A 57,130-nucleotide genomic window follows, 5' to 3' on the forward strand; every position below is an offset into this window, starting at 1 on the left:
GCGGGGCTGATAGGAATAGAGTGAATGGGCGTGCCGTCGGCACGCCCATTTTTGTGGATGTGACAAAGGGACTGTCCCTTTGTCACATTGTGAGGGGTGGTGGAAAACGAAGGTGAATACTTTTCCGCGAAGTGAACGACCTATTTTTGACCCCTGAAACATCAATGCTTTTTTGGCTCGGTTTCCTGCGGTTTTGCTGGTGAAAAATGCAGATGTTTCGGGGGTCCGATTTCACTCGTTCACTTCGCGGAAAAGTATTAGACCTCGATTTGTTGGGTCGGGGGAGAGCCTTTCTTGGATGCCGGAGATGTACGTTGCGGCAGGCGGATCGCCAGAAGTCGGCTGTTCCGCGCCTCAAGATTTCCAAAAAGTTAACCTTTGTTGAACTTAATAGTTAGATAAACTAAACTATTTTCCAAAAGTGTGCTCGAGCAAACTTATTTACTCGAGTGCTGAGGCACCGTGCCGCGTCCGATGCGGCAAAAGGGAGAAGCAACATGAAGAAGTCGACGTTTAACACCCTGCTTGTCGGTGGCGGTTTTCTGCTTGGCACGGCCGGCATCAAGCTGCTTACCAGCGCTCCGGTAAAGAATGCCTGCGTGCAGGGTATCGCGTGCGGCATGCGCATCAAGAACGGCTACCAGGACATGGTCGAGCAGGCCAAGGCCGAGGTCGACGATATGGTTGCCGAGGCTGCCTATCTCACCCAGAGCGAGGCCGCTGCGGACAAGGCAGCCGAGTAGCACTCCCAGGCACAAACTATGAGATTCTCGATTATCAGCGAGATCCCCGGCAGGACCCGTCTTCAGTTGGCGGGTCCTGTGCCAGAGAGCGATCTCGATGCGCTTCTTAAGCTCAGCGGCGACATCGACGGCGTGCGCAAGGTGCGCGTCTACGGCCGCATCGGCCAGATGGCGCTCGAATACGACGAGCCGCACCGCGATGCCGTGCTGGCCGCCGTCGGTGCGCTCGATGCCCAGGCCATTGCCGACGCAAAGACGGGCTACGTGATGCAACTCGAGCCACGCAAGCACAAGCTCGTCATGGATCTTGCCACACTTATCGGCGCCCACTATGCGCGCCGATGGTTTTTGCCCACGCCCCTGCGTGCGGTGTTTGTCGTGGCCGGTTACATGACCTTTTTGCGCGCCGCCCTCCGTGAGCTCGCGCAGCCGCGCCTGACCGTTCCCGTGCTCGACGCTTCGGCCATCGGCATTTCGTTCGTCAAACGTGATGTCGACACCGCAGGCCAGACGATGTTCCTGCTCAACGTGGGCGAGCTGCTCGAGGACTACACCCGCGCCATGAGCGAAAACGAGCTCATCAACTCGATGCTCGATGTGCCCGACAAGGCGCAAAAGGTCGTCGGTGACACCGAGGTGAGCGTTGCCGCGACCGAGCTTGAGCCCGGCGATCTGGTAGCCGTGCGCACCGGCATGTCCATCTGCATTGACGGCGTGGTCGAACAGGGGAGCGCCATGGTCAACCAAGCGACCCTGACCGGCGAGCCGCTGGCCGTCGAGCGCAGCGCAGGTGACGACGTGTTCGCCGGTACCGTCGTGGAAGACGGCAACATCTTGGTGCGCGTGCGCGCCAACACGGCTCAAACCAAGTTGCGTTCGATCGTCTCGCTCGTGCAGGCGGCCGACTCGCTCAAGTCCGAGGGTCAGTCGCACATGGAAGACCTCGCCAACAAGATCGTCCCGTGGAACTTCCTGCTCGCGGGCTTGGTTGCGCTTACCACCCGCAGCCTCATCAAGACCTCAGCGGCGCTGATGGTCGACTACTCGTGCGCGCTCAAGCTCACGGGTTCCGTCGCCGTCATGACTGCCATGAGCGATGCTGCCAAGATGGGCGTCATGGTCAAGGGCGCGAAGTACTTTGAGTCGTTTGCCAAGGCTGACACCATTGTGTTTGATAAGACCGGCACGCTTACCGAGGCGCAGCCGCGTCTTGCCTGTGTGCTCACCACCGATGGCTGGAGCGAGGACGAGATCCTGCGCCTTTCCGCTTGCTTGGAGGAACATTTCCCGCATCCGGTGGCGCGTGCCGTGGTCAACGCTGCTCGCGAGCGCGGGCTCGAGCACCGCGAGCGCCATGCCGCCGTCGAGTACATCGTGGCGCACGGCATCGCTTCGTCCATCGAGGGGCGGCGCGCCATCATCGGTTCCGCACACTTTGTGTTTGAGGATGAGGGCGCGCAGCTCGAGTCCGACATTAAGGAGCAAATCGAGCTCCAGATGCAGGGTCTGTCGCCGCTGTATCTGGCGGTCGACGGTACCGTTGTGGGCGTGCTCGGTATCGAGGACCCGCTCAAGTCCGGGGTCCGCGAGGCCATCGCCGACCTGCACGCGTTGGGCGTCAAGCATGTCGTTATGCTCACGGGCGATTCCGAGCGCACGGCCGAGCGCATTGCGCGAGAGGCAGGGGTCGACGAGTTTAAGGCCGAGCTGCTGCCCGAGGATAAGTACGCCTATGTGGAGCACATTAAGCGCGAGGGGCGCCACGTTGCCATGGTGGGCGACGGCGTCAATGATTCGCCGGCGCTCGGTTTGGCCGACGTGGGGCTGGCAATGGGTGGCGGAAGCGACATCGCCAAGGAGGTCGCCGACATCATCCTGACCGATACGGATCTGGCCGCGATCGTGCGTCTGCGCCGCATGAGTCAGGGCCTCGTTGATCGTTTGACGAGCTCCTACTCTAAGGTGATGCTCACCAACTCAGCGCTGTTGGCACTGGGCATTACCGGAACGATTACCCCGCAGGCGTCGTCGCTGCTGCACAACGGCTCGACAATTGCCTACAGCCTGAGCAACGCAAAGGCGTACCTGCGTTAGCAGACGTGTTTGCCCACGTTATCTGGCCTGCGCCCAGACGGCATCGGTGTCGTCCGGGCGCAGGCCTTTTGCATTTGACCATGTGCCAGCTTCTCTATATAGTGTTGCTAGCAAGGCTAGCAATTGAAGGGAGCGAGATCGACATGGGTGCTGTTAGCGGCATGGCGCAGGTGAACGTTCGCGTGGATCGCCAGGTCAAGGACCATGCGGAGGAAGCGTTGCGGCTTTCGGGCGGGTCACTGCCCGAGCTCATCAAAAAGGTGGTGGCCAAGGTCGCGCAGGGTGGCGGGCAGTGCGAGGAAGTGCTTGCGGCCGTCGACGACCGGCAGCAGACCGTCGCGCCCGATACTCCGTTCGCCGCATCATGGGCGGCGGCGGATCAGCTTTACGCGGACCTGGGCATCGCTACGTCGCCCGTATCCGACGATCGCGATTGGGACACAATCTATTCCGAGGCCATGGACGATCGCTATCGCCAAAAGGGGATGATCCTGTGAGCGGGGCTCCCCTCAAAATAATGGTGGACGCTAACGTATGGGTTGATTCGTTTTGCGTCGACCATGCCGAGTCGCTCGCTGCTCGTGCCTTTATTGGGCAGGCGGCGGAGACGGGGGCGTTGCTGTTCTTCCCGGTGCATATTGCCAAGGACGTGCTGTACGTTGTCCAACACGAGCTGAAGCGTAGCGTTCTTGCCAGCGGGGGAGCGATCGACGAGGCATCTGCCCGCGCAATTGGCGATGCGGCGTTGGCGTTTGTTCGGAACATGACCGAAAACGCCACGGCTGTGGGTGCAGATGCGTCGGACCTTTGGCTGGCCGACAAATACGTAGCGCTCCATCGCGATTACGAGGACAACTTGGTGCTCGCCGCGTGCAAGCGCGCGCAGGTCGATTACTTGGTGACCAACGACCGCAAGCTGCTCGAACATGCCGATCTTGCAGCAAAGACCCCGCGCCAAATGATGCCGATCCTGGCTTTGGCCGAACGCGGCGGCGCGGCAATCGGTTGACGCGAACTGTTTGCGGGCCTCTTGGACGACGGTGCGCCAAGGGGCCCGCGTCTGCTATTTACAAAAGCTCGGCCTTAATGGCGGGACTTTCTGCGAGCTTTTCGGCTGCCTTTTCGTCGGAGCTGTCGAGTGCTGCCAGACTGCGGTAGACCCACTCGTTGACCTGGGTGTTCTTGACGCCTACGGTCTGCATAAGGGCGCCTACCTCGCGGATTGCTGCGAACAGATCGGCCTTGGGACCCGTGAGCTCGACCTCGATGCCGTGGTAGGCGGCCACGCCGCGGTTCTCACTCACGTGGTCGATAAAGCCCTCGACGGTCTCAAGCTGTTGGGCGAGAGCTGCATCATCGTCAGCGTCCAGCGCAACAAGGGCGTTCGAAACCGTGAGGGCGGGATGTCCGCAGGGGACAAAGCCTTCGATGACATCCATAGCTTCGGTAATGGTTGAGCCCAGGCCTGCGAGGGCATTGACGAGTTGCTGTTTGGTATCCATAACGGTCCTTTCGACGGGTCAATTTTGCTTGGCGAAAATATACGTGAGGCGTTCGGTAGCAAAAGTGCGAAGTATGGTGCACATTGGGGTCTTCACAGCTCGTGCATAGAACAGCTGTCCGCTTTCAGAACGTGGTAAGATAACACTCCACAAGCGGGGCTCGCCCCGTATGTTCCTTGAAAAGTCGACGGTTATCGGGTGTTTGCAGGCCCGATACCATCCAGACTTTCCCGACATTCGGGGGCGACTGGTTTCGACACGATAGCTCTGAGAGAGGAAGCAAGCCGAGGTCTCCTCGCCTCGTTAAACAGGGGTACCGTCAAATTGAATTGACAACAACTCTTCTTTTGAGCCTATGGCTCTCGCTGCTTAATTTATAGCGGCGCGTCAACCCGGTGATTTCCCCGACACCGGCGCGACGTCATTTTAGGGGAATGCTCCTGCGCACGTAATCGGTATGGCGCAGGCTAAGACCGAACCGGTTAGGACGCCGCGAGCGTGTCGCTGCGCGCAAAGCGTCCGAGACTAAACCAGCGACTGAGCTTGGAGATGCCAATCAGGGGGCTTTCGTGGACCGGAGTTCGATTCTCCGCGCCTCCACCAATAGTTACAAGCAGGTAGGTAAACGCACCTACCTGCTTTTTTATTACTTATAGATACCGCGGAGAATCGAACTCTGTGCAGGGCGCGAGCGTTAAGCAAACGCGAAGCGTTTGTAGCCCGCGGGCGAGGACGCCAGCAGGCGGCCGAAGCCGGTGCGGATTTGCGAAGCAAATACGCGGATTCTCCGCGCAAAGCTTCAACCCTATGCAGATGCGATGCCGATCGGACTGCAACCTGCCATGCCCCGCATCAACGTCGCCCCAGGCGGAAAATCCATCCCAGAATTCCGGTTCAGACTGGGATGCGGTTTCCGGATGACGTTTCAAGCGGAAACTGCATCCCGGAATCCTCATTCGGAATGGGATGCAATTTCCAAATGAATGGCTAGCGGAAAGTTCATCCCGGAATCCGCGCTCAGAACGGGACACGCTTTCCTAACGGCGGTCCAAGCGGAAAGTCCATCCCGGAATCCCGCCTCAAACTGGGACGCACTTTCCGCTTCACCTGCCGCCTCAAAAAACCTGCGCGCCCTCCATCCCAAAACTGGGTAGAAGAAAGCCAAAACGCAATCGCAGGAGGTCAACATGACTGCAGAAGATAAGGCAAAGAACGCCGGCAAGGTCGCGCTCGTTTTGGAGGGCGGTAGTTTTCGCGGGCAGTTTACCGCAGGCGTGCTCGACGTTCTTATGGAGGCCGGCGTCGAGATTCCGACTGTCTACGGTGTATCGGCCGGTGCCCTCAACGGCGTCAACTACAAGTCACACCAGATCGGTCGCGTCAATCGCATCAACCTGACCTTCTGCAATGACAACCGCTACATGGGTGCCGCATCCTTCGCATCCACGGGCTCCATCGTGGGTTACGACTTTATCTTCAACGATATCCAGGACCGCCTGGATCCCTTTGACAACGAGGCGTTCGACGCGAGCCCCATCGAGATGTACGCCGTCGCGACGGACATGCTGTTTGGAACCGCTGCCTACCTGCCGGTCAAAAGCGCCGTGCTCGACCTCGATGCTGTGCGCGCCTCCACCTCGCTGCCGCTGGTGACGCCGCCGGTCGAGATCGACGGGCACAAATACGTCGACGGCGGCGTGGCCGATTCGGTTCCTATCGAGCATGTGCTCGAGGAGGCGGGCTTCGACCGTGCGGTCGTCATCGTCACCCAGGACCGCTCGTACGAGAAAAAGCCCTACGAGTTTATGCCTGCCGCGCGCGCCCGCTATGCCGACTACCCCTACCTGCTCGAGGCTATCGAGACGCGCCACGACCGCTATAACCTCCAGCGCATGCACCTGTGGAAGTATGAGCGCGAGGGCCGCGCGCTGGTCATCGCTCCGCAAAAGCCGGTCGAGGTCGGCCATGTCGAGCACGATCCGGCAAAGCTTTTGGACCTGTATATCCAGGGCCGTCAGGAGGCAAAGCGCCTGCTCGCGGAAATCCAAGAGTTCGTTGAGCGCTAGCGACGGCGAACCCTCAAAAAATGACAACAGCTAAAGAGTTGGAAAAATCACGGCTCGTGGATGACATGTGCAGAAACTCTGGTCGGAGCCAAAATACCTGTTGACTCGTACGGCGAGCGGGGTAATATGGACGGGTTACTTGCAGAGCCCCGTGAATCTCTGTAACAACACGTACTGTACATGGAGGAGTCTAAGTGATTTCGAAATCGACTCACTACGCCAAGCAGGGCGAGGTCCAGCGCAACTGGGTTCTCGTCGACGCCGATGGTGCTGTCCTGGGCCGTCTTGCCACCCAGATCGCAATGATCCTGCGCGGTAAGAACAAGCCCCAGTTCACGCCCAACAGCGACTGCGGCGACTTCGTTGTCGTCATCAACGCCGATAAGGTCCAGCTTACCGGTAACAAGGCCGACACGAAGACCTATTATCGCCACAGCGGCTACAACGGCGGCCTCAAGGCTGAGAGCTTCCGCCAGGCTATGGAGAAGCACCCGGAGAAGGTCATCGAGCGCGCCGTTCGCGGTATGCTGCCCAAGACCACCCTCGGCCGTGCCCAGATGACCAAGCTTAAGGTCTACGCTGGTGCCGAGCATCCGCATGCTGCCCAGAACCCCACGAAGATTGAGCTGGAGGCTTAAAGATGGCTGAGAACACCGTTGTCTACCAGGGTACCGGCCGTCGTAAGAACGCCGTCGCCCGCGTCCGTCTCGTCCCCGGCACCGGCAAGGTGACCATCAACAAGCGTGACGCCGAGCAGTATTTCGGCCGTCATCAGCTCGTTGAGAACGCCCTTGCTCCCTTCAAGGTGACCGACACCGCCGGTCAGTTCGACGTTATCGCTCTGTGCGATGGCGGCGGCATCTCCGGTCAGTCCGGCGCTCTGCGTCTGGGCATCGCTCGCGCTCTTCTGAACGCTGGCGACTACCGTGCTGACCTCAAGAAGGCCGGTTTCCTTACGCGCGATGCTCGCGTGGTCGAGCGCAAGAAGTACGGCCTCAAGAAGGCCCGCCGCGCTCCCCAGTTCTCCAAGCGCTAAGGTTTTATCTCCTTTCGAGATACAATGTACAAGCGGGGCCTGCCGATTCCTCGGCGGGTCCCGCTTTTCTTTTTCGACTAGGGTGGGCGGTTGTATATCGCCTGCTAGGGAAGGAGCGATCCTATGCCCCAGAACATCTTCGGTACCGACGGCGTCCGTGGCGTCGCCAATGCCGACCTCTCGTGCGACCTCGCGTTTCGCCTGGGCCGCGCGGCGACCAAGTTCCTTGGCCCGGACATCTGCATCGGCCGCGACACGCGTCTTTCGGGTACCATGCTCGAGAGTGCTCTGACCGCTGGCATTATGGCAGAGGGCGGCCGTCCGCATTGCTGCGGCGTTATCCCTACGCCGGCCGTGGCGCTGCTCACCGTCCAAAACGAGCTCGACGGCGGCATCGTCATCTCTGCTTCGCATAATCCGCCGGAGTTCAACGGCATCAAGTTCTTTAGCCGCAAGGGTATGAAGCTTCCCGATGCTGTCGAGGAAGAGATCAGCGCCTGGGTCATGTCCGAGGAGGCCATGGCTGCCGACACGCTGCCGACCGGTGCCGGCGTGGGCCACATTATCAAGATGAAAGACGCCCGCAAGGCCTATGTCGATCATGCCATCAGCACGCTCGACGGCCTTAAGCTCGATGGCCTGGTTGTTGCCGTCGACTGCGGCCACGGTGCTTCCTGCCAGACCACGCCCGCTGCGCTGCAGCGCCTGGGCGCCACGGTCCATGCCATCAACACTGATTACTGCGGCACCGACATTAACGTTGAGTGCGGCTCCACTCACCTTGAGCCCCTGCGCGAGCTCGTGCTGCGCACCCACGCCGATATCGGCCTGGCCCACGACGGCGACGCCGACCGCGTGCTGTTCGTCGACGGCGAGGGCAATGAGATCGACGGTGACTACATCCTGGCTATCTGCGGTTCTGACCTCGCCGCCCGCGGCAAGCTCGCCAACTCCGAGATCGTCTCGACCGTCATGTGCAACCTTGGCTTCTCCATCGCTATGAAGGAGCAGGGCTTCGAGATGGTTCAGACCGCCGTGGGGGACCGCTACGTTTTGGAGCGCATGCTCGCGGATGGCGCCGTCATCGGCGGCGAACAGTCCGGCCACATCATCTTCCTGGAGCACAACACCACCGGTGACGGCCTGGTGACGGCTCTGCAGCTGCTGGCCGTGCTCAAGCGCACCGGTCGTACCCTCACTGATCTTGCCGGCATCATGAAGAAGTACCCGCAGGTACTCGTCAACGTGCATTCCGACAACAAGGCCGGCCTGGACGATTGCCAGCCCATCTGGGATGCCGTCGCTGCCGCCGAGAAGGAGCTTGACGGCCGCGGCCGCATTCTGGTGCGCCCGAGCGGTACCGAGCCGCTGGTCCGCGTGATGGCCGAGGCCGAGACGCACGAGCTGACCCAGCGCGTTGTCGACGACATCGTCGAGGTTGTCAAGCGCGAACTTCCCTAATGGTCAAAAACGGGTGCCAAGTGGTAAACTGTTAAGGTTATTTGATTGATTGGTATGTCCGAGGGGGAGCATGTTCACTAAAGTCCTAAGGTCTTTTGGTATGCGTGGTCGAGTCCTTACGCTGGATGCTCCCATCTCGGGCGACGTCATTCCGCTCTCCGAGGTAAACGACCAGACGTTTGCCACCGGCCTTTTGGGCCAGGGCGTGGCGATTCAGCCTACCGGCACGCGTGTGATTGCGCCGGCAGACGCCAAGGTCGAGGCCATTTTTCCCACGGGTCACGCCGTTGCGCTCAACACGGTCGATGGCCTAGACGTGCTCATCCACGTTGGTTTGGACACTGTTCAGCTTGAGGGCAAGCATTTTAGCGTGCATGCACAGGTGGGCGATGTCGTCCATAAGGGTGACGTGCTCATCGAGTTCGATCGCGAGGCAATTGCTGCCGAGGGCTACGATGTGACGGTTCCCATCTTGGTGTGCAACTCCGTTGAGTTCTCGAGTATCAAGGGCTCCGTTGGTGCGCATGTCGAAGAGATGGACCAGCTCATCGTTGCTCGCGAGCGCTAGCAAGTGCACGTGGCCATTAGCCTACAATTCAAACACGTTTATGGAGGGCGCCCTTGAAAGAGGGCGCCCTCCGTGGCAAGATGGGATTTGTCCGAAGCTAAACGGCTTTGGGTCACCGTGGACGGGCAGGGGCCTCGACGCGGCTAGACACGAGACACATACATTACGCGACCTCGCCCTGGTGGCCGCACACGTTGGTTGCGGCCGACGCGGGCCGCGGGCAAGTGCTTGTAAGGGGAGCCTTGCCTCTCTTGTACGAGAAAGGACGCGTAATGAAGATCATTAAAGCTAAAGACTACGAGGATATGAGCCGCAAGGCCGCCAATATCATCTCGGCGCAGGTTATCCTCAAGCCCGATTGCGTGCTGGGTCTTGCCACCGGCTCCACCCCGATCGGTGCCTACAAGCAGCTCGCTGCTTGGTACGAGAAGGGCGACGTCGACTTTGCCGAGGTCAGCACCTACAACCTGGACGAGTATCGCGGCCTTTCGCACGACGATCCCCAGAGCTATCACTACTTCATGCGTGAGAACTTCTTCGATCACATCAACATCGACCTGAACAACACGCATGTGCCCGACGGTTCCAACCCCGACGCCGCCGCTGCCTGCTCTGAGTACGACAAGATCGTCGCCGCCGCCGGTTACCCGGATCTGCAGCTGCTCGGCATTGGCAACAACGGCCACATCGGTTTCAACGAGCCCGATGACCACTTCTCCAAGGGCACGCACTGCGTCGACCTCACCGAGAGCACCATTCAGGCCAACAGCCGCCTGTTCGACAGCATCGACGATGTTCCCCGTCAGGCCTACACCATGGGTACCCAGACCATCATGTATGCCCGCATGATCCTAGTCGTCGCCAACGGCGAGGCCAAGGCTCAGGCCGTGCATGACATGTGCTATGGTCCGGTTACGCCCGCGTGCCCGGCTTCGATCCTGCAGCTGCACACCAACTGCGTTGTCGTTGCCGACGAGGCCGCCCTTTCGCTCTGCGAGTAGCGCGAATCCTGCATCTCGACATAGCCTTGCCTAAGGCCTCCGCTTTGCGGGGGCCTTTTTGTTTTCAAGACTTTAGTCTGCTGGCCGCGCAGCGGCCAGCTTTAAACCACCCGCTACGCGGGTGGAGACAAACGGCTTTACAAAGCCACCCCTCCGACCGATATTGACGATTGTTCAGGCCGTCAAGAATTCGAGTCGAAGGGGTGGTCGCCATGGCCCAGAAGGCCTACAGCCTTTCCCACACGAAGTGGATGTGCAAGTACCACATCGCGTTCACGCCGAAGTATAGGCGCAAAGTGATCTACAACCAAATCAGGAGCGACATAGGGGAGATCCTCAGGAAGCTGTGCGAGTACAAGGGGATCGAGATAATCGAGGGGCACCTGATGCCCGACCACGTGCACGTGCTGCTGGCGATCCCGCCGAAGTACAGCGTCGCGAGCGTCATGGGCTACCTGAAGGGGAAGAGCTCGCTGATGATATTCGACAGGCACGCCAACCTCAAGTACAAGTTCGGCAACAGGAAGTTCTGGGCGGAGGGCTACTACGTGTCCACCGTCGGCCTGAACGAGGCGACGATCGCCAAGTACATCAGGGAGCAGGAGTCCCACGACATCGCGCTGGACAAGCTGAGCGTGAAGGAGTACGAGGACCCCTTCAAGAGGAGGTTATCCTGCCGGTTCGACCGGCGCGCCACGGGTCAAGATGCACTAGGCCTGGATGAAGTCCGGGCCCGCGCCTTTAGACGCGAGCCCGGGGCCCGTGGGTTATACCCTAAGAGCAAACCACCCTTTTTAAGGGTGGTTCTGATTATCCCTCTCCGCCCGCTTGACCAAAATCTTGCCGCAAGCTTGACGAATGCCGGATGCCCAACAGCTTGATTCATTCCATACCAGATTCTATGCAAAAATGCCACTAAAAGGTCGTAGACGGTAGCGGGTGCTAGGCGAGTTGAATGACATAGCTGAACCTTGTTCATTTGCGTTACACTGCCGCTTAGATGGGACAAGCTGACAAGCTCATTTACCTGCTTAAAGACCGATTAGTCGGGGGATTAATAACAATCGGCCCTCGCTGTACAAAAACTTGCCGCTTGCGTACCAAAAGACAACCTAAAACGCAAGGTCGCTCTATTCATAGCGCGGCTTGTATGGTCTTGCGGTTACAGTGTCCATACGGTCGAGTTGAGGAGCGGGCATGGTAAACGATTTGGGCAGTATGGACGACCTCGAGCTGATGCCGCTGGGCGGTGGCTATATGGTGCGACGCGAACGCTTGATGAATGAGCTTCTCGCCAAGGGCCGAAAGGCCGGCATCGTGGTTCTTTATGCGCCCGACGGGTTTGGGAAGACCTCGGTGCTGCTGCAGTACACCCATGAGGTTAAATGCGACCCGACGCGAGGCCCCGTGCGGATTATCGAGGCCGATCGCGCCATTGGGCGCGAGTTGTTTATGCAGCTCGAGGTGGTTACCGACGAACTCAAAGACAAACCGCACTCCCTTATCGCGATTGATAATGTGCCAAACCTCGATCAGCACGATACCGAAGACCTCATCGACAGGATTCGCGGCCTGCGCGCTATGGGGGTAGGGGTCTTTATCTCCTGCCGTCCTTCAAATCGTCAGCTGATTCATGGGCTGGGCGATTCGGTTAAGATCAATGCGCAGATGCTCAAGGTGCATGCCTATGAGTATTCGGCGTGGGCATCGGCGTTTTCGATCAGCACATCGCTCGACTTTTATCAGCTCACGCAGGGCGTGCCCGAGCTCGTTTCGGCATTGCAGACGGGTCTGTATGGCCAAGGCGACGTAGCCGGTCTGCTCGAAAACGAGATTGTCAACGTATATGGCGCGGCACTTGTCGACCTGGCTTCGCTCGACAATAATGCACTGTTTTGCGTGGCATGTCTCATGATTTTGATGGGCGAGGGCAATATCGCAGAACTCGAGGCTTGCGGGGTGAGGCTATCGATGGTCGACCAGTCCTACTTCGTACGCGACTACCCGATCTTTGGCTTGGACCCCGCCGAGCGGAGTTTTACGTGTCTGGGCACGGAGGATAACGGACGCTTGCGTTTGCGTAAGTTGGTGGCCGAGGTTCGCCCCGAACTTGTTCCGAGGGCGGCCCGGATTTTGCTTAAAGCGGGCCGATGCGATGCGGCGATGGGCCTGGCGGACGCCTTTTTGGACCGTGGAGCGGTCCTTGAACTTGCTGGGCAGTATGGGGTCGATCTTGCTCTGACGGGGCACGGGGCCGATATCTGCCGAGCAGCGCTGGGTACGATCGATGCCGACGATCCGGCTCCAGAGCCAACGCCTGCCGAGGCGCTCGGCGTGTATTTGGCAGCGGTCAGCGTGTCCAATACAAAGCTCGCTCGCTATATGGCATCGGTCATCGAGCGCGGGGGCGAACGGGCGGCCTGCGAAATAGACCCTGTTTCATGGAGAGTGGCCCAGACACTGACGGCTGTTTGCTATGGGGACAACGGGCTTGGGCTTCCTACGAACCTGGCCGTGCCAGAAATCGAGACATCCCATACCGCACTCGATATGTTGTCCGCGCATATCGAGGTCAAGCGCTGCCTGACCGAGCGGGGAGATGACGGCGGCGTTCTACAGCAGCTCAAAACGAGCAAGGCCTACGACTGTGAGCTCGACATCGCGGGGATTGTTATACGGGCCGATAGCATGCTGGTGGAGCTCTTTGACGGGTCGTTTACGGGAACCGACGAGCGCGACGACGAGATGACGGTGGTGCGGGAGGCGCTCGACGTGCGTGGGCTTAAGGCGATGGCTATCTGGGTGCGCATGGTGTTGGCGGCACGGCGGCTCCTTTCCGGCCTGCCGGTAACCGACGACGCGGCGTTCAACGAGCTCGATCGTTTTGCCGTGCGCATGCGCGACAACCAGATTCAGCTGTTTGGCCTGTTGCTAGAAGGCTGGCAGTCGCTGGCAGAGGGACGGCCGGTTAATGCAAAGTTCCGTGCGGTCCAAGTGCTCAAACTTGCCGAGGAGTCGATTGCGTACATGCGCGATAACGCATTGCTGCTGGAGCGCGCGGCGTATCTGCGTAACACCTCGATGGTTTCGGTACGCGAGGAAGCGGAGTTGCTCGATATAAGCCAGACGCAGGTTGGTGGTGCAGAAGCCTGGATGGTGGCGCTGCATTTGGCTTGCGCGGGGCGAGATAGCGATCTCGCGGCCTGGATGTCCATGAATCGCGCGGGGATTCTGGAACCATCGTATCGGCTCTTTGCGCGCCTTGCCATGCATTGTCTGGGCGAGCCGGCGACCAGGATTCGCAAGAAGCTTCCCGTGCGCGAGCTGTCGCGGTACTCGCTGCGCGACGATTTGGAAGGGGAGGGCGAGCGCCTGTTCCAGGCTGGCGAGGTTGAAGCCGTTGATACCATCGACCATATCGAGATTCGCATGTTTGGTGCGTTCCGCGCCGAGCGCGACGGGTTTCCCATCACGGGCAAAATGTGGCGCCGCAAGAAGGCGGCGACGCTTGCCGAGCGGCTTGCACTGGGCATGGATGCGCTCGTCGACCGCGAGACGCTGGCAATGGAGTTGTGGCCCCATGCCGAGTTCAATAGCGCACGCAACAACCTGTACTCGACGATATCGCGCTTGCGGTCGGCTTTGGGACCGACGCCGGATGGCAAGTCGTGTGTGCTCATCCAAAATGAATGCATCGGACTCAACGGTGACTACGTCAAGACCGATGTACGGCTGTTTGACCAGATAAGCCGCGAGGTTTTGGGAAATCGCACGGGTGCGCGCGGGCCCCATCTGGTCGAGTTGTGCCTTAAGATTGAGCAACTTTATGCCGGACCGCTGCATGTGCCCAATGGCTGTAACCCCACCTACTTTTTGCGTATGCGACGCATTATGGAATCGAAGTATATCGACTGCATGATTCGGGGCGCGAATGCCGCCCTAGAAGAAAACGACCTGCAGTCGGCGGTATGGCTGGTGGAGTCGGGGCTGCGGCAAGAGACGGCGCGTGAGGATATGGTGCGCTGCGCCATGCGCGTCTACAGTGCGGCGGGGCGGCGGCGCGATATCGTCGAGCTGTACAGCGGGCATATGCATCATCTGAGGGAGCAGGTCAATGGCGTGCCCGAGCCCGAGACGCGGCGTCTATACGAGCGCTTGGTGGAGGGGCGGCTCAATCGCGTGCTGGTCGAGCGATAAAAAACGGGCGTCCGAAGTACTTGGGCACCCGTAAGCTTGCTATGTGTTCGCTCGCCGGATCATTGGCTCTTAGACGAGCTTGATCTTCTCAATGTCCTTGCGCGAGGACTCGCGATACAGCGAGAACTTGCGGCCGATGACCTGGACGACCTCGGCGTGGCAACGCTCAGCGAGCTCTTCGGCGGCCTCGCGGGCGGAAAGACTGGAGCCATCGAGCACGGAGCACTTAACGAGCTCGTGCTTCTCCAGGTAGGCGACCGTCTGCTCGACGGTGCCCTCGTTGACATCGGACTTACCGATGATGATAGCGGGGTTGAGGTGATGGGCCATGCTGCGAAGCTGCTTGACCTGTGCTCCTGTCAGTGCCATGGGTTCTCGCTTTCTATGTATGGGGCGCCCCGCGACGGGGCCTTAATCTACGTGAGCTGTCCCACGATAGCGCAGGAACGGCGCGGTGTGGAGCGCGTTTGCCCAGTTCAAAAAGAATGCGGATGCCGAGGTGATGGGCAGTGCGGGCTGTGAACGGGCTACGAGCGGGATTCAGAGACCGGTTCCCATACAATAAACGCCCAGCGAACCTTACGGATATGGTCGAGCATATAGCGCCCCTGCGGCACGCCCTTGGAGCCCGGCTCGCCGGCATGGGGGTTTTCGATCATGTGCTGAGCGATATAGTCGCGCAGGCGGTCGATCTTATCCTCGTTGCCATGCTCGAGCATACGGGAAAAATCCGCCACGCCTGCCTCAAGGCTATCGAAGGTATCGCGACGAGGCGATTCAAAGTATGTAACCTGCGGCAGGGCACCCATCTGAATGAGGATGTTGAAGGCGTACACAAAGCCATTGCTGCAGGTAACCGAGGCGCCGATAGCGTTCATCAAGTGCAGGTCATAGCGCGGGCTGGAGTTGGCGACCATCGTGACAGCACAACGCCGACGAGCCGTACGGTCGAGCTTGGCAAGCGCACCTTTTAGATTGGTCGTCGTAACCGACCGACTGGCAAAGGCAACATCCACCGCTTTCGCGACCGGTCCAACCAAATCCCAATCATCATCCCAAGCAAGCTCAAGCGGTGTAATGCGATTCTCGAGCCCATAGTACTCAATGCCAGCATCAAGCGTGCCCAACATGGCAGGGGAAAAGTCAGCAGCAATCACAGGATGTCCGTCTTGCGCAAGCGGAATAGCAATCGACCCAGCCCCACACCCCATATCCAGCACCGACTCACCAGGCTTTAACGCCAACAGCTTCATAAAGTCCCGGGCATACGGGGCAGTCTCAAGCGGCCGAAAATGCCGAGCCCTTTTATCCCACTCAAAAGAATCATCAGCCCGCCGCCGACCAGCCTGCAGGCGCATCCATTCGCCATTCCAATCCGCAGCAAGCAGCTCAGATTGAATTACACCATCAGCCACGGGCCATCCCCCTCACAACAAAAAAGCGGCTCCTCCCAAAAGAAGAGCCGCAACAAGCATATATCAGAAAAAGAACCGTTCCAACGCCAAACCGCCATACCAGCAAAGTAGGGCAGAAGCGAAGCGACTGCCAAAGGGATAGAACCCAACTGAGGTCCCGTTGTGCGGGAGCCCCGGGGAGGGCAAATATATAAGGTCGATCGCGAGTTCCGCACGAGCCGGAGAGCACTTAATGTGCTCTCCGTGCGAGTCAGGACTGTCCGAGCAGGCGACCTTATATGTCTGCCGCCCGGCGGCGGGGCTCCTCGCCAGTCCCCCTCAGCTAGTTCTTCAGCGAGTTCAGCGGCGCCGGGAAGCGTCCACCGCGATGGGCAAGCACGGTGCCGGCGTTGGGGTTCACCGGCATGATGGGTGCACGGCCAAACAGGCCGCCGTACTCGACGCAGTCGCCCACGCCCTTGCCGATGGCGGGGATCACGCGCACGGCCGTGGTCTTGTTGTTGATGACGCCGATGGCCATCTCGTCGGCGATGATGCCGGCGATGGTCTCGACCGGGGTGTCGCCGGGGATGGCGATCATGTCCAGGCCAACGGAGCACACGCAGGTCATGGCCTCAAGCTTCTCGAGCGAAAGCGCGCCGGCCTCGACGGCGGCGATCATGCCGGCGTCCTCGGACACGGGGATGAAAGCGCCCGAGAGACCGCCCACGCTGGAGCTGGCCATGACGCCGCCCTTCTTGACGGCATCGTTGAGCATGGCGAGCGCGCAGGTCGTGCCCGGGCCACCGCAGGTGCCCACGCCGATGATCTCGAGGATGCGGGCAACGGAATCGCCGATGGCAGGCGTGGGAGCCAGCGACAGGTCGACAATGCCCTTCTCGACACCCAGACGATGGGCGGCCTCGCGGCTCATGAGCTCGCCGGCACGGGTGATCTTAAAGGCGGTCTGCTTAATCTTCTCGGCGACTTCCATCATCGATGCGGAATCGGGCAGCGTCTCCAGGGCTGCGGCCATAACGCCGGGGCCCGAGACGCCTACGTTGATGACGGCGTCGGCCTCGCCACCGCCGTGGACGGCGCCCGCCATAAACGGGGAGTCCTCGACCATGTTGGCAAAGCAGACAAACTTGGAAGCGCCGACGGAATCCTGGTCGGCCGTGAGTTTAGCGGCATCGATGATGGTCTGGGCGGCCATGAGCACGGCATCCATGTTGATACCGGCGCGCAGGCTGGCGACGTTGACGCTGGAGCAGACGCGGCTCGTGGTGGCGAGCGCCTGGGGGATGGACTGGATGACGCGGCGGTCGGCGTCGCCGATGCCCTTCTGGACGAGCGCGGAGAAGCCGCCCAGGTAATCGATGCCGAGCGTCTCGGCCGCGCGGTCGAGGGCGTGCGCGATGGGGGTGAGGTCCTCATCCTTGCAGCACGCGGCGATCTGGGCCACCGGGGTGACGGAAACGCGCTTGTTGACGATGGGGATACCGTACTCGCGCTCGAGGTTCTCGGCGGTCTCGACCAGATGCTCAGCCGTGTGCGTCACGTGGTCGTAGATCTTCGTGCACATGCGGTCGAGGTTCTCGTCACCGCAACCCATGAGCGAAACACCCATGGTGATGGTCCTGATGTCGAGGTTCTGCTCCTCAACCATGCCGCGGGTTTCCGCGATTTCTGCGGGCGTGATCGCCATCCTTGCGCTCCTATCTGCCAAAACGAGCATAGTCTTTTCTATTCTAACGTGCCGCACGTGCCAAGTGGCGCATGCGGCACGTTTTGGTGCTCGGTTGTTTCCGTTGTGTTACTGCCCAAAGACCTCTTCGGCGATACGAGCGCTTTCGGCGGCGTCCTTGGCGTAGTAGTCCGCGCCGATCTGCTTGGCGTATTCGGGGGTGAGCACGGCGCCGCCTACGATGATCTTGACGCCCGGAACCTCGGCATGGAGCAACTTGATGGTCTCTTCCATGGCGACGACCGTGGTGGTCATAAGCGCCGAGAGGCCGACGAGCTTGATGTCACGCTCCCGCACGGTCTTGAGCACCTCTTGCGGGTCGACGTCGCGGCCTAGGTCAAAGACGGTATAGCCGTAGTTATCGAGCAGCATCTTGACGATGTTCTTACCGATGTCGTGGATGTCGCCCTTGACGGTGGCCACGCAGATCTTGCCCTTGTCGGCGATCTCGCCGGCGGGCATCAGGCGCTTGATGGTGTCGAAGCCCACGCGTGCGGCTTCGGCCGAGGCCATAAGCTGCGGCAAGAAGAACTTGCCCTGGTCAAAGAGGACGCCAACCTCGTCGAGGGCGGGGATAAAGTGATTGTTGATGAGGTCCATGGCGTCGTGGTCTGCCAGCAGACGCTCGGTCTCGGCAGCGATCTCGCCTTTGCGGCCCGAGACGACCATGCGACGAATCGGGTCGTCGTTGCCGTCGGTGCCGGCAGCGGGCACGGTGTCGGTCGATGCGGCCTGAGCTGCTGCCGGGTTGGCGGCGATCTTATACGGATCGGTCCAGCCGGCATAGCGCTCGATGTATCCGGTCGAGCCCTCGTCCTCAACGCTCAGGACGCGATAGCTGTAGACGGTATCCATAAAGCGCTTGGAGCCCGGGTTCATGATGGGGGCGTCCAGACCCGCGCCAAAAGCGGCGGCCAAAAAGACCGAACCCAGCAGCGGGCGAGCGGGCAGGCCAAAGCTGATGTTCGACACGCCGAGCGCGCATTTGACGCCCAGGCGCTCCTTGCACAGGGACATGGCGCGCAGGATCTGCTCGGCCTGGCGTTGATTGGTCGAGGCGGTCATGACCAGGCAGTCGATGAGGATGCGGTCCGGGCCAATGCCGTAGCGGGCGGCCTCGGCCACGATGCGCTCGGCGATGGCGAAGCGGGCCTCGGCGGTATCGGGGATGCCGCCTTCGTCGAGCGTAAGGCCGACGACGTTGGTGCCGTAGTGGGCAACCAACGGAAAGATCTCATCCATGATCTGCTGCTTGCCATTGACCGAGTTGATGATGGGCTTGCCGGCGTAGCGGCGCACGGCGGCTTCGACGGCTGCGGGGTCGGTGGAGTCGATCTGCAACGGCAGCAGCGTGGAACCCTGGAGCTGCTCGGTGGCCTGTTGGATAATCTTGACCTCGTCGATCTCGGGCAGGCCCACGTTGACGTCCAGGATGTCGGCGCCCTGCTCCTGCTGGCTGATGCCCTGGCTCACCACGTAGTCCAGATCGCCGTCGCGCAGGGCCTGCTGCAGGCGCTTTTTGCCGGTGGGATTGATGCGCTCGCCGATGACGGCAATCTTGTGGCCGTCGCAGGGAAGGTCCACCACAGTCTGGGCACTTGTGACCGACATGCTGGGCTTGCGGTGGCGCGGACTGGGCGTGTGGTTATCGATAAGCGTGCGCAAGGCGGCCATGTGCGCCGGCGTGGTGCCGCAGCAGCCGCCCACGACGCTCACGCCGTCCTCAATCATGCCGGCGACGGCTTTGGCGTATTCGGGGGCCTGGATGTCAAAGACGGTATTACCGTCGTCGTCCACGTGGGGCAGTCCCGCATTGGCCTGCACCATAACGGGTTTGTCCGTAACGGTGAGCATACGTGCGGCGAGCCCTCGGAGCTCGGCCGGTCCCTGGCTGCAGTTGATGCCCAAAACGTCGGCGCCGATGGCGTCGAGCGTGATGGCGGCCACCTCGGGACTCGTGCCCAGGAACGTGCGACCGTCTTCCTCAAAGGTCATGGTGGCAAAGACGGGCAGGTCGGAGTTCTCTCGGCAGGCGAGGACGGCCGCCTTGATCTCGGCAAGGTCGGTCATGGTCTCGATAATAAAGAGGTCCACGCCCGCATCGACGCCGGCGCGCACTTCCTCGGCAAAGAGGTCGTAGGCCTCGTCAAAGCTGAGGGTGCCCAGGGGGCGCAGCAGGGCGCCGATGGGGCCGATGTCGCCGGCGACGTAGTGGGCGCCGGCCGCGCTGGCGCAAGAGACCGCGGCGGCAAAGACATCTGCCACGGTGGCGGCGCCATCGAGCTTGTGCGCGTTGGCGCCAAAGGTGTTGGCGGTGATCACATCGCAGCCGGCCTCGACGTACTGACGCTGGATGTCGGTGATGACCTGAGGCTCCTCAAAGTTGAGCAGCTCGGGCAGGGCGCCTGCCTTCATGCCGGCGGCCTGCAGCATGGTGCCCATGCCGCCGTCGAACAGCAGGTGCCCCGTGCCCTCGATGGCAGCGCGCAGGCGATCGTCCTTAATGCGAAGGTCGTCGATTGTGCGCGTCTTGTACGTGGCGCCATTGCGGCGTGCGGCATCAACGGGCGCCGCCAGCGCGGCACCGTCCAGATCATGAGTGATAAGCGGAGTAAACATCAATGAGCTCCTAATGGCTGGAATAGCAGGTGGTGTGGGCGGCGCGGAAGCGACAGTGCTCGCGCATGCGGCAGATATTGCAGGTGGGGCGGCTCTGGGCGTCGTGGACCTCGCCGTCGAACAGACCGATCACCGCGGTCACGCTCTTGGTGGGCATGAGCAGGCTGGTGGGCGTGACGGTAAGCCCGATGAGCCGCGTAGCGTTGAGCGCAGCCACGATTGAGCGCTGGGCCGAGAGCGGGCAGTCGCCATAGCCGGGACTAAAGCGCCAGTTACCGGCGAGCCCGTGTGCAGCGGCCGCAGCCTTGACCTGCTGGTCCATCTGCTCGACGGCGGCTTCTACATAGGCAGAGCATGCGGCGTCGAGCACGGCGCCTTCCAGAGGCTGCTGGGCTCCCGTGGTGCGCAGGCGACGCTCGGCGTTCATGCCGAGGGTGCATGCCATGAGTGCGGCAAGGCGGGCGTCCTTAAGGTGGCGATAGATATCACGACCCCGCAGCTTAACATTGGTGCCAACCAAGCGGATGCAGGGCTCGCCCTGCTCGTCGACGCCCGTGGCATCGACGGCAAACACGCGTCGCACGCCGCGGGGCTCGATATCCAGCTCTAGGCGCTCGACTACAAGCTCAATTCGTCGGGACAGCTCGGGCTCAATCTGCTGGCCGCCGTAGCCCAGATACCGCAGCATCTCGGCACGGTCGACACGAGGGTGGTGGGCAGCGTCGATACGGTAAAGCGCCGGCGACGCAAGGTCGGCCGGCACTTCAACAACGGTTGTATCGATGTGCGGTTTTTCCATTACCCTAGGCGCTCCATAATGGTCGCGGCGATCGCAGGACGATTCATAGTGTACAGGTGCAGACCGGCGGCACCGTGCTCCTTGAGGTCGCAAAGCTGACGGGCGGCATAATCTACACCGGCTGCCTGCAGGCTCTCGGGGTCGTTCTCGTACTTGGCGAGAATCTTGATGACGGGGGAGGGCAGCGACGCACCGCACATAAAGACCATGCGGCTGATTTGCGACTTGCCCATAAACGGCATGATGCCCGCGGTAATGGGCACGGTGATGCCCGCCTTGTCGGCAAGCTCGCGGAAGCGGTAGAAGCACTCGTTGTCAAAGAAGAGCTGCGTCACAAAGAAGCTCGCGCCGGCGTCCTGTTTTTGCTTGAGGTATTCGACCGAAGCGTTGAGGTCCTCACAGGCAATGTGGCCCTCGGGGTAGGCCGCGGCGCCCACACAAAAGCCGGCGTCGACAAGCTCGGGGATGAGGTCACGGGCGTAGGCGTAGTCCGAGGCGGGCTTGTCATCCTCGGTCGCGCCAGTGGGCAGATCACCGCGCAGGGCCAGGATGTTTTCTACGCCGGCGGAGCGGTATTCGTCGATCTTGGCGACGATATCGGCGTGCGAGCGGCCCACGCAGGTGAGGTGCGCCACCGAGGGCGTATTGAATTCGCTCGTAATCATATGCGCGATGGGGGCGGTGGTGGCGCCATTGCCCGAGCCGCCGGCAGAGCAGGTGACCGAGACAAAGCTCGGCGAAAGCTTGCACAGATTGCCTGCCACCTCGCGAGCCGTGTTGAGGGTAAGCTCGCCCTTGGGCGGGAACATCTCAAACGAAACGGGTGCGGTGCCCTGGGATGCTGCCTGCTTAAAAACCTCGTCGACGCGCATATCGTGCTCCTTTAGATACGTAATAGTGTGATGTGTTGTAAGGATTCTACAGCACCACTGTGTCACGGTGGAGTTTCACTCGCTATTCGGGGATACCAATCAAAGATGCCTTGCTATCGACATTCCCTATAGCAGAGCGGTCAATCTGGGATGGGGCTATAAAGACTGGTATCTGATGCGAAATACCAGTTAATAGAGCCCCATCCCAAATTGACTACCCTTAAACCATGGGGAGAGGTCTGCAATTTATACAGTTGATTGGCTGTTGAGGGCGGCAACGCCGCCGCGATGCGGTAACCTCATTGATTGGTTTCGTGACAGCAACATAACGGTAATGTTGCGGAAACACGACGAGCCTAATCTATGACTCGTTCGTTAGTAATCAACACCGCTTCTCACGCGGTGCCGATACGAAGGGAGTTCCGTATGGCCGAACTTACTGACCGCTTCGGGACCATGGTGTTCTCTGAGGAAGTCATGAAGGACTACCTCCCCAAGGACATTTGGAAGCGCCTTGCTGCAACCCTCGAGGACGGTGAGCCGCTCGACCTGGATGTGGCCAACGCCGTTGCCCACGCCATGAAGGTCTGGGCCATCTCCAAGGGCGCGACGCACTACGCGCACTGGTTCCAGCCGCTTTCGGGCATTACTTCCGAGAAGCACGACAGCTTCCTCGAGCCCAACCACGACGGCACCGCCATTACCAAGTTTACGGGCAAGAACCTCATCCAGGGCGAGCCGGACGCCTCCAGCTTCCCCAACGGCGGCCTGCGTGCCACCTTCGAGGCCCGTGGCTACACCGCTTGGGATCCCACCAGCCCCGCATTCATTAAGGACGATGTCCTGTGCATCCCCACGGCTTTTTGCTCCTACACGGGCGAGGCCCTGGACAAGAAGACCCCGCTGCTGCGCTCCATGACCGCACTCTCGCGTGAGTCCAAGCGCGTTTTGGCGCTGTTTGGTAAGACCCCCAAGAAGGTCGTTCCTTCCGTGGGCGATGAGCAGGAGTACTTCCTGATCAAGAAGGACGCTTACCGCAAGCGCAGGGACCTGGTCATCACCGGGCGCACCCTCTTTGGTGCTGCTCCCTGCAAGGGCCAGGAGCTCGAGGAGCACTACTTTGGCGCTATCCGCCCCACCGTCTCGTCCTATATGAAGGACCTGGACGATGAACTGTGGGCGCTTGGCATTCCTGCCAAGACCAAGCACAACGAGGTCGCTCCCTGCCAGCATGAGCTCGCCCCTGTCTACGGCGAGGTCAACGAGGCCATCGACCAGAATCTGGTCATGATGGAGAAGATGAAGCTCATCGCCTCCCGTCACGACTTGGTCTGCCTGCTGCACGAGAAGCCCTTTGAGGGCATCAACGGTTCGGGCAAGCACAACAACTGGTCGCTTGGCACCGAGTCCGAGAACCTGCTCGACCCGGGCGACACCCCGCTCGACAACCTGCAGTTCATCGTCTTCCTCACCGCGGTGATCGAGGCCGTCGATAACTATCAGGAGCTCCTGCGTGCCTCCGTTGCCTCGGCCGGCAACGATCATCGTCTGGGCGCCAACGAGGCTCCTCCGGCGATTATGTCCATCTTCCTGGGCGACCAGCTTACCGAGGTTGTCGAGAAGATCATCGATGGCAAGGCTTCCGTCCATGCCACGCGCGGCGTGCTTGACTTGGGCGCCGATACCCTGCCCAAACTGATGCAGGACAACACCGACCGCAACCGCACCTCCCCGTTCGCCTTCACCGGCAACAAGTTCGAGTTCCGTGCCTGCGGCTCCGAGCAAAACGTTTCCGACTCCAACCTGGTGCTCGATGCTGCCGTGGCCAAGTCGCTCAAGTCTTTCGCCGACGCACTCGAGGGTACGCCCGAGGATAAGTTCCAGGACGCCGCGCTCGAGTACTGCAAGAAGGTGCTGACCGATCACCAGCGCATCCTGTTCTCCGGCGACGGTTACTCCGACGAGTGGCCCATCGAGGCCGAGAAGCGCGGCCTTGCCAACAACAAGACCACGGCCGACGCTCTTCCCGCCTTTGTTTCCGATAAGGCCATTGCGCTCTTTGAGGAGACGGGCGTCCTGACCAAGGCCGAGGCCCAGTGCCGCTATGACTGCAAGCTCGAGAAGTACAACAAGCTCATGAACATCGAGGCTACCACGATGGTTCGCGAGGCGCGTCGTACCTATCGCCCGGTCATTACCGCCTATGCCACCAAGGTCGCTAAGGGCCTTGAGACTATTCGTGCCGCCGGTGCTGAGGCCGCCATGCAGTGCGAGCAGAACACGCTCAACAAGCTCTGCAACGGTATCACCGCCATCAACGACTCCATCAAGGCGCTCGACGCCGTACATCAGAAGGCCGAGGCTCTCGATGGCCAGGAGCAGGCCAACGTATACGCGCACGAGGTCGTTCCCGCTATGGATACGCTGCGTGCCGCCGTGGACGCAATGGAGGAGATCGTGGCCGCCGACTACTGGCCGGTTCCGACCTACGACGACATTCTGTTCTACGTGTAGAACGTAACCGACATATCGTCACGCTATTGAGCCGGGGTCCGCATCGCGTGGGCCCCGGCTTTTTGTTTGCGAAGGACGCTTTGGATCCCGCTTTGCAACTGATTCGCCCACGCAATAAGGGGCCGTGGGCAAAAAACGTCAAATATGAGTACTGTCACAAGCCCTGTAGCATTATCTTTTTGCAAAATATGCAGTGTTACGCAACATATGTCCAAGTACTTAGCTGATAAACGCCTGCAATTCCTCCGCCGTAGGACGCCTTGTGTCCAAATCGCCTTCTGATGGCATGAAATCGCTGTTACTAAATTGGTAACAGTACTCATATTTGCTATTTTTTGTCCACGGGCCCTTGGATGACAGTGTGATTTTATGCCTTCGGGGTTCGAATCCCGGCGCATGGGTAGCAAAAAGCCCGCCGCCGCGAGGGCAACGGGCTTCTCAGATTCAGTGGTGCCCCCAGCGGGATGTCCGCGTGCGGCTGGCGCCGCCCGCTTTCGCTGCGTCGCTCCGCTCCTTGCGTGCTGCGCTGGAAAACGCTTACGCGTTTCCTCAGCTCCGCACCCTGTCGGGTTCGAATCCCGGCGTTGGAGAAGAAAAAAGCCCGTCACCACAAGGGTAACGGGCTTTGCATTTCAAATGGTGCCCCCAGCGGGATTCGAACCCGCGATATCCACCTTGAAAGGGTGGCGTCCTTGGCCGCTAGACGATGGGGACAGCGGGAAAGAGTATAGCAGACTTTTTTGTCGGCGCGTATATCGTTGGCAAACTGGAAAACCACCACAAAGGTACCTGTCCCCTTTGTGGTGGTGGGGTGCTAGGGGAGGAGCTTCATGGCGGCGTCGTGGGCGGCGCGCTCGTAGGTGTCGTCGAGGGGCTTGAGCGGCAGCAGGGCTGTGGCCTGCGCATCGCCGCGGCGCTCGAGGGCGTGTGCGATCAGCCAGTCGGCGAGTTCGGGGTTTTTGGGCAGCGCCGGCCCGTGCAGGTACGTGCCGATCACGCCCTTGTAGACGAGGCCCTCAAAGCCATCGTCGCCGTTGTTGCCGGTGCCCGTGACGACGGACGTTCCGAGCGGCGTGGCCGCTGTATCGAGCAGGGTGCGGCCGCCGTGGTTCTCGAATCCCACAAAGGGCTCGGGTGCCAGATTGGTTTCGACGGCTACGTTGCCGATCAGGCGGTCGGAGCCGCGTACGGTTTCGGCGGCAATGACCCCCAGACCCTCGATGCGATCCTCGCCCATATAGTACGAACGGCCGAGCAGCTGATAGCCGCCACAGATGGCAAGCAGCGAGCCGCCATCCTCAACATAGGCCGCGACCTTGTCTTTTTGAGCGAGCAGTTCATGTGCAACCGCCAGCTGGTCGCGATCGGAGCCACCGCCCATCATAACGATGTCGGCGTCGGTCAGGTCGAGCGTCTCGCCCATGTGGACTTCGTCCACACGCACGGGAATGCCGCGCCAGGCGCAGCGGCGCTCGAGGGCGATAACGTTGCCGCCGTCGGCGTAGAGGTTGAGCGCATCGGGGTACAGATAGACGATGCGCAGGGGGCGCGAGAGCTCGACCGGCACAATGTCGGTGGGGACAGCGCTGCCATCGGCGCGCGTTACGGCGTGGGAGGCAACCGAGCTTGCATCGGCGCCCTTGAGCCCGTCGAGTTCCTTGACCAGTGGCGGGAAGGCCGTGTAGTTGGCGACGGCGTAGAAGGTGTCATCGGCGGCCTCGTCTGCCACGGCGCCGATCGCCTGCGCGACGTCCGAGATAATCGCGGCATCGATGCCGGCGTACTTGAGGCGTACCTGCATGTCGTGCGCACGCGTGCCTCCGGCAAAGGCGACAAGACCCGGCGTGTCGGCGATGCGCTCGAAGTCGACATCGTAGATCCACGAGACATCGTGGCCGTCGGCATCGTTATCGTTTAGGAAGAAGGCGCAGAGCCTGCCACCTGCCGTTTTAATGGACTGGATCTGGCGATCGAAGCCCACGGGATTCTTGGCCAGGTTGGCCTCGACGGTGCGGCCGGCAATATCCCAGCGGCCCATGCGTCCGCCGGCGGGCACGTAGGCATTAAGCGTGGGCTGCAGGTGCGCCGCGTCCACGCCCAGCTCGTGCGCCGCAAAGAAGGCGGCGGCGACGTTATAGACCATGTACAGGCCGTTGTAGCGCGTGGCGATGTGCACGGCGGGCGCGTTGACCTCGGGTCCAAAGGCCAGGTCAAAGCCGTAGTCGTCGCAGCCGAGCTCAACGCCCGTCACGCGGCGGAGCAGCGCGGGGCGACCCCAGCCGCACGAAGGGCAATGATAGGCGCCCAGCTGTCCGTACTGCACATAGTCGTATTCCAGCGGGGCGTTGCACTGCGAGCAAAAACGCGAGTCGCTAATGCGGTCGGACTCGGTGCCCGTGGCGCCGTCGATGCCAAAGGCGATGCTCGTGTTGGGGACGCGCGCGGCGATCGAGGCGCACAGCGGATCGTCGGCGTTGTAGATGAGCGTTGTCGTCGGAGAGAGCTCCAACGCATGGGCGATGGCGTCTTGGGTATGGTCGATCTCGCCGTAGCGGTCTAGCTGGTCGCGGAACAGGTTGAGCAGCACAAAGTACGTCGGTTTGAGCTTGGGCAGGACGCGCACCGTGTAGAGCTCGTCGCACTCAAAAACGCCCACGCGCTTGCCGCTGCTGGTGTGCTTAAGGCCGCCGCGGGCCTCGAGCAGAGCACCCACCACACCAGGCTCCATATTGTTGCCGGCACGGTTGCACACCACGGTAGCGCCGCTGGCAGCAACGGCGTCAGCGATGAGGTTGGAGGTGGTGGTCTTGCCATTAGTACCGGTGATCACCACGCTGCGGTCGACCAGGCTCGCGAGGTCGCTTAGCAGCTCGGGGTCGATCTTCATGGCGATGCGGCCGGGAAGCACGCCACCCTGGCGTTTGAGGACAGAGCGCAGTCCCCAGCGGGCGATATCGCTCGAGGTGCAGGCGAGAGATGAGCGGAGGTTCATGAAGCCGTTCCTAACATAGATGACATGGTCGGGGCGATCGCGTCGCTAAAAGCCGTAGCGGCGCGCAAATTCCTGGGCGAGCTGCGATACATCTTCGCAGGCGTTGGCCCAGGGGGCAAAGTCTGGGGTGTCCGAGATAATGCCGTCGGCTTCCCAAACCGCCTGGTGCGAGAGGTCCCAGGGGTCGCGCGGCTCGGGTCGGCAGGGAAGATACGGCGTCTGGTACATGGGGTTCAGCAAGAAGAACGCGCCACCCTCGCAACGGTTAGCGAACTCACGCAGCGCGCGCGTCGCCGGGCGCATCTTGTTTGTTTTGAACAGCAAGATCGTGCGGGCGAGCAGGTACCAAGGAGAGTTTTCGAGTGCGTCTGCCCCCATCTGTTCCTCGAGCTGATGCGCCAGGGCAAAAAAGCCGTCCTGGTCTTCCAAGCGGGCGAGAGCAAGCAATACGGTGCCGGCGGCCCGGGTGGGATAGCCCTCCGCCTTAAGGACACGGCGAGAATAGTTGGCGGCGGCGCGGTAACGAGCGCTCGCCATGCACAGCTGCGAGATGGCCTCGAGTGTGTGAAGCCACCCGATAAGGGCCGGCTCGCTCACGGTAAGGTCCGCTGCGGTGACACCGTCGGCCAAAACATTATTGGCCCAGTAGTGCGGGGCCTCCATATCAAACCCGGGCACGCTCTGTTGCAGGTAGTCGGCCGTGCTCGTCTCGAGCTTCATCAGGTCGCCCAGGCAGGCGTCGACGGGCGTGTCCGCCAAAATGATGGCGAGCAGCTGGGCATCGACGGCCAGCGCATCGACGCGGACGATCTTGAGCAGCTCGTCGCGCATGTCGTCGAACAGGCGGTTGCGCGTCTGCTCAAACTCCTCGTCGCTGCCCATGTCCTCGATGCGATGGAGCTCGTCGAGCAGGTGGCGATGAACGCCGGCATAGGACAGCAGTGCCTGGGCATGCTCGGCCTGCGCATACTTTTGAGGATTCGCGCTCATGTCGTTATGGACAAGCTCGCGTGCTGCATCGGTGAGCTCGGGGTGCGACGCCAGATAGGTGCGCTCCAGGTAGGCGGGGATGTAGACGCTCGGATCCATTAGAGGTCCCCTCCCTTAAATGGAAGCCCCTGCTCGGCCGCGCGCAGGATGCGCTCGTCGATCTGGGAACGCACGATGTCGTTGGTGGCGATCCAGGCGGCAAAGCTGGCGTTGTCGGGAGCGCCCAGGCCCTCCTGCAGTACCGGCGTCGCCTCGGACAATGCAAGGACAAGCTCGTCGGTCGAGCCCACGCCCACGTTAACGCGGGCATAGACGCCATCGGGAAACTCGGTTTGGAAGTAGAGCGCCTCGGCGGCGTGGGGGCACGAACGCACAAGGATACGCAGGTAGTGTTCGGCACCCTCGTAGTCCAGCTCGCGCCAGGCTGCGCTCATCAGTGCGATGAGCGTCCACGGGTCCAAGTCGCGCTCTGCATCCTTGGGACGGCGGCGCAGCGGGGTATTCGCGAGGTACGGCACGGAGTGAGCGGAGCGAAAGCGCTTGAGCTCCTCGGCGGGGTATTCGAGCTTTGCCATGGCGAGCATCGCGGTGTGGCGGACACCAGCGGGGTCGTTGGGCGCAAAGTCCAAGCTGCGATTTGCGGCTTCGAGCGACATGCGATAGCGGCCGCTAATGAGGGCGCGCGATGCCAAGGCGGCAAGCCAGCGCAGATAGGGGCGGCGCGTGAGGTCGCCAGCGGCCTCACGCTCGTAGGGGTCCTGAGCCGAGGCGATCTTGAGCGCCAGGTCGTGTTCGACTTCATCGCACTTGGACACCAGGTACTGTACGTATTCCTCGTTGGATTCGGCGGTGAGCGCCGTCAGCATGCGCTGGGCATCCCAGTTGGCCGGATCGAGCGCGGCTGCCTCGCGGAGCATGTTCTCGGCTGCGGCTTCTTCTTGCTCTGCCTGGGCGTCGTCGGGGATAAAGGGGATGCGGTAGTCGACAGCCTCGACCACCTTGGCAATGAGGTGCCCGGCGCGGTCGCGGTCGTGCACGATGAGCGGCGCGGGGTTGCGGGTGAATTGCTCCATCAGACGCTCGACGGCGGGGCCGTCGGTGAGCGGGATATTGTCGCGGCGCAAGGCCTCAAGAACGAGGCGATGGCAATCCTCTTGAATGGGATCGAATGCCATGGGGCCTCCTTTGCTGCGGTTAGGGTTCAAATGTCTCTATATAAAGTTCTAGTTTACCCGCATGTGGCACACCGGGGGTGCCGCACTTGGACATGCACCTTTGCACCACGAAGACGGATGTCGCACAAATGTCGGCACCTTGGACGACTGAGTGGTATCACGGTGCCGCAAACGGTCGATTTTTGGCGGCGAACGGGGCGCATTTTGGAGGGGCACAGTCCTGCCCGGGATATGTGGTCAACCTTGATAAAACGTTTGCCCAGCTTGGGAGTATGAATGCCCCACAAGGGTCTTCAGGGATAGAAAAAACGTTTCATCATTGTCGGCTTTAGGTGAATAACTGACCAACCAGAACGGTAGAATAGTGTTTGTCTGAGCGTTGAGACGTTTAGACATCGCGCATTGTCATCGCCGGCAACGCGCAAAACGGTCCTAACGGAGCCAATCGGGTGCTCCGTTATATACGCAAGTCTAAGAGGGGCTTGTTTAGGAGGCACAGTATGGGACGTTTTACCAATCCTCGCGATCTGTACTTTGGTGAGGGCGCTCGCCACGAGGTGAAGAACCTCAAGGGCAAGAAGGCCATCATCGTTTCTGGCGGCAGCTCTATGCGCCGCGGCGGGTTCTTGCAGGACGTTGAGGCCGACCTTAAGGAAGGCGGCTTCGAGGTCAAGCTGTTCGAGGGCGTCGAGTCCGATCCGTCCATCGAGACGGTCATGAAGGGCGCCGAGGCCATGCGCGAGTTCGAGCCTGACTGGATTATCGCCATCGGCGGCGGCTCGCCCATCGATGCCGCTAAGGCCATGTGGGTCTTCTACGAGTATCCCGAGGAGTCCTTCGATAACATCATCCAGCCGTTCAGCTTCCCCGAGCTGCGTCAGAAGGCTCATTTCTGCGCCATCTCCTCTACCTCCGGTACCGCTACCGAGGTCACTGCCTTCTCCGTCATCACCGACTACGCCAAGGGCATCAAGTACCCGCTGGCCGACTTCAACATCACCCCGGATGTCGCCATCGTCGACCCCGAGCTCACCTATACCATGCCTGCTAAGCTTTGCGCTCACACCGGCATGGACGCTCTGACCCACTGCATGGAGGCCTACGTTTCCACCTGCGCTTCTATGTTCACCGATGCCAACGCCCTGCACGGCATCCGCGAGATCGTCGAGTGGCTGCCCAAGTCCTATGCTGGCGACCATGAGGCCCGTCAGCACATGCACGAGGCTCAGTGCATCGCCGGTATCGCCTTCTCCTCGGGCCTGCTCGGCATCGTTCACTCCATGGCTCACAAGACCGGTGCTGCCTTCGAGAACGGCCACATCATCCACGGTGCCGCTAACGCCATGTACCTGGGCAAGGTTATCCAGTGGAACTCCAAGGACCCGCGTGCTGCTGAGCGTTACGCTTACGTGGCCAAGGAGATCCTGCACCTTCCCGGCGAGACCAACGAGGAGCTCATCGCTGCGCTCGTCCAGAAGATTCGCGACCTCAATGACCAGCTCAACATTCCGCAGTCCATCAAGGATTACGCGAATGGTGGCGTGAAGGTCGACGCCGAGAACCCGCAGATGGTTTCCGAGGAGGAGTTCCTCGCCAAGCTGCCCGAGATCGCTGCGAACGCCGAGACCGACGCCTGCACGCCCGAGAACCCGCGTGAGACCAAGGCTGCCGACTTCGAGAAGATCCTCAAGGCCTGCTACTACGACACCGACATCGATTTCTAATCGACTCTTGTTATCGTAACGAGGGGCTCCGCACGTATCCGTACGGAGCCCCTTTCTTTTTCTTTTAGAGAATGGGATGGTTATGGCTGCAATTTTCAATAGCCCCAGCAAGTACATCCAGGGCCCGGACGAGCTGGCCAAGCTCGGCTCTTATGTTGAGCCGCTTGGCGCTAAGGCCCTCGTCATCGTGACGCCTTCGGGCAAGAAGCGCGTCGGTGCCAAGATCGAGGGCGGCTTTGCCGAGGCTAAGGCCGAGCTGCTGTTTGAGGACTTTAACGGTGAGTGCTCCAAGGGCGAGGTCGATCGCCTGGTTGCGCTCGCTCGCGACAACGGTTGCGACATCATCGTCGGCGTCGGTGGCGGCAAGATTCTCGACACCGCGAAGGCCGTCGCCTATTACCTGGAGTCCCCGGTTATCATTTGCCCCACCATTGCTTCGACCGATGCCCCGTGTTCGGCGCTCTCCGTGCTCTATACCGATGACGGCCAGTTCGACAAGTATCTCTTCCTTAAGGCAAACCCCAATATTGTCCTTATGGACACGACGGTTATCGCGGCGAGCCCGGTGCGCCTGACGGTTTCCGGTATGGGCGATGCGCTCGCAACCTATTTCGAGGCCCAGGCAACGCACGATGCCGACGGTGGCACCTGCGCTGGCGGCAAGGGCGGAATGGCCGGCCTGGCGCTCGCCAAGCTCTGCTACGAGACACTTATGGCCGACGGCGTCAAGGCTAAGGTCGCGCTGGAGAAGGGAGCGTTGACGCCTGCCGTCGAGCATATCATCGAGGCCAATACGCTGCTTTCGGGCATTGGCTTTGAGAGCTCGGGCCTTGCTGCTGCTCATGCCATCCACAATGGCCTGACGATGCTGCCCGAGTGCCACGGCATGTATCACGGCGAGAAGGTCGCCTTTGGCACTATCGTCCAGCTGGTACTCGAGGATGCCCCGACTGAGAAACTCGAGGAAGTCTTGGGCTTCTGCATTGAGCTGGGCCTGCCGGTCACGATGAAGGAACTTGGCGTTGCCGAGCTTACGCGCGAGCAGGCCATGATTGTTGCCGAGGCCGCCTGCGCGCCCGATGACACCATGTGCAACATGCCGTTTGAGGTGACGCCCGAGATGGTCGCAAACGCCATTCTGGGTGCAGACGCACTGGGCCACTACTATCTCATGGATGAGTAAATCAAGCTAAGGAAGGGGCAAAGCCAGCAGACGGCTTTGCCCCTTTTTGCTATGGTGCAAACTAACCTGACCCCATCGCACCAAGTTGGTGCAAAGGGGTCAGGTTACTTTGCACCAATCGTTGTTTGATGAAGGGCGGATTCTCGTATGGCGCTTCCTATGGTTTACGGCGGTCCCGGCCGGTATGTTCAGGGGCCGGGCGAACTTTCGCGTCAGGGCAGGTATTTGTCATGGTTGGGCTGCGCTGCCTATGTCTTGTTTGACCAGGGCACCGAGGATCGGCTGTGCAGGCAGATCGTCGATGGATTTCTGGATGAAGATCTAAGCGAGCCGTTCTTTAAGATTTACAACGGTCCGTGTACGGAAGATGCCGTTGTCGAAATGGCCAAGGAAGCCCGGGCCGAGTATTGCGACATGGTGGTGGGCATTGGCGGCGGCAAGATGCTCGATATCGCAAAGGCCGTTGCGTTTTATGCTGAGCTGCCGTTGTGCGTATGCCCCACGGCGGCTTCGATGGACGGTCCGTGCAGCGCGATTTCGGTGCTGTATCACGAGGACGGGTCGTTCGACCGCTACCTGGTGCTCGACAAAAATCCCGATCTGGTCGTGGTTGATACCAACGTGGTTGCGGCAGCACCACTGCGGATGACGGTCGCCGGTATGGGCGACGCACTGGCAACGTACTTCGAGGCGCGTTCATGCGCCGCGGCGAGAGGTGCGAACGAACACGGTGGCGCGCCGGGACACTTGGCCTTGGTTACGGCTCGTGCCTGCTATGACACGCTCATGGAGTGCGGCGTCGCTGCCAAGCGCGATCTCAAAAAGGGCCGTATATCGCCGGCGGTTGAGCGCCTGATCGAGTGCAATATTCTGCTCTCGGGCGTCGGCTTTGAGAGCGGCGGCTTGGCGTTGGCGCATGCCATCGCCAACGGCCTGACGATTTTGCCCGAGTGCAAGGCTATGCACGGCGAGGCCGTAGCGTTTGGTCTGGTGGTCCAGCTTCGTCTGGAGCGTGCGCCCGAGCTTGAACAGGTGCTCGAGTTTTGTCAGCGCGTTGGTCTGCCGACGACGCTCGAGGAGCTGGGCCTTGGCGAGATTTCCGATGCCGACCTGATGAGCGTTGCGGATGCGGCCTTTAGAAACGAACGCAATATGGCCAACGAGCAGGCCAAGGTGACCAAGCAAAAGCTCGTCGAGCTCATGCGCGAGGCATAGTTTGGCGCTTGATCGACCTTGTGCAATCGGGGCGGCGATAGGCCATAGGCTATTTGCCGCAAAGGTGCTCCGCGTGTAATTTGCCCGAGGCACGGGCCGATAGCGTATCATTATCTCTTGCTTGTTTGCACTGCTCAGGGAGGGGCCGCGCATGGCGCAGGAACACGATCTATTTGATGACATTATCGAGATCAGCAAGGGTTTCGACTTTCTTAAAAACCCGCTTGGCGGCGTGACCGATGCGCTCGATCCGTCGGCGCCGCAGTGGAATCCTGCCGACTACAAGGAGCGTCCGCGCGGCAACACGATTCCGTGTCTGACCTGCAAAAACGAAAAGAGCGGCTGCACCGCGTGCATGGACGTGTGCCCGGTCAACGCCATCGAGGTCGAGGAAGACGCCATCGAGATCCTCGATACCTGCCGCAAGTGCGGCCTGTGCGCTGCCGCCTGTCCGACTGAGGCGATTATTTCGCCGCGTCTGGCGCCCAAAAACCTGTATGACGACATTGTCTCGGCAGCTACGAGCCACGAGACCGCCTACGTCACCTGCACGCGCGCCCTTAAGCGCATGCCGCGCGAGAACGAGGTCGTCGTTGCCTGCGTGGGCGATATTACGGCCGAGACCTGGTTCTCGGTACTGGCGGACTATCCCAACGTGAGTGTGTACCTGCCGTTGGGCGTGTGCGATAAATGCCGCAACACCGGCGGTGAGGACATTCTGGGCGAGGCCATCGCTACCGCCGAGGAGTGGGCCGGTACGGGCATGGGCCTGGAGGTCGACCCAAAGAGCCTCAAATGTCATAAGCGCCGCGAGTACGAGCGCAAGGAGTACATGGATAAGATTGCCCGCACCACGGGCCTTACCGTGACCAAGCTCAACCCGGCAACGGCGGCGCTGGCCTCGGTGACGCAGAAGCTCAAAGCCCACCGCCACCAGATTACCCAGCTGGAGCGCACGCTCAATACCATGTGCGGCACCACGACGGCCAAACGTCGCCGTACGCTTACGCACGGGCGACAGCTGGTGCTCTCGACGCTGCAAAACCATCCCGAGCTTGCCCAGAACATGCAGGTGAGCACGCCGGAGTGCGATTTTGACAAGTGCACGTCGTGCGGCGAGTGCGTCAATGTGTGCCCCACGTTCGCCTGCGATCTGGTGGGAAGCGGCCGCTTTGCACTGGAGTCCACGTATTGCTTGGGCTGCGGTGCCTGCGTCAAGGTGTGCCCTGAGCATGCGCTCAAGTTGGTTGAGCACGACGCGTCCAATCTGGTCGTCGTCGATCCCGAAGCCGAGGAAAAGGCCGCCCAGAAGGCGAAGGCCCATGAAGAAGCCCAGAAGGTCAAGGCCGAGGCAAAGGCCAAGCTCGATAAGATGCTCGACCAGGTGGAGAAGCTCGCGGACTAGTCAGCGACCCCTATCTCTGCTTCATTCGTGCCGCCGTGGCGTCCGGGTTAGCCCAGATGCTGCGGCGGCGCTATACTTATGCAGTTTGAAATGCTTGTACCAAAAGGAGCTGTCGTGTCCCTTTCCATCGGTATCGTGGGCCTGCCCAACGTAGGCAAGTCGACGCTGTTCACCGCGCTTACCAAAAAGACCGGCCTTGCCGCCAACTATCCGTTCGCCACGATCGACCCCAACGTGGGTATCGTCGACGTGCCCGATAGCCGCCTGCAAAAGCTCGCCGACATCGTTAACCCGGGTCGCATTGTGCCGGCGACGGTCGAGTTCGTCGACATCGCAGGTCTGGTGAAGGGCGCCAACGAGGGCGAGGGCTTGGGCAACCAGTTCTTGGCCAACATTCGCGAGACCGACGCCATCTGCGAGGTCGTGCGCTACTTTAAGGATCCCAACGTCATGCGTGAGGTGGGCCGCACGGGCGAGTTCGTCGATCCCGCCGGCGATGCCGACACCATCATGACCGAGCTCATCCTGGCCGACATGGGCACGCTCGAGAAGCAGCTGCCTAAGCTCGAGAAGGAGGCCAAGCGCGACAAGGAGCTCATGCCCAAGTTCGAGGTCGCCAAGCGCCTGCTCGCCTGGCTCAACGAGGGCAAGCGCGCCGCATCCATGGAGATGACCGACGAGGAGCGTGCTGCCGCCAAGGGCCTGTTCCTGCTCACCATGAAGCCCATCCTGTACGTGGCAAACGTGGACGAGGACATGCTCAACGAGGACCTGGCGCCCATCGATGGCGTCAAGCCGCTGCCCATCTGCGCCAAGATCGAGGCCGAGCTTTCCGAGCTCGATCCCGAGGACGCCGCCGACTACCTGGAGAGCCTGGGCTTGGAGCAGCCCGGCCTGGACGTGCTCGCGCAGGCGGCCTATAAGCTGCTCGGCCTGCAGTCGTTCTTTACGGCCGGCGAGATGGAGGTCAAGGCCTGGACGGTGCGTCAGGGTGCGACCGCTCCGCAGGCTGCCGGTGTCATCCACACCGACTTTGAGCGCGGCTTTATTAAGGCCGAGGTCATTGGCTATGACGACTACATCGAGCTCGGCGGAGAGCAGGGCGCCAAGGCCGCCGGCAAGCTGCGTATTGAGGGCAAGGACTATGTCATGGCCGATGGCGACGTCGTGCACTTCCGCTTTAACGTGTAAGGACGACGCACATGTTTAAATATGGCAAAAAAGCCGGCTACATGGGTATTGCGCTGCTCGTGCTTGCGGTGATTCCGCTGGTGGTCGCAGCGTGTGTTATCCCCAACATTGGCCCCGAGGTGGCAACAAAGTTTAATGCCGCCGGCGAGGCGACGCGCTGGGGCAAGAGCTACGAGTTGCTGGCGCTGCCGGTGCTCAACTTGCTGCTGAGCGTGGCGACGTATTTTACGGCGGGACGCCAGGCAAAGAACAATGATGACTCCGCCGCCATGGCGCGCATCGTGTGCGAGCGCTACCTGCGCAACGGTTGCATCACGGGTGTGTTCCTCAACGTGGTCAACGTTTACTTTATGTACTCGGCGATTACCGGAACGGGCTTTGGCCTTGGTTTCTAGCTTGTCCTTTTAGGCAACGAGTCTGCACATATATTCAATGGCTGCTGCGAGGCCGCCGCTCGATCGTGGTTTAAAGACCATGTCGGCGGCGGTCTCGTTTTCGTATCCGGCGCCACGAAGGGCGAGTGCGATGCCGGCTTCTAGAAGGAGCGGCAGGCCGCGTTGGCTGGTTGCGATTACGGCAGCCTGATTGAGCGGGCAGCTGTGCGTTTGGCATTGGATGGCAAGTTCACCTTGCGCCGGGCAAGGGACCAGAACGGCGGCGACGCGACTTGATAGCAATGCAAATGCTGTGCGCTCATCGGGCGAAAGGCATTCGGCTTCAACGACGACGAGCTTGGGCGGTGCGCTGTTTGTGCGAAGCGTGGCTCGGTACATGCGGACCGAAGAACCCGACATAGAAAACTCCTGTGTATTCGGCAAAACGTAAACTATAGTTTACGTTTTTGTTCAGCTCCATTTCAAACTCGGCTGCATGGACGAACGTGCGAAACAGATTCTTGGCAGGCGGGTCGAAGAGACACGCAGGGACCTTGGTATCTCCAAGGTTGATTTTTGTGTGGCGACAGGAATCAGCCGACCCTACCTCGACCGAATCGAAGATGGGACGGCAAATTTCACGCTCAAGGTTCTATTTAAGATCGCGCCCGCACTCGGCATGACGGTGTCAGAGCTTCTCGAGGGGATCGAATAGGGGATACCCGTCGATAACTGAATTACGCCATCGGGATGCGGTCGTGGTTGACTTGGCTGTAGAACAGGCGCTGAATCTCGGCCGCATCACGTGACTGGCCGAGTGCCCACATGGTTTTGGCCACGAGCGTCTCGGTGGTCATGTCATCGCCGCGCAGAATGCCCGGATGATCGGCGTAAGCACGGCCGACCTCATAAACGCCCAGATCGAGGCCCTCTTCGGGGACCTGCGTGGTCATAACGACGGTACGACCCGAATCGACCCAGCGGAAAATCGCCTCCTGGAATGACTCGCCGGACTCGCCAAACTCGGGAATGCCGCCAATGCCGAAGGTCTCCAGGATTACGGCATCGTAGCTATCGGCAAGGGCGTCGAGGATGCCCGGGTTTACGCCGGGCGTGAGCTTGAGTACAAATACGCGCGGGTCGATGCTGTCGTAGAAACGCACCGGGTTTTCGCCCTGATGCGTGCCGTGAAGCCCGTTGCGCACGATGCGGTCGTTGCGGATGTAGGCGATGGGCGGATAGTTGACGCTAATAAACGCGTTAAAGCTCATGGTGCGCTGCTTGCGGGCGCGCGTACCGGCAATAGCGACGCCGCCAAACACGATTGAAACATCGTGCGAATGCTCGTCGAGCGCATAGAGCAGGCTCTGGTACAGATTGAGCTTGGCGTCGGTAAAGGGATTGCCCATGGGCTTTTGCGAGCCGGTGAGCACGATGGGCTTGGGGCTGTCCTGAATCAGGTAGGAAAGCGCTGCCGCGGTGTAGCTCATGGTGTCGGTGCCGTGCAGGACCACAAAGCCGTCGTGATCGGCATAGCCTTCGACGATGACATCGCGGATGCGCATCCAGTCGCTCGGGCGCATATTGGTACTGTCGATGTTCATGGGCTGCATCACGTCGAGCTCGCAGAGGCCCGAGATCTCGGGGACGCTCTGGGCGAGCTCCTCACCGGTCAGGGCGGGGGAGAGGCCGTTGCCGTCCTCGGTCGATGCGATGGTGCCGCCCGTGGCGATGAGAAGGATGCGCTTCATGCTGGTATTCCTATCGTATTTGCCGCCGCAGAGGCGGAGTCGTTCGGCAGTATTGTGGCACAGGGCGTCCAATGTTCAAGCGTATTACATCATCTGTAACGTTTGGTAATACTTCAATTGCCGTCAAATAGGGGCCCAGGTCGTGCGTTTGCCGTGCGCTGATGGCTGTGAGGGACGAGAAACCCCATATAACGTGTACACTATGAAAGTTATTTTTGTTCATTCACGCGGGTGGGCACCGGCTCCCCGCCAACAAGAGGGGGAAACCATGGATCAAAAGGCTTCCGCAAAGGTCCTCGTACTCGACTTTGGTGCGCAGTACGGTCAGCTCATTGCCCGTCGCGTCCGCGACCTCAACGTGTATTCCGAGATTGTTCCCTGCGACATCTCGGCCGATGAGATTCGCGAGATGAACGCCTCTGCGCTCATCCTTTCCGGCGGCCCGGCTTCCGTGTATGCCGAGGACGCTCCGTCCATCGATCCCGCCATCTTTGACCTGGGCCTTCCCGTCCTGGGCTTCTGCTACGGCCATCAGATCACGGCCGTGACGCTCGGCGGCAAGGTCGGCCACTCCGAGGTGGGCGAGTACGGCCGCGCCACTATCACGCGCACGGCAGGCGCCAAGCTCTTTAACTCCACGCCCATGGAGCAGACCGTGTGGATGAGCCACCGCGACGCCGTGTCCGAGGTGCCCGAGGGCTTTACCGTTACCGCCAGCACCGACGTGTGCCCGGTTGCCGCCATGGAGTGCGTCGAGCGCAAGATTTTCACCACGCAGTTCCACCCCGAGGTCAAGCACTCCGAGTACGGTCAGCAGCTGCTGAGCAACTTCCTGTTTGAGATCTGCGGTCTGGAGCCCAACTGGAGCATGGACAACCTGGTCGAGACCATGACGGCCGAGTTCCGCGAGAAGGTCGGCGACGACCGCGTGATTCTGGCCCTGTCCGGCGGCGTCGACTCCTCCGTCGTGGCTGCGCTGGGCGCTCGCGCCGTGGGCAAGCAGATGACCTGCGTGTTCATCAACCACGGTCTGCTGCGCAAGGGCGAGCCCGAGCAGGTGGAGGAGGTCTTCACCAAGCAGTTTGACGTCGACTTTATCCACGTCCACGCCGAGGACCGCTATGCCGAGCTTCTGGCCGGCGTGACCGAGCCCGAGGAGAAGCGCCGCATCATCGGTACGCAGTTCTGGAAAGAGTTCTTCGCCGTGGCGCAGCAGCTCGAGACCGATGGCAAGCCGGTCAAGTACCTGGCTCAGGGCACCATCTATCCCGACATCATCGAGTCTGGCGCTCGCAAGACGGGCGGCAAGACGGCCACCATCAAGAGCCATCACAACCTGATCCCGTTCCCCGAGGGCGTGCACTTCGACCTCATTGAGCCGCTCGACCACTTCTTTAAGGACGAGGTCCGTGCGCTTGGTCTGGCGCTCGGCCTGCCGGGCCATATCGTGTTCCGTCAGCCCTTCCCGGGCCCGGGTCTGGCCATCCGCATCATCGGTGCGGTCGACAAGGAGAAGCTCGAGATCCTCAAGAACGCCGACGCCATCGTGCGCGAGGAGCTCGACGCCTACAACCAGCGTCTGTTTGAGCAGACCGGCGAGCGCAACTCCGAGCACAGCTGCTGGCAGTATTTCGCGGTCCTGCCCGACATTAAGTCCGTCGGCGTTATGGGCGACGAGCGCACCTATCAGCGCCCGATCATCCTGCGCGCCGTCGAGTCCAGCGACGCCATGACCGCCGACTGGGCCAAGCTGCCCTACGACGTGCTTGCCCGCATCTCCGGCCGCATCGTGGCCGAGGTTCCCGGCGCCAACCGCGTGTGCTACGACATCACGTCCAAGCCGCCCGCGACGATTGAGTGGGAATAGAACATACGTTCGATAAAATAATATAGTATCAGATAGCGGGCACGGTTTCAATTGAATCCGTGCCCGCTGCTGTATGCGTGTCCTTGCACGCCCAATATGCGCCGTAAAAGCCGTCTTCTTCGACGTCAAAGTGAATGCGCTTCGTTTTCGCCTCTCAAAATCTTATTTTCACGATTTGCATTTTCATCCCGTTGTCACCGACCCTTGCGAGAAACCGGAAAAAGCAGCTGACAGAAGAGTCTCTCAAATCGTTGTAGCCCAGCATATAGCCGCGACTTGTGACCTGCAGACGGCTGTCCCACGTGCCGATTTCCTTGGCGGCATCCGAAACCGCAAAATATGCCCCCACATCCTTGATTTTTGCAGTCTTAAGCCATGTTTTTGCGATCATCTTTACCGCCGTCCGATTGGCAGCATCAAAGACCAGCACACTGCCGGGGAAAGCGTCCGCCATCCCCCGCACCAGTTCCCGGACCTGCTGGGTCAGAAAGTAATAGAACACCCCGGAGGCAAAGAACACCGCCCCGCGGGAGGCATCGATTTTGCTAAACCATGCGGTGTCTTTCAGGTCGCAGGGGATATTTTGTTCTCGATCCCCGGCGGGCAGTAGCTGCTGCCGCAAGGCAATCACATCCGGGAAGTCCAGATTGTAGATCTTGCATCTACCGTTGTCGCAGGTTCTGCCGGTGTTGTCCAGCCCGCAGCCCAGATTGACCACCGCCGCATTGGGGTGGCCTTTCAGGTAATCCCGCACCTCGAAAGCAAGATCACTCTGCCGTGTGGCCACCTCCAGCGCACCAAAGCGCTGCATCAGGCTGCGGGAGTTTTTCTCTGCCTCTGAAAAGTCGTAGTCGATCTGGTCGAGCAGACGAACCGCTGTTTCATCCCTGTAAAGGTTCGGGTACAACTCCGTACACAGCTTCCGGGAATACAGCGGGAGGATCAGCGTCTCCTGCACGGTGTTTTTCTCAATTTTACATTTCATAGGTTTCTTCCTCAGTGAATAAAAACTGTCATAATTGCCGCCAGCATAGCCGCTATGACCGTCATGCCTATCGCCATGTGCAGGATGGATGCAAAAATGCCCGTGCTTGATACCCCTACTTCCGCGCCGTGACGCAGAGCCACTTTTTCTTTTTGTGTATCTGCACCTCGTGAAAACCCGCCTGCTCCAGACATGCCTTTAATTCAATGTCCTTGTAGATGGTCATGCCGCCGATGATCTGCGTCCACCTCTCGTCCTTGTCCGTATCGCCATTGCTCTCGTTGCAGATAAGAATTGTCCCGCCTGGCTTCAGCGTCCGCCAGACCTCACGGAAGCATCGGGGCAAATCAGGCCAAAAATAGACGGTCTCAAAGGCCGTGGCGGCATCGAAGTAGCTATCCTCAAACACCATATTCGCCACACTGCCTTGCAGAACGGCGCAACGCCCCTCCTGAATTGCAATTCGGTTGAGCTTTCTAGTCTTCTCCACGCTGACGGGCGAATAGTCGACGCCCTTGACGACGCCATGCGGGCATTTTTTCAGCAGCCGTTTTATGTTCGCCCCGCCGCCGCAGCCGCAATCCAGCACCTTGGCATTTGGCGCAAGTCGTAGAAATCGAAGTCCCCACCGCGCCACAGGGCTGTGGCCCAGATTCATCATGGCAACCATAAGTTTTCCGCCGAGGCCCACGGGCTTGCGGGTGTTTTCAAAGAACGACATCTGGCCCCTCCGATTTCGTGCATTCCGCATAGGTCAATGGGAACGAGGCCTTCAGCACCGCGCTTTTCTGCACCGCCCAGCCGTTTTGACGCAGGAAACGCAGGTATTCCTCGCTTGTCCACCTGCTGTGGAGGGGGAATCCCGCCATACTCATGAAAAAGGCTTTTGCCTTGCCGGAAACCGAGTTCCCCGCGTGGGTGAAGGTTGGCGCGATGAGCACGCCGTCGTCCTTCAGTACCCGCCTGATTTCTTGCAGTGCCTTTTCCGGATGCGGCACTATGTGAAGCGCGTTGGACGCGATCACCACTTCGAAGGACTTCTGTGCATAGGGCAGGCGGAACATATCTTGTACGGAAAAGTGCAGCTTTGCGGATTGATTGTCCCGCTTTGCTTCAAGGATCATCTGTGCAGAAGCGTCCGTAGCCTCGATGTGCACCGCCGCATCCACGATGCTCTTTGCGATAAGCCCCGTGCCGGTGGCAACCTCCAGTACGGTTTTTGCTTTCACCACCGGCCTGATCAGCTCATACATCTTCTCATACGCCGCCCGGTCCTTTCGCATGAAACGGTCGTACCGACCGGCATTCTTGTCCCAGAAGCCCTTGCGTTCGTGCATGGCTATCGCCCCCCAAACAGTTAGAGCAATCTAACTATAACACACGAATCATGCAGTAAGATAAGGCTAACCTTATTTCTTGGCCAAGACGCATCTCTTCGGTTTTGCTTATAACGGTGTGAGTCAGATACTAAGCTGGAGCTGAAGAAGGAGCTTGGCGGACAGGTAGGTCGATACCGGTTCCCGGAACGGTGATCCAGCCAATTACACCAGGGCCCTAGTCATTGAGTGGGAATAGAAAATTCCTTAGTTATGGGGGTATAAAATTGATTTCCTTTAGGATACCCCCCCATAACTATATGAATTGACCTGCTGACTCCAATGAAGATTGGAGGGTAACAGCCAGGGGTGACGGCCCAGCGAGTGTTATTTTGCGAGCTATGCGCGTTGAAAGCGACCTTTCGTGGCATAAACTACTTGCCGGAAGCCGCGGCTTTCAGAGTACGGCTTACGTGTACGTTTAACCTCCGTGGGCGACGGGGTGCCGCAAGGCGTAGAATATCGCCCACCTGTAGGGGCCTGCAGCGATGCGGGCCCCGCTTCGTATGAGGGGGCGCAACCGATGAAGATCGTATCCATCTCCCAGGACTTCTTTGACCTCGTCGAGGGCGACCGCGAGCTCATGCTTAAGCACAATCTCCCCTGCATCGTGGTGGTGAGGCTGCGTTTCCGCGGGAAGCGCAGGGACTTCGCCGTGCCGCTGCATTCCAACATCGCCCCCAACGTGCCCAAAGACCAGTACTTTGCGTTGCCACCCCGCCCCACGACGAGCCCCGGCTGTCGCCACGGCATCCACTACATCAAGATGTTCCCCATAACCAAGTCCTACCAGCGCCGCTTCAGGACCGAGGGCTCGGCCTACTACGAGACGCTCCAGCGCATCATCGACGGCAACACCAAGCGCATTGTCTCCGAGTGCCAGGCGTACCTCGACCGCTGCGAGCGCGAGGGAAGGCCCCGCTTCGCCGTCGACATCGACCGTATCGTGGGGCTGCTGGAGGGCGAGAAGTAGGGCACCTCGGCTCAGTCTCGAGCCATGTGGAGTCGCTCCGCATTTTTGAACGCCGCGTGTGCGCCCCAAATACTTGAGAAACAAGCTGTGAAGTGCGGCGGTGCGCCCGTGCCCGTGCATAGCCGTCACCATCAGCGTCTACGCGGCGTCGGCTTCAAGTGGAACTGGCCCCACTGCTGTATATGGTCTGCCTTGCTGCACATGGCGATCAATGCCCACGATGCTTCTGCTTGCGCTTCAGCTTTCGCTGCTCGAAGCGCGCCTCCGCCTCATCCGCGCGACGCTGGCTTCTTGCTTGAGCCGACTCCCGCTTCATCGCTTCCCGCTGTGCTGCGAGCGCCTGTTGTGCCTTGGTGCTCACCGCGGGCCGCTTAAGGGCTTTCGCTGCCTCGCGAGCGCGTCGCTTGGGATTCTTCGCGGGCTTGCTTATTTCCGTGGCCTCGTCACCGAAGAACGAGAGCTTCGCCCATTTGCTTGTAACGAATCGCAGGATTTCCTCATCGGACGGTTCCGCGCCGAAGACGATGCGGGCGGCGCCGTATCTGCCGTCCTCGACATGCTCCGCCAGCCCGACCCAGAATTGGCCGTCGTGATATACGGTCAGGGTGGATGACACGCTGATCTGCATGGTTGGTTCCTCCTTTATGTAGATGACCATGCAGAGAAGGGACAACCAAGGAGGCAGGTTACTGATGCGGACTCCCGCACGCCCACGACTACCCGACGGGGACTGTGTTTTCATCTCTGGTGCCCGCATTGTAGCACGCGTGAATGCGCCCGGCATCGCTGCTGACATGGCACGACTGGGAATTGCTCCTCGATGCATCCCCGTGCATATTGCCTCCCCGGTTTCGAAACTTTAAAAAAAATTCGAGTTTCGAAACCGAGGAGGACCGAATGATGGCTTGGGTAGACCGCAATACGTAGGAAGTTTCGCCATCGTCTATGCTGAACACGAGGTCGTCTTCCTCCAATCCGATCAAGCTGACCGAGCAAGCGGCACCTGGATCGACATTCCCCTGCACATGAACCCGCTTATGCGCGCGAACGGGGGGGCTACAAGGGCGTGATCGCGCAGGAAGCGCTTGGGGTAGCGAACGGGGCCGAGCATCGCCCTGCGCCGGCCTTGGTATCAGGTCCTCGCGCTGGGCGGTAATCCGAGGATCGGGAGTAAGGATTTGCCCAGCATCGATAATGCTCAGCTATACCCTTATTCCGTCTCCCTGCTCTTGCGGTATTCCGCGAGCCTGTCGTTCAATTCGCGGGTCTCGCGGCTCAGCTTGGCGTTGAAAGCAAGAGTGAGGACCGCCAGGATGGCGAGATAGACAACCGTGAAGGTAACCCACGCCCCGGGGTTGTTCACGGGAACCCAAGCAAAGACAAACGCCAATGCACAGAGGGCTGCGTAGAGGCAAACGTCGAACAGCACCAGGCGCGCGGGATACGCCATCTGTCTGATCACCGCGGGCGTGAAGAACACGAACTGCAGCGCGGGGACGGTGACGCACGCGGCGAGAATCGACCAGCAATAGTTAATGCCCTGCTTGGCGGTGTCATCAGCGAAACAAGTCCCTAATGCCAAGAAGGCTATCATGGCAACAGTGAAGCCGATACAGGTGCTTTTCACGAGTTGTCCGAGGTTTTCCGCGGGCGTCTTTTTATCGGTGTCGATAATGTCCCTGTTAATCATTTCGGTCTCCCTTCCTTCGTTTCGACTGCTTCAGACCGAGCTTCGATTTGACGTCGGGCGCATACTGGCGCGAGATAACGACCTGCTCACCGTTTTCCAAGGTGGCGATGATCCTGCCGTTGACGTCGGGCTTGAGGGCGGTGATCGCGCGGAAGTTGACGATGCAACCTTTCGCGATGCGCAGGAAGTCGCAGTCCGCCAGGCGCCCCTCCATCTCGTAAAGGCGCAGGCCCGTTTCGAGAACCGTGTCGGCCGTATAAATGAACGTGTGCTTGTCGACCGACTCGATGAACAGGACGTCTTCTGCGCTCAGCACGCGCGTGCAGCCGTCGGCCGTGCCCGTCACCTTCCTGTCAAGCATGCGCAGCCGAGCCGCTATATCAAGCACGCGGCGATCGACCCTTACGCAGACGATCGTGACTTCTATATCTTGAGCTGCTTCTCGCTCTTCGATTGTGATCTTCATGCGTCCTCCCTTCGGGTTGCTCTCATGCTAGCTGACGAAGATAGCTGAACCTTCGGCGTTTAACCAAGCTGCGCAGTCGAGGAACCAAGATGCAGACTAGGCGAGCTGAACAGCAAGAGAGACCGTAGTCACGCATCCTCGGATCGAGCCTGAAAAAGCAATCCTTGCCGCTCATGAACACCGGCACGTGAAACGCCATGCTCAAGAGCACTTAGCTCGAAGAACCCCCTCGCATGCAACTATCGAATCCGGGAAGCTGTCCGATTGGTCGTGCACGACGACGGGCGTACAATGGGTGGATACCAACAAGAACCTGCCCTCCATGCCAACTCCGCCACCTGACGTGATGGGCGATCCGATTGCTCTTCTGGATTGCCTTGAGAAGAACGCTGACGGAATCACCGAGCAGGATTCCAAGGGGACTGCATTTCTTCATGTTGTTCCTATCGGCAAACCCTGCCCCCAGTTGGAAGCCATCTTGGGCATATCGGCCTTGGAGACGGTGTTGTGACTCATATTAGCAAGTCTTCGCTCGACGGAGTCGGCGTTAACGCTAGCGCCGAGTTCGGGAGCACATTGAGGTCATTCGCATTTCCCCATGCATTTGAAAGTGGAACCGTTGAACTCTTGGGTGAATAAGCCGCCTGCGACGATTCTTTCGGTCATCGCTCTTGCACATCCCTTCTGATCTGTGGAAACGTAAGACGGTAAAGCCGCTAGCTACGATTCACGTCGCTAAGAGGGAGGCCGAATGCGGTCTCCCTCGTTTTTCTCGTACCTTATCGTGTATGCCGTGATGTTTGAGCAAATTGGATACACGCAAGCCAACGGCACTATCTACCTGCATGAACGAGACGAATATGCTGTCCTGCTCCATCGGGAGAACAGTGGCGTCGTATTGATGGGGTCGAGCGCCAGGCCGACGGGGCCCCTTGCTTCGGGAACAAAACGTCAAAAGAATGCGCTCATAGTGGACTCATGCGGTTTCGGGTGCACTCACGTGCGGCTTCACGAGGACGTTTCGCGAGATAGAGCTGCTGGCGATGATTACTTTCGGTTGGAGCTCTTCCCGTGGCCTGCGGGCAATATTCCAGAGCTCGCGAACCGTTGACGGGGTTGAAAACCACCTGGCGCCGTCCTGCCCGGATCTCTCTCGGCGTCTTCGGCCTTTCGAATCCCATGGTTGGGCCGAAAGGTGGACCGTACCCCGGATCTCGGGGTACAGCGCCGCGTTCAGGTCGCGTTGGCGCCTGTGGGTTTCGCTCGGGACGGGCAGTCATCCGCGACCGCGTGCGGGGACCGAAGAATCTTCACGATGGTAGTTGACGCCTAATACCTTGCATCGTATAGTGTGTATAGCACAGTATATGACGAGAGGAGGTGTGCGGATGGAGGCCCAGATGAAGCGTGGCTTCCTGGAGGCCTGCGTGCTCGCGGCCATTTCCGGCGAGGAGTCCTATGGCTACCAGATCGTGAAGGACGTGCCGGCGAGCATGGGGCTCACGGAGTCGACGCTCTACCCGCTGCTCAAGCGCCTGGAGAAAGCCGGGTGCATCACGGCGCGCTCCGCCGAGCACAACGGGCGGCTGCGCCGTTACTACCGCATCACGGACGATGGGCGTGCGCGCATCGAGGAGTTCCTGGCCGAGTGGCCGTCCGTGCGGGAGATCTACACATACGTTGAGGGGGCGCACCATGACGCGCGATGAGTTTCTGGGCCGGCTGGGCGAGCTGCTCGCCTGCCTGCCGGCCGAACAGGTGGAGGAGACCAAGGCGTTCTACGCGGAGGCCATCGCCGACCGCATGGAGGACGGCATGAGCGAGGAGGAGGCCGTGGCCGCCATGGGCACCCCCGGCGAGGTTGCCGAGGCCACGCTCGACGACCTGCCCGCCGTGCCGCGCGCGATTGCGAAGACGCGCCGGCGCAGCACTGCGTTGCTGTGGGTGCTGACCATCGTGGGGTCGCCGGTGTGGGTGCCGCTCCTGCTGGCCTTCGCGGCGGTGGCCGTCACGGTCTACGTGTGTATCTGGGTGCTGGCGCTCTGCGTGTGGGTCATCGCCGCGACCCTCGGGGCCGTGGGCGCGGCGTCGCTCGCGCTCGTGGCGGCGGGTGTGGCCGTCGGCCACGTGCCCTACGTGATCGTGATGCTGGGCTGCGGGCTCGCTTTCATCGGCGTGGCCCTCCTCGTGGGCGCGGGCGCCTGGGAGGCATCCAAGCGGATCGCGCGCCTCTCGGCGCTCTGGGCGGGGAAGGCCGCCTCGCCTTTCTGGAAGGGTAAGGGCGAGAAGGGCGGCGCTGCCGCGCATCTCGCAGCGTAGAAAGGAGTGAGTACCATGACCAGCGCGAAGAAGATCTACCTCGCTGTGGCGGGCGGGCTCGTTGCCGCGGGTGTTGTCCTCGCGGGCATTGGCTTTATCGCCTCGGGCTTCGACCCGGCCGTGTTCACAACCCAAATCGATACGCGCGACAGCACCATCGTGCTCGGCGGCGTCGAGGTGGACGAACACGAGAGTGTCCCGTTCATCAGCCAGCTCGCCAATCTGGGCGAGATCGACACCTCCAACGTTGCGGACCCCGCCGCGCCCTAGGGGCGCGGAGCCCGGGCGCTCCGTCCGCCAAGCTGCGTAAGCCGGCGAAACCCGAACCTCGGCTCCAGCGCAACTGGTCTCAAGCCTGCGCCGATTCGCTCTCAGCGCCGCGCGGGGGCCCGCTACGCATGCCCAAAAAAGTACGAGGAGAAAGGAACGCGATGACGACAGTCACGCCCCTCCGCCTTCACGGGGTCACGCAGGACGGGGAGCGACTGGGCCGGGCGGTGGGACTGTGCTTGGATTGGCTACACTGATATGGACAGTTCCGTGAGGGGCGCGAGAGACGGGACTCCGGGGAGATCTCCGAGGAGGAGTACATCGACTGGAAGCGTGGGTTCAGTGGAGCATGAACCTAATCTCTGTCTCTCTTGCTTTTTCTGATTTGTTGAGAAGCCGGCATTTGGGGGCATTTTGGATATCGAACAGTTCAAACAAGAAGCTGAGAAAATAAAACAAAGCCTGAGTGCCTTGAGAGTCGCCGAGCGCAATGCAGTGATTCCCTTCATGAACGGTGACTTTACCCAATGGGATCTATATCTGGCATCCTCCTCTGAATATGCGATGAGATTGATAGACGGATTCATCTCCATGCTCGAGTCGAGGAATCTTGTTTGCGTCGCCCAGCTTCTCCGCGCACAGGTTGGAGTCTGCCTGAGGACATTCGCGTTATTCGCCGCGGAAGACCAGGATGACTTTCTCAAGCAGGTGTTTCAAGGTGTGCCTGCGAACAAGCTGAAAGATTTCTCGGGTGAGAAGATGTCTGATAGAAGACTTCAAGACTTACTCGAGAAGTTCGATCCAAAGGTAAAAGATGTATACAAGGTGACGTCTGGATTCGTTCACTTCTCCACTGATATTCTGTCGAGCATTGGTGTGCCTGGGGAGGGCTATGAGGTCGAGTTTAATTTTGGAGCCGAGCCCAACGAGAGAAACAATGTGCCTCTCGTGGAATACGGCAAGGCGTTCTGCCACTATGTCGACCTGCATCTCCAGATGCTCCATAAGGTGATTGCTTCGGATGAATGGTATGCCGATCGATTCCGTATCGATTCCGATGGTCCTGCAGACGAAGCCTCGACAAGCGAGAAGGTGTAGGTCAAACGCATTGACGCTGCCTTGACAGCATCCCGATAAAATAACGAATGGGAGGTTCCCTGCGAAATGTGCGCCTCTGTATATTCTCGCTAGGAAGCCCCCGACCGATAAGCCGTCGTTAAGTTCAATTTGAGTTCAGCTTGGGTACCCGAAAATCGCCCAACTCTGAAAAAAGGGGAGACAACGGTATACCATGTAGACGAGAGGCTATGGAAGTGCACGATTTGATCACTGAGTGGGAGTAGAACACACGTTCTGTATAACGTTATAGCACCAGGTGGCAGGCGTAGTTTCAATCGAAGCTACGCTTGCTGCTATATATGGGTCGATGGCGGTATCAATGCCCACGATGCTTCTGCTTGCGCTTCAACTTCCGCTGCTCGAAGCGCGCCTCCGCCTCATCCGCGCGACGCTGGCTTCTTGCGCGGGCCGATTCCTGCTTCATCGCCTCCCGCTGACTCGCGAGCGCCTGCTGCGCCTTGGTGCCCATCGCCGGCTGCTTAAGGGCCTTCGACGCCTCGCGGGCTCGGCGCTTGGGGTTTTGCGGGCTTGCTCGTCTCGGCGGGATCGCCACCGAAGAACGCGAGCTCCGCCCATTTGCTTGTAACGAATTGCAGGATTTCCTCATCGGACGGTTCCGCGCCGAAGACGATGCGGGCGACGCCGTATGTTCTGTCCTCGGCGTGTTCCGCCAGCCCGACCCAAAATTGGCCGTCGTGATATACGGTCAGGGTGGGCGACACGCTGATCTGCATGGCTGGTTCCTCCTTTATGTAGATGACCATGCAGAGAAGGGACAACCAAGGAGGCAGGTTACTGATGCGGACCCCCGCACGCCCGCGACTACCCGACGGGGACTGTGTTTTCATCTCTGATGCCCGCATTGTAGCACGCGCGGATTTACGATGTTGATTGCCGGCGCCTAGACGGAGATGAAGGCGGTTCGATCTAGGTCAAGCCGGTCGCTCGTTCATGAAGCGGCCGATTCCCTGAAAATAAAAGGCGCCCACGAGGACACCTACAGGCTATCTTCGAACTACTTGGTTTGGGGCAGACGGAGGAAAAAATAGGGCAGAATCGCTCTCACGATCCCGCCCCGCAAACCCGAGGGTTTCTAACTGGCTCCATTATTCCGGGCTTCTCAGTTCTGTCATTGACCCAGGTATCACCCGTCTCCTATAGCGAGTGAATATAAAAATAGGGCAGAGTCGCTTGCGCAAGTCCGCCCCTAAAACCGTGAAGGTTTTGCTATCTGCAGGCTATTCTACCAAACCGAGCGATTCTGTCAACCTGCGAAGGAACTCGAGCGCGGAGCGAGCTGCGGCGTCGGGCCCCTTGCCGGGCAGCGCCTCGGTTTCGCCGTCGGCCCTGGCGAACATCTCGGCGAGCTCGGATGCGGCGCGCGAGCGCGAGGAGCCCTCGGGTACCAAGCCGGAGTGCGCCACGAGCACGGTCGCGACCTCCTGCATGGCCGTATTCCCCATCCACTTCCTCCTGGTCGCCTTGGGAATTCCCACGGCGGCCACCCTTCGGGAGACGCCGCTGGACGCCGAGCCCCGGGCGGCGCCCCTCTCGGCGAAGCAGTTGATCAGGCACGAGCCGTGCGCGGCGCAGTTGCGGACGGACTTCACGCGCTTGAGGTCGTAGTGGGAGGCCTCGAGGCGCCTGTCGCCCCATCGCCTGGCGCAGAAGCGCACGAAGTCGATGAGGGTGCCGAACGAGGTGAGCTCAAGGAAGGCCCAGGCAGGCATGTCGCCGGAGTACTTCGCGTAGAGGCTCGAGCTGTAGGGGCTGCGGCCGCTCATCTTGAGCTCGCGCAGGCGGTACTCCCTGTTTGCAGTGGTAAGCGATGCCATGTAGTCGGCCACGATGGCGTAGCCGTCCTCTCCACGGTCCTCCATCTCGCGAAGCAGTGTCACCTTCTGGAAGTGCTCGATGTCGAGCGTCATGCCGAGCAGGGCGTGGCGCAGCTCCTGGTCGAGCGCCGCGAGCAGGCGCAGCTGGCCGAAGTCGAGGTCTACGTAGCGGCCGTCGCGCGGGCCTCCCTCGTATTTCGAGAAGAGTTTGCGGTAGGATGCGAGCTTGAAGAAGTTGCACTTGTCGCGCAGGTAGTCCGCGGCCTTTTCCTCGGAACACAGCTCGAAGGCTACGCCCTTCTGCTTGAGGTGCTCTATCTGCTGCTCGATCGTGAGGATCGGCTTCCTATCGTGGGGTTCGGCCATGCTCGGTCTCCTGTCATAAAAAGTATTGCCTATTTTACCAGCATGTCCTCGACATTCGGTGGAAGCCTCATCGTCGACTCATGGGCAAGCCGCCCGATACGACTCCCTTTCCCTGTCAGTAGTGCAGTCGCCTGACCTGCGGCTTTGGAATCTCGTTGGAAGCCGCTCGCGACCAATCATTTGCAGTTGTTGCGAGTGGCTTGCGCGTGATGCTGCGGTTGAGTTTCAGAAACGGGCGATTCCGCCCAATTGGGCACCCGAATCACGGTCGGAAGCTCCTTTGGGACAAAAACAAAAACTCAATGCCCTGAGTTTGAAAAAAGTTTTTGAGGTTGTCCCAACTTTTGTCCCCGAAGCCGACGAAACGCGACATCGCGTTATTCGGCGGCACGCGTTCCGTGTCGATGCCGAAAACTGGGTGCAACTGGAATGACGGGACGGCAGAACCAAAGCCACCAGCGAAATAGTGGGAATAACAGCCCTCGAACCCTTTGGTTCGAGGGCTTTCTTTTTGCATCTCTACCTGGGAAAACGACCCAATTATTCCCGTGTGTCCCTACTGGGCGGTACAACGGAGTACTCGGCGGTACGGGAATAATTAGGCCCTGCGGGAATAATTCACAATTCGGGTCCCCCGAAGGCCGATTTCGAGCGGATGAAACTGACTTGAAACTGCGAGGCGGATTCAAGCCCTCTTCAATTGCATTCGCCCAGGTCAACAAATGGGAATAAAGAAATGCGAAAATCGGTTTCCGCAGTTTCAGTGACCCCGAATGCCGCCGAATAACGCCGTGTATTCTGAGCGTATTGCTTGCATTGTTGCATTATTTTCCACAATGCAAGCATGGAATAAATCGAAGTCATACGAGCCACCAACGACATCGCCTCTTCCCAAAGGGGGCTCTTCACATCTGTGCAGGCGAAGGTGCTCGGCGTCGAGCGGTACGCGCTCTCGAGGCTGGAAGGGCTCGGCAACATAGAGAGGCTCGCGAAGGGCGTCTACCGCATGGGCGGCTCGCCGAGCACGCGGGAGGAGGACGTCCTCGCGGCCTGACTGTCGATCGACCCGGGGAGGCGCCCCGTCGCCATGGGGGCGACGGCTGCATGGCTCTACGGCATCGGCGAGGTCAGCCCCTCGCCCTACGAGTTCTGCACGCCCGAGAGAAAGCAGACTAAGCGCCCGAACCTGATTCATCAGGAAGCGCCGCCTCGACCCGAAGGACGTGGCGATCGTCTCGGACATCCCGGCGACGAGGCCCTGGCTCACGGTGGTGGACCTGATAGACTCCGGGGAGGAACTGAGCCTGGTCGCGAACGTGCTCGCGGACGCGCTCGAAAGGGGCCTCGTCGAAGACGAGGGCGCGCTGAGGGAGAAAATCGACGCCGGGGGGCAAAAGCCGGGATGCCGGCGGGGGCCAGCCTGTACGATTCGTTAGCTAGGAGGCGGGAAGAATGACGTACGAGAACGGCGGTCAGCTCGACAGGGCCCTGAAGAGGGCCGTTCGCGACAGGGGCGGTGACCCCGGGGACGGCTGTCGTCGGGCTTTGCGCGACCGGTTCCTGCGCAGGGTGTTCAGCAACCCCGACGGCCGGTTTATCCTCAAGGGCGGAAGCGGGCTGCTCGCGCGCATCCCCGACGGCCGCGTCACGCGCGACATCGACTTCGCGACGGCATCTGTGTTTGATAGCGTTCAATTTACGGGTTGGGGCTGCGGTGGAAATCCTGGACCAAAAGAGGACCAGGATTTCCACCGCAGCCCCAACCCGAAAATCAGGCTTGACTAAACACAGACGGTCTGCTGCGCGAGTACTTCCCGAAGGGGACCGGCTTCTCTGCGGTCTCGGACGAGGAGGTCGAGCGGGTGTACGATGCCATCAACCGCAGGCCCCACAAGCGCCTGGGGTTCAGGACGCCCTACGAGGTCCACTACTCAGGGGTGTTGCAGTTGCTCTGAGAATTCAAGCTCGAAAAGGCGCAAGCAAAGGTATCTTGACTACGCTCTAAAGCGTGGCGTGAAGTCCGGCATCGTTGACGCGCTGAGGCTTCAGGGAATTGCCGCGAGCGAGGTTGATGCAGTTTCTGTTGTGGTTGACGAGCATTCGACTTCGATCGACGGAAAGTACAACCTGGCAGAATCGGTTGATGAGGAGCTGCGCTGCGGCATGTTCAACCCAACGTGGCAGACCTCCTACCCTCCTGTATTTAGCGACTGGCTGCCCAAGATTCCAGTCTCCTATGTCGACTCCTCCAAGGTGGCTATGGTGAGGGCGGCTGACGTGACGGCGAACTGGGCATTTATGGCCGAGCGCGACAAAGAGACATATCCGCGAGCCTACGAGATGCTATCAAAGGCGACGGTCCTCGGGCTTCTGTAGCGTTGGACATGTAACTATCTGTCTTTTCAAAAGCCGTGAAGATCTTGGTGGATGATAAATTGCGATTTGTCGACCTGAGCGACGAAAGAGGCGAACTCTTGCTGAAGCTCAAGGGGAGGCAAGGGAACCGTCATTCTCTTTAGAGCTTCTTTGGTAATTGCCTCCCTTGTTGCTCCAGCCGCTCTTGAGCCGTTTAGCAGGAGTCTCTGATACGAATCACTGATCAGCACCGTGTTCAATAGCACCGGCAGCATCCGTTTTTGGTCGACTCTGACAATTGAGACATGCTGATTAACACGTCCACCAGCCAATTCATCTGGCAAAAGACATGAACGAGCAACCGAAGCGCCAGTAATATTCAGAAGCACGTCACCCTTCATCAGCGTGACGCCTTCTAGTTTTGCGGCTTGTTCATCATCAATACAAGCAAGGTCCTTCCACACGAAACGACCGTTGTGAACATTCATGCTTCTGACCAGCGGAACACCTTCGGCCTTGTATGCCGTTTTGCCACCTCGTGGCGTTGCTCCGGAACCCAACTTGGTACAGAGGTCTTCAAGCCTAACGAAAGGCCATTTTTTACCATCGACCGGATCGCCAAATACCTCTACAAACCGTGATTTGACTTAACAGATATACCTTCTATGAGAGTCCCTTACGTTGTCCTGATCGACCATTGCGTACATCAACGTTGTATCAATCTTTTGATGGCCAAGCAGCTTCTGCACCTGCTCGATGGGCATTCCTTTTCCAATTGCTTTGGTGGCCAGCGTTCTCCTGAACTTATGTGGGTGGACGTGTTTGACGCCTGCTTTTGTTCCCAAGGAGCGAAGGCGGAGCTCGACTCCGCTTACTTGCAGCCTAGAACTCGGCTTTGTGAGACTACAGAATAGCGCGGCGACGTTATCGCTGCGTTCTTGCAGGTAGTTGTTTAGGTGCAGCTTTGTAGTCGCATCAAAATAGACGACTCTCTCTTTGTTGCCCTTTCCGAGTACAATGCACTCTCGCCGATTTAGATCAACGTCTTCTCGATTGAGCGAGACGAGTTCGCCTATTCTCATCCCTGTTGAACTAAGAAGGTTGATGATTGCCAGATCCCTCTTGCAAGAACAGGCGTCTGTGAGGGCTATAAGTTCTTCATCAGAATATACGGACTTGACCGTTCTCTTTGAGCGAATCTTTTTAATGCGTCGTGCAGGGCTTTTGAGTATATGGTTCTCGTCTTCAAGCCAAGAGAAGAATGACGACAGGATGCGCCTGACGTTGTCGACGGTGATGCTCCCTGCGTTATTACCCATGGGATATTCGCTCAGGTATGTTCGTAAGTCATCTGAACTAATCCGGACAATTGGTTTTTTGATTGCTTCGAGCGCCCTTGTAAGTGTGGCCTTGTAGTACCTGATGGTCTTAGGCGAGCATCCCTCGATGGTTTTGGCTGCGAGGAATCGCTCCATGTACTTTGAGGCCTCGTCTTCGACATTGCTGAGCGCGTTCACTTCAAGTTCGATGCCCCTGAGTTCGCTCATAAGGACGCTCTCGAGATACGAAAGCACTTCGCCGCTAACGAGTGCCTGCATTTTTGTGAGAACCGCGTTTGCTATTTCGATCGTCGTGTGCATCAGTTCCTCCCATCCCGATATGGATGGGAGGAACGTATCACGCGAGGAATCGGTCTAGAAGGGCGTCGCGCTCTGCGGAAAGGGCGTCGACCTCTTGCTCGAGTGCAAATTGCGATTTGTCCGCCTCGGCAGCGAAGTCGGCGAACTCCTGTTGGAGGGACAACGGGGGAATTGCAATGGGAATAGCGGCCAAGTCTGCTGCGCTGATATTTGCCTGATGGACACTTCCCTTCGCTATATTACGAAGGACTCGCTTTCCTTCCTTTGAATTCAGGTAACCAGATACATATTCGGCAGAGCTGTGGTCAGCGAACCTTACGCACACGATGTACCCAGCAATAACCATGGTCTCTGACTGATGAAAAACGCAAGTTTTCCCAACCTTGTCAATGCTGTTGGTTCGATTAAAAAGCATATCGCCATAGCGGACGGTAGCATTTTCGAGAGCTTGGCCCTTTAGGGTGATTCGCTTTGTATCGGTTAGGTCAAGGATGCCGTCGTCGGTGATATTGTTCATTCGGATGTAGACATAATCGCCATCGGCGCCGGCTTTTGCTGAAGTGCCGTAGTGCATTTCTATGCTGTAGTTGCCGATTGTTTCGATTGGCCATGATGCGTGTGTCTTGGTTCTAAACATCTCGACAAACCGTGATTTGACGCTCTCCTTGAGAGCGGCGATTTGCTGTCGTTTGCTATTGATTTCATCTGTTAAGCGATTGAAATCGTCGATGAGGGCTCTCTGCTCGGAGAGCGTCGGGACTGGGATGGGGTATTTGAGCAGCTCATCCTTGTCTCCGCGAGGCCTGCCGGTTCCCGTGAAGGTGGACATATCGTAGTCGAAGAAGTCCTTCTGCCACAGGAGCAGATGGAGAAACTCGGGCAATAGGCTGTCGGTATTTATGCTTCGGAATACCAAAACGTCCTTGGAGCACGCCCCATCGCGGTCTGCGAGCCAAATCTTCTGCAGATAGGGGCGAATATTGGAGACGAGCGTGTCTCCCTTCTTGTATGCGGTGCCAGCACTTGCCGGAAGCTCTCCACTATAGGTGGTTATGCCGCCACGGTCCTTGACCATGTTTTCCGTTGTTACGTAAGTGTCGGTGGTGATGGAACTCTGGGCCACGCTGTTGGTAACGTAGGATGTGATGTCTCTAAGCGTCTTGACTACGGTGCCCTGGGCGAACGAGCGGGGCTTGTAGAAAGAGCGGGGAATCGTAAGAGTCTCGTCGAACTTCTCGGCATCAAAGTCGATGAAA

Annotated in this window: 51 protein-coding genes, 1 tRNA gene, 1 other RNA gene and 4 pseudogenes (1 of these 57 running past the window's edge); 33 read left to right on the forward strand and 24 right to left on the reverse strand. The window is 59.7% G+C overall.

From position 1 onward, the window contains the following. The first annotated feature begins 497 nt into the window (after positions 1-497). The 4 genes from DXD56_RS03425 (at position 498) to DXD56_RS03435 (ending at position 3,846) form a co-directional block, all read left to right on the forward strand. Positions 498-743: a DUF6110 family protein gene (locus DXD56_RS03425; protein WP_117640082.1), complete on the forward strand. Its 246-nt coding sequence runs from the start codon at positions 498-500 to the stop codon at positions 741-743. Positions 744-821: 78 nt separating this feature from the next. Then, the gene (locus DXD56_RS03430; RefSeq protein ID WP_233524918.1) at positions 822-2,837 is read left to right on the forward strand and encodes a heavy metal translocating P-type ATPase; all 2,016 of its coding nucleotides are present in this window, start codon (positions 822-824) and stop codon (positions 2,835-2,837) included. Between the two features lie 143 nt (positions 2,838-2,980). Further along, positions 2,981-3,334, forward strand: a complete 354-nt coding sequence (locus DXD56_RS10015) for a hypothetical protein (RefSeq protein WP_158549307.1) — start codon at positions 2,981-2,983, stop codon at positions 3,332-3,334. Beyond that, positions 3,331-3,846, forward strand: coding sequence for a PIN domain-containing protein (locus DXD56_RS03435; protein ID WP_158549309.1), 516 nt, complete (start codon positions 3,331-3,333; stop codon positions 3,844-3,846). The genes DXD56_RS10015 and DXD56_RS03435 overlap by 4 nt, the downstream gene beginning before the upstream one ends. 58 nt (positions 3,847-3,904) lie before the next feature. On the opposite strand, the gene DXD56_RS03440 is transcribed toward DXD56_RS03435, so the two are convergent. Continuing rightward, positions 3,905-4,339, reverse strand: coding sequence for a hypothetical protein (locus DXD56_RS03440; protein WP_117640088.1), 435 nt, complete (start codon positions 4,337-4,339; stop codon positions 3,905-3,907). Between the two features lie 239 nt (positions 4,340-4,578). On the opposite strand from DXD56_RS03440, the gene ssrA reads away from it, so the two are divergent. The 9 genes and pseudogenes from ssrA (at position 4,579) to DXD56_RS03485 (ending at position 14,668) form a co-directional block, all read left to right on the forward strand. After that, positions 4,579-4,942, forward strand: a transfer-messenger RNA (tmRNA) gene (ssrA, locus tag DXD56_RS03445). 584 nt (positions 4,943-5,526) lie between these two features. Next, positions 5,527-6,405 carry a patatin family protein gene (locus tag DXD56_RS03450; RefSeq protein WP_117640090.1) on the forward strand — a complete coding sequence of 293 codons (879 nt, stop codon included), beginning with the start codon at positions 5,527-5,529 and terminating at the stop codon, positions 6,403-6,405. A gap of 194 nt (positions 6,406-6,599) precedes the next feature. Next, positions 6,600-7,043 (forward strand): 50S ribosomal protein L13, encoded by a 444-nt coding sequence (gene rplM / locus DXD56_RS03455; RefSeq protein WP_022094635.1) that lies wholly within the window; start codon positions 6,600-6,602, stop codon positions 7,041-7,043. 2 nt (positions 7,044-7,045) lie between these two features. After that, complete coding sequence (gene rpsI, locus DXD56_RS03460) at positions 7,046-7,441, forward strand: 30S ribosomal protein S9 (RefSeq protein WP_022094634.1); 396 nt, start codon at positions 7,046-7,048, stop codon at positions 7,439-7,441. A gap of 123 nt (positions 7,442-7,564) precedes the next feature. After that, entirely contained in the window at positions 7,565-8,902 is a 1,338-nt protein-coding gene (glmM, locus tag DXD56_RS03465) for a phosphoglucosamine mutase (protein ID WP_117640103.1), read from the forward strand. 100 nt (positions 8,903-9,002) lie between these two features. After that, a complete protein-coding gene (locus DXD56_RS03470) occupies positions 9,003-9,470 on the forward strand; it encodes a PTS glucose transporter subunit IIA (protein WP_316242586.1) in 468 nt (155 codons plus the stop codon). A gap of 272 nt (positions 9,471-9,742) precedes the next feature. Continuing rightward, complete coding sequence (nagB, locus tag DXD56_RS03475) at positions 9,743-10,471, forward strand: glucosamine-6-phosphate deaminase (RefSeq protein ID WP_055251013.1); 729 nt, start codon at positions 9,743-9,745, stop codon at positions 10,469-10,471. Between the two features lie 212 nt (positions 10,472-10,683). Continuing rightward, positions 10,684-11,133, forward strand: a pseudogene (gene tnpA, locus DXD56_RS03480) (IS200/IS605 family transposase); the annotation flags it as partial. Between the two features lie 535 nt (positions 11,134-11,668). Continuing rightward, positions 11,669-14,668 carry a BTAD domain-containing putative transcriptional regulator gene (locus DXD56_RS03485; RefSeq protein WP_117640105.1) on the forward strand — a complete coding sequence of 1,000 codons (3,000 nt, stop codon included), beginning with the start codon at positions 11,669-11,671 and terminating at the stop codon, positions 14,666-14,668. Positions 14,669-14,737: 69 nt separating this feature from the next. Here the strand turns inward: DXD56_RS03485 and DXD56_RS03490 are convergent, their stop codons facing one another. The 6 genes from DXD56_RS03490 to DXD56_RS03515 form a co-directional block, all read right to left on the reverse strand. Then, positions 14,738-15,037, reverse strand: a complete 300-nt coding sequence (locus tag DXD56_RS03490; protein ID WP_006234690.1) for a YhbY family RNA-binding protein — start codon at positions 15,035-15,037, stop codon at positions 14,738-14,740. Positions 15,038-15,195: 158 nt separating this feature from the next. Further along, positions 15,196-16,026, reverse strand: a complete 831-nt coding sequence (locus DXD56_RS03495; protein ID WP_370446003.1) for a methyltransferase domain-containing protein — start codon at positions 16,024-16,026, stop codon at positions 15,196-15,198. Positions 16,027-16,405: 379 nt separating this feature from the next. Then, positions 16,406-17,770, reverse strand: coding sequence for a PFL family protein (locus tag DXD56_RS03500; RefSeq protein WP_035136908.1), 1,365 nt, complete (start codon positions 17,768-17,770; stop codon positions 16,406-16,408). A gap of 108 nt (positions 17,771-17,878) precedes the next feature. Then, positions 17,879-20,428: a homocysteine S-methyltransferase family protein gene (locus tag DXD56_RS03505; RefSeq protein WP_199411534.1), complete on the reverse strand. Its 2,550-nt coding sequence runs from the start codon at positions 20,426-20,428 to the stop codon at positions 17,879-17,881. A 10-nt stretch (positions 20,429-20,438) separates the two neighbouring features. Then, positions 20,439-21,227, reverse strand: coding sequence for a hypothetical protein (locus DXD56_RS03510; RefSeq protein WP_117640108.1), 789 nt, complete (start codon positions 21,225-21,227; stop codon positions 20,439-20,441). Then, positions 21,227-22,099, reverse strand: coding sequence for a methylenetetrahydrofolate reductase (locus tag DXD56_RS03515; RefSeq protein ID WP_117640110.1), 873 nt, complete (start codon positions 22,097-22,099; stop codon positions 21,227-21,229). The genes DXD56_RS03510 and DXD56_RS03515 overlap by 1 nt, the downstream gene beginning before the upstream one ends. A 426-nt stretch (positions 22,100-22,525) precedes the next feature. Between DXD56_RS03515 and DXD56_RS03520 the strand changes: the two genes are divergently transcribed. Beyond that, positions 22,526-24,613, forward strand: a complete 2,088-nt coding sequence (locus tag DXD56_RS03520) for a glutamine synthetase III (protein ID WP_117628890.1) — start codon at positions 22,526-22,528, stop codon at positions 24,611-24,613. Positions 24,614-25,250: 637 nt separating this feature from the next. Here the strand turns inward: DXD56_RS03520 and DXD56_RS03525 are convergent. The 4 genes from DXD56_RS03525 to DXD56_RS03545 form a co-directional block, all read right to left on the reverse strand. Beyond that, positions 25,251-25,327, reverse strand: a tRNA-Glu gene (locus DXD56_RS03525). A gap of 100 nt (positions 25,328-25,427) precedes the next feature. Continuing rightward, on the reverse strand, positions 25,428-27,605 hold the full coding sequence (locus DXD56_RS10160; RefSeq protein WP_233524919.1) for a MurT ligase domain-containing protein: 2,178 nt from the start codon (positions 27,603-27,605) through the stop codon (positions 25,428-25,430). A gap of 45 nt (positions 27,606-27,650) precedes the next feature. After that, a complete protein-coding gene (locus DXD56_RS03540) occupies positions 27,651-28,694 on the reverse strand; it encodes a hypothetical protein (protein WP_117640112.1) in 1,044 nt (347 codons plus the stop codon). Next, positions 28,694-29,770 (reverse strand): hypothetical protein, encoded by a 1,077-nt coding sequence (locus DXD56_RS03545; protein ID WP_117640114.1) that lies wholly within the window; start codon positions 29,768-29,770, stop codon positions 28,694-28,696. The genes DXD56_RS03540 and DXD56_RS03545 overlap by 1 nt, the downstream gene beginning before the upstream one ends. Before the next feature lie 500 nt (positions 29,771-30,270). Here DXD56_RS03545 and DXD56_RS03550 point away from each other — a divergent pair, with 500 nt between their 5' ends. The 6 genes from DXD56_RS03550 (at position 30,271) to DXD56_RS03575 (ending at position 36,883) form a co-directional block, all read left to right on the forward strand. Next, entirely contained in the window at positions 30,271-31,494 is a 1,224-nt protein-coding gene (locus tag DXD56_RS03550) for an iron-containing alcohol dehydrogenase (RefSeq protein WP_117583326.1), read from the forward strand. Between the two features lie 82 nt (positions 31,495-31,576). After that, entirely contained in the window at positions 31,577-32,677 is a 1,101-nt protein-coding gene (locus DXD56_RS03555) for a glycerol dehydrogenase (RefSeq protein WP_117563611.1), read from the forward strand. 147 nt (positions 32,678-32,824) lie between these two features. Then, complete coding sequence (locus DXD56_RS03560) at positions 32,825-33,892, forward strand: glycerol dehydrogenase (protein ID WP_117640116.1); 1,068 nt, start codon at positions 32,825-32,827, stop codon at positions 33,890-33,892. A gap of 151 nt (positions 33,893-34,043) precedes the next feature. Continuing rightward, positions 34,044-35,297: a 4Fe-4S binding protein gene (locus DXD56_RS03565; RefSeq protein WP_117640118.1), complete on the forward strand. Its 1,254-nt coding sequence runs from the start codon at positions 34,044-34,046 to the stop codon at positions 35,295-35,297. A gap of 114 nt (positions 35,298-35,411) precedes the next feature. Then, positions 35,412-36,488 carry a redox-regulated ATPase YchF gene (gene ychF / locus DXD56_RS03570; RefSeq protein WP_055309950.1) on the forward strand — a complete coding sequence of 359 codons (1,077 nt, stop codon included), beginning with the start codon at positions 35,412-35,414 and terminating at the stop codon, positions 36,486-36,488. Between the two features lie 11 nt (positions 36,489-36,499). Beyond that, positions 36,500-36,883, forward strand: coding sequence for a DUF1648 domain-containing protein (locus DXD56_RS03575; RefSeq protein ID WP_117640119.1), 384 nt, complete (start codon positions 36,500-36,502; stop codon positions 36,881-36,883). 9 nt (positions 36,884-36,892) lie between these two features. Here DXD56_RS03575 and DXD56_RS03580 read toward each other — a convergent pair whose 3' ends face one another. Then, positions 36,893-37,282 (reverse strand): hypothetical protein, encoded by a 390-nt coding sequence (locus tag DXD56_RS03580; protein WP_117640122.1) that lies wholly within the window; start codon positions 37,280-37,282, stop codon positions 36,893-36,895. A gap of 76 nt (positions 37,283-37,358) precedes the next feature. Between DXD56_RS03580 and DXD56_RS10300 the strand changes: the two genes are divergently transcribed. Beyond that, positions 37,359-37,577 carry a helix-turn-helix domain-containing protein gene (locus DXD56_RS10300; RefSeq protein WP_035136926.1) on the forward strand — a complete coding sequence of 73 codons (219 nt, stop codon included), beginning with the start codon at positions 37,359-37,361 and terminating at the stop codon, positions 37,575-37,577. A 22-nt stretch (positions 37,578-37,599) separates the two neighbouring features. Here the strand turns inward: DXD56_RS10300 and DXD56_RS03590 are convergent, their stop codons facing one another. Further along, the gene (locus DXD56_RS03590) at positions 37,600-38,613 is read right to left on the reverse strand and encodes an asparaginase (protein ID WP_117640124.1); all 1,014 of its coding nucleotides are present in this window, start codon (positions 38,611-38,613) and stop codon (positions 37,600-37,602) included. Positions 38,614-38,881: 268 nt separating this feature from the next. Between DXD56_RS03590 and guaA the strand changes: the two genes are divergently transcribed. Continuing rightward, entirely contained in the window at positions 38,882-40,480 is a 1,599-nt protein-coding gene (gene guaA, locus DXD56_RS03595; protein ID WP_035136929.1) for a glutamine-hydrolyzing GMP synthase, read from the forward strand. Positions 40,481-40,634: 154 nt separating this feature from the next. Here guaA and DXD56_RS03600 read toward each other — a convergent pair whose 3' ends face one another. The 3 genes from DXD56_RS03600 to DXD56_RS03610 all read right to left on the reverse strand — a co-directional run bounded on the left by DXD56_RS03600 (position 40,635) and on the right by DXD56_RS03610 (position 42,802). Beyond that, the gene (locus tag DXD56_RS03600) at positions 40,635-41,465 is read right to left on the reverse strand and encodes a class I SAM-dependent methyltransferase (RefSeq protein ID WP_117640126.1); all 831 of its coding nucleotides are present in this window, start codon (positions 41,463-41,465) and stop codon (positions 40,635-40,637) included. 115 nt (positions 41,466-41,580) lie between these two features. Further along, positions 41,581-42,186 carry a class I SAM-dependent methyltransferase gene (locus tag DXD56_RS03605; RefSeq protein ID WP_117640128.1) on the reverse strand — a complete coding sequence of 202 codons (606 nt, stop codon included), beginning with the start codon at positions 42,184-42,186 and terminating at the stop codon, positions 41,581-41,583. Further along, complete coding sequence (locus DXD56_RS03610; protein WP_117563603.1) at positions 42,173-42,802, reverse strand: class I SAM-dependent methyltransferase; 630 nt, start codon at positions 42,800-42,802, stop codon at positions 42,173-42,175. The genes DXD56_RS03605 and DXD56_RS03610 overlap by 14 nt, the downstream gene beginning before the upstream one ends. Before the next feature lie 562 nt (positions 42,803-43,364). Between DXD56_RS03610 and DXD56_RS03615 the strand changes: the two genes are divergently transcribed. Next, positions 43,365-43,814, forward strand: a complete 450-nt coding sequence (locus DXD56_RS03615) for a hypothetical protein (protein ID WP_117640130.1) — start codon at positions 43,365-43,367, stop codon at positions 43,812-43,814. Between the two features lie 208 nt (positions 43,815-44,022). Here DXD56_RS03615 and DXD56_RS03620 read toward each other — a convergent pair whose 3' ends face one another. The 3 genes from DXD56_RS03620 to DXD56_RS03630 all read right to left on the reverse strand — a co-directional run bounded on the left by DXD56_RS03620 (position 44,023) and on the right by DXD56_RS03630 (position 45,970). Next, positions 44,023-44,442 (reverse strand): YjdF family protein, encoded by a 420-nt coding sequence (locus tag DXD56_RS03620; RefSeq protein ID WP_117640131.1) that lies wholly within the window; start codon positions 44,440-44,442, stop codon positions 44,023-44,025. 582 nt (positions 44,443-45,024) lie between these two features. Next, positions 45,025-45,504, reverse strand: coding sequence for a DUF3021 family protein (locus DXD56_RS03625; RefSeq protein ID WP_117640133.1), 480 nt, complete (start codon positions 45,502-45,504; stop codon positions 45,025-45,027). Then, positions 45,497-45,970, reverse strand: a complete 474-nt coding sequence (locus DXD56_RS03630) for a LytTR family DNA-binding domain-containing protein (protein WP_117640135.1) — start codon at positions 45,968-45,970, stop codon at positions 45,497-45,499. The genes DXD56_RS03625 and DXD56_RS03630 overlap by 8 nt, the downstream gene beginning before the upstream one ends. A gap of 295 nt (positions 45,971-46,265) precedes the next feature. Here DXD56_RS03630 and DXD56_RS03635 point away from each other — a divergent pair, with 295 nt between their 5' ends. The 5 genes from DXD56_RS03635 to DXD56_RS03660 all read left to right on the forward strand — a co-directional run bounded on the left by DXD56_RS03635 (position 46,266) and on the right by DXD56_RS03660 (position 49,657). Then, entirely contained in the window at positions 46,266-46,481 is a 216-nt protein-coding gene (locus tag DXD56_RS03635) for a hypothetical protein (protein WP_118450766.1), read from the forward strand. Positions 46,482-47,358: 877 nt separating this feature from the next. Further along, the gene (locus tag DXD56_RS03645) at positions 47,359-47,679 is read left to right on the forward strand and encodes a PadR family transcriptional regulator (RefSeq protein WP_197032260.1); all 321 of its coding nucleotides are present in this window, start codon (positions 47,359-47,361) and stop codon (positions 47,677-47,679) included. Continuing rightward, a complete protein-coding gene (locus DXD56_RS03650; protein WP_117640138.1) occupies positions 47,666-48,289 on the forward strand; it encodes a DUF1700 domain-containing protein in 624 nt (207 codons plus the stop codon). The genes DXD56_RS03645 and DXD56_RS03650 overlap by 14 nt, the downstream gene beginning before the upstream one ends. 15 nt (positions 48,290-48,304) lie before the next feature. Then, the gene (locus DXD56_RS03655) at positions 48,305-48,559 is read left to right on the forward strand and encodes a hypothetical protein (protein ID WP_117640139.1); all 255 of its coding nucleotides are present in this window, start codon (positions 48,305-48,307) and stop codon (positions 48,557-48,559) included. Positions 48,560-48,973: 414 nt separating this feature from the next. Continuing rightward, positions 48,974-49,657 (forward strand): hypothetical protein, encoded by a 684-nt coding sequence (locus tag DXD56_RS03660; protein WP_117640140.1) that lies wholly within the window; start codon positions 48,974-48,976, stop codon positions 49,655-49,657. A 337-nt stretch (positions 49,658-49,994) separates the two neighbouring features. Here DXD56_RS03660 and DXD56_RS10305 read toward each other — a convergent pair. Together DXD56_RS10305 and DXD56_RS03670 are read right to left on the reverse strand one after the other, a co-directional pair. Further along, a pseudogene (locus DXD56_RS10305) lies at positions 49,995-50,541 on the reverse strand (YjdF family protein). Between the two features lie 375 nt (positions 50,542-50,916). After that, positions 50,917-51,879, reverse strand: coding sequence for an Abi family protein (locus DXD56_RS03670; RefSeq protein ID WP_117640141.1), 963 nt, complete (start codon positions 51,877-51,879; stop codon positions 50,917-50,919). Positions 51,880-52,759: 880 nt separating this feature from the next. Here DXD56_RS03670 and DXD56_RS03675 point away from each other — a divergent pair. The 5 genes and pseudogenes from DXD56_RS03675 to DXD56_RS03690 all read left to right on the forward strand — a co-directional run bounded on the left by DXD56_RS03675 (position 52,760) and on the right by DXD56_RS03690 (position 54,255). Beyond that, a complete protein-coding gene (locus tag DXD56_RS03675; RefSeq protein ID WP_255413178.1) occupies positions 52,760-52,933 on the forward strand; it encodes a type IV toxin-antitoxin system AbiEi family antitoxin domain-containing protein in 174 nt (57 codons plus the stop codon). Positions 52,934-53,102: 169 nt separating this feature from the next. Next, entirely contained in the window at positions 53,103-53,315 is a 213-nt protein-coding gene (locus DXD56_RS03680; RefSeq protein WP_117583309.1) for a hypothetical protein, read from the forward strand. A gap of 16 nt (positions 53,316-53,331) precedes the next feature. Then, entirely contained in the window at positions 53,332-53,664 is a 333-nt protein-coding gene (locus DXD56_RS03685; RefSeq protein ID WP_117583308.1) for a nucleotidyl transferase AbiEii/AbiGii toxin family protein, read from the forward strand. Beyond that, positions 53,664-53,834 (forward strand): annotated as a pseudogene (locus DXD56_RS10175) (IS30 family transposase); the annotation flags it as partial. The gene DXD56_RS03685 and the pseudogene DXD56_RS10175, both read left to right, overlap by 1 nt. Positions 53,835-53,892: 58 nt before the next feature. After that, the gene (locus tag DXD56_RS03690) at positions 53,893-54,255 is read left to right on the forward strand and encodes a hypothetical protein (RefSeq protein WP_117583307.1); all 363 of its coding nucleotides are present in this window, start codon (positions 53,893-53,895) and stop codon (positions 54,253-54,255) included. 26 nt (positions 54,256-54,281) lie between these two features. Here DXD56_RS03690 and DXD56_RS03695 read toward each other — a convergent pair. The 3 genes and pseudogenes from DXD56_RS03695 to DXD56_RS03705 all read right to left on the reverse strand — a co-directional run. After that, a pseudogene (locus DXD56_RS03695) lies at positions 54,282-54,824 on the reverse strand (restriction endonuclease subunit S); the annotation flags it as partial. Positions 54,825-54,881: 57 nt separating this feature from the next. Next, the gene (gene xerA, locus DXD56_RS03700; protein ID WP_117583305.1) at positions 54,882-55,874 is read right to left on the reverse strand and encodes a site-specific tyrosine recombinase/integron integrase; all 993 of its coding nucleotides are present in this window, start codon (positions 55,872-55,874) and stop codon (positions 54,882-54,884) included. A gap of 37 nt (positions 55,875-55,911) precedes the next feature. Next, positions 55,912-57,130, reverse strand: partial view of an N-6 DNA methylase gene (locus tag DXD56_RS03705; RefSeq protein ID WP_117640142.1) — the final stretch only. 2,609 nt of this gene lie beyond the right edge of the window; 1,219 of the gene's 3,828 nt are visible here — the last part of the coding sequence; its start codon lies beyond the right edge, outside the window; the stop codon is at positions 55,912-55,914.

Source organism: Collinsella sp. TM06-3, assembly GCF_003436395.1.
Lineage (GTDB): Bacteria > Actinomycetota > Coriobacteriia > Coriobacteriales > Coriobacteriaceae > Collinsella.

Excerpts from the sequence above, each read along its gene's own strand:
- DXD56_RS03500 (WP_035136908.1), bottom strand. The coding sequence starts at position 17,770 with ATGGCGATCACGCCCGCAGAAATCGCGGAAACCCGCGGCATGGTTGAG.
- DXD56_RS03450 (WP_117640090.1), top strand. The coding sequence starts at position 5,527 with ATGACTGCAGAAGATAAGGCAAAGAACGCCGGCAAGGTCGCGCTCGTT.
- rpsI (WP_022094634.1), top strand. The coding sequence starts at position 7,046 with ATGGCTGAGAACACCGTTGTCTACCAGGGTACCGGCCGTCGTAAGAAC.
- DXD56_RS03670 (WP_117640141.1), bottom strand. The coding sequence starts at position 51,879 with ATGGCCGAACCCCACGATAGGAAGCCGATCCTCACGATCGAGCAGCAG.
- DXD56_RS03510 (WP_117640108.1), bottom strand. The coding sequence starts at position 21,227 with ATGGAAAAACCGCACATCGATACAACCGTTGTTGAAGTGCCGGCCGAC.
- nagB (WP_055251013.1), top strand. The coding sequence starts at position 9,743 with ATGAAGATCATTAAAGCTAAAGACTACGAGGATATGAGCCGCAAGGCC.
- DXD56_RS03515 (WP_117640110.1), bottom strand. The coding sequence starts at position 22,099 with ATGCGCGTCGACGAGGTTTTTAAGCAGGCAGCATCCCAGGGCACCGCA.
- DXD56_RS03470 (WP_316242586.1), top strand. The coding sequence starts at position 9,003 with ATGCGTGGTCGAGTCCTTACGCTGGATGCTCCCATCTCGGGCGACGTC.
- DXD56_RS03630 (WP_117640135.1), bottom strand. The coding sequence starts at position 45,970 with ATGAAGATCACAATCGAAGAGCGAGAAGCAGCTCAAGATATAGAAGTC.
- DXD56_RS03490 (WP_006234690.1), bottom strand. The coding sequence starts at position 15,037 with ATGGCACTGACAGGAGCACAGGTCAAGCAGCTTCGCAGCATGGCCCAT.
- DXD56_RS03440 (WP_117640088.1), bottom strand. The coding sequence starts at position 4,339 with ATGGATACCAAACAGCAACTCGTCAATGCCCTCGCAGGCCTGGGCTCA.
- DXD56_RS03625 (WP_117640133.1), bottom strand. The coding sequence starts at position 45,504 with ATGATTAACAGGGACATTATCGACACCGATAAAAAGACGCCCGCGGAA.
- DXD56_RS03600 (WP_117640126.1), bottom strand. The coding sequence starts at position 41,465 with ATGAAATGTAAAATTGAGAAAAACACCGTGCAGGAGACGCTGATCCTC.
- DXD56_RS10160 (WP_233524919.1), bottom strand. The coding sequence starts at position 27,605 with ATGAACCTCCGCTCATCTCTCGCCTGCACCTCGAGCGATATCGCCCGC.
- DXD56_RS03580 (WP_117640122.1), bottom strand. The coding sequence starts at position 37,282 with ATGTCGGGTTCTTCGGTCCGCATGTACCGAGCCACGCTTCGCACAAAC.
- DXD56_RS03540 (WP_117640112.1), bottom strand. The coding sequence starts at position 28,694 with ATGGATCCGAGCGTCTACATCCCCGCCTACCTGGAGCGCACCTATCTG.
- DXD56_RS03645 (WP_197032260.1), top strand. The coding sequence starts at position 47,359 with ATGGAGGCCCAGATGAAGCGTGGCTTCCTGGAGGCCTGCGTGCTCGCG.
- DXD56_RS03505 (WP_199411534.1), bottom strand. The coding sequence starts at position 20,428 with ATGTTTACTCCGCTTATCACTCATGATCTGGACGGTGCCGCGCTGGCG.
- DXD56_RS10300 (WP_035136926.1), top strand. The coding sequence starts at position 37,359 with ATGGACGAACGTGCGAAACAGATTCTTGGCAGGCGGGTCGAAGAGACA.
- DXD56_RS03550 (WP_117583326.1), top strand. The coding sequence starts at position 30,271 with ATGGGACGTTTTACCAATCCTCGCGATCTGTACTTTGGTGAGGGCGCT.
- DXD56_RS03685 (WP_117583308.1), top strand. The coding sequence starts at position 53,332 with ATGACGTACGAGAACGGCGGTCAGCTCGACAGGGCCCTGAAGAGGGCC.
- xerA (WP_117583305.1), bottom strand. The coding sequence starts at position 55,874 with ATGCACACGACGATCGAAATAGCAAACGCGGTTCTCACAAAAATGCAG.
- DXD56_RS03590 (WP_117640124.1), bottom strand. The coding sequence starts at position 38,613 with ATGAAGCGCATCCTTCTCATCGCCACGGGCGGCACCATCGCATCGACC.
- DXD56_RS03545 (WP_117640114.1), bottom strand. The coding sequence starts at position 29,770 with ATGGCATTCGATCCCATTCAAGAGGATTGCCATCGCCTCGTTCTTGAG.
- DXD56_RS10015 (WP_158549307.1), top strand. The coding sequence starts at position 2,981 with ATGGGTGCTGTTAGCGGCATGGCGCAGGTGAACGTTCGCGTGGATCGC.
- glmM (WP_117640103.1), top strand. The coding sequence starts at position 7,565 with ATGCCCCAGAACATCTTCGGTACCGACGGCGTCCGTGGCGTCGCCAAT.
- DXD56_RS03520 (WP_117628890.1), top strand. The coding sequence starts at position 22,526 with ATGGCCGAACTTACTGACCGCTTCGGGACCATGGTGTTCTCTGAGGAA.
- DXD56_RS03485 (WP_117640105.1), top strand. The coding sequence starts at position 11,669 with ATGGTAAACGATTTGGGCAGTATGGACGACCTCGAGCTGATGCCGCTG.
- DXD56_RS03565 (WP_117640118.1), top strand. The coding sequence starts at position 34,044 with ATGGCGCAGGAACACGATCTATTTGATGACATTATCGAGATCAGCAAG.
- DXD56_RS03615 (WP_117640130.1), top strand. The coding sequence starts at position 43,365 with ATGAAGATCGTATCCATCTCCCAGGACTTCTTTGACCTCGTCGAGGGC.
- DXD56_RS03575 (WP_117640119.1), top strand. The coding sequence starts at position 36,500 with ATGTTTAAATATGGCAAAAAAGCCGGCTACATGGGTATTGCGCTGCTC.
- DXD56_RS03425 (WP_117640082.1), top strand. The coding sequence starts at position 498 with ATGAAGAAGTCGACGTTTAACACCCTGCTTGTCGGTGGCGGTTTTCTG.
- guaA (WP_035136929.1), top strand. The coding sequence starts at position 38,882 with ATGGATCAAAAGGCTTCCGCAAAGGTCCTCGTACTCGACTTTGGTGCG.
- DXD56_RS03650 (WP_117640138.1), top strand. The coding sequence starts at position 47,666 with ATGACGCGCGATGAGTTTCTGGGCCGGCTGGGCGAGCTGCTCGCCTGC.
- DXD56_RS03605 (WP_117640128.1), bottom strand. The coding sequence starts at position 42,186 with ATGTCGTTCTTTGAAAACACCCGCAAGCCCGTGGGCCTCGGCGGAAAA.
- DXD56_RS03620 (WP_117640131.1), bottom strand. The coding sequence starts at position 44,442 with ATGCAGATCAGCGTGTCATCCACCCTGACCGTATATCACGACGGCCAA.
- DXD56_RS03655 (WP_117640139.1), top strand. The coding sequence starts at position 48,305 with ATGACCAGCGCGAAGAAGATCTACCTCGCTGTGGCGGGCGGGCTCGTT.
- DXD56_RS03560 (WP_117640116.1), top strand. The coding sequence starts at position 32,825 with ATGGCGCTTCCTATGGTTTACGGCGGTCCCGGCCGGTATGTTCAGGGG.
- DXD56_RS03495 (WP_370446003.1), bottom strand. The coding sequence starts at position 16,026 with ATGCGCCTGCAGGCTGGTCGGCGGCGGGCTGATGATTCTTTTGAGTGG.
- DXD56_RS03555 (WP_117563611.1), top strand. The coding sequence starts at position 31,577 with ATGGCTGCAATTTTCAATAGCCCCAGCAAGTACATCCAGGGCCCGGAC.
- DXD56_RS03610 (WP_117563603.1), bottom strand. The coding sequence starts at position 42,802 with ATGCACGAACGCAAGGGCTTCTGGGACAAGAATGCCGGTCGGTACGAC.